The sequence below is a fragment of the Caballeronia udeis genome, from assembly GCF_044909315.1.
Lineage (GTDB): Bacteria > Pseudomonadota > Gammaproteobacteria > Burkholderiales > Burkholderiaceae > Caballeronia > Caballeronia udeis_A.
In genome coordinates this window covers 114459-172129 of sequence record NZ_JBIYEB010000012.1, presented here as the reverse complement: position 1 = coordinate 172129, position 57671 = coordinate 114459, and the positions used below count along the sequence as shown (strand labels likewise).

The 57671-nt window shown below is 60.8% G+C and carries 42 protein-coding genes (2 of these 42 cut by a window edge); 11 read left to right on the top strand and 31 right to left on the bottom strand.

Features of this window, described 5'->3' with window-relative positions; translation table 11 throughout:
• The 8 genes from ABH944_RS20545 to ABH944_RS20510 form a co-directional block, all read right to left on the bottom strand.
• Positions 1-740: the 5' portion of a glycosyltransferase family 4 protein gene (locus ABH944_RS20545; protein ID WP_123677602.1), read on the bottom strand. It extends 403 nt beyond the left edge of the window; 740 of the gene's 1143 nt are visible here — the first part of the coding sequence; it begins with the start codon at positions 738-740; its stop codon lies off the left edge, out of view.
• 58 nt (positions 741-798) lie between these two features.
• Positions 799-1755: a GDP-L-fucose synthase family protein gene (locus ABH944_RS20540; protein ID WP_404609526.1), complete on the bottom strand. Its 957-nt coding sequence runs from the start codon at positions 1753-1755 to the stop codon at positions 799-801.
• Positions 1756-1760: 5 nt separating this feature from the next.
• Positions 1761-2879 (bottom strand): GDP-mannose 4,6-dehydratase, encoded by a 1119-nt coding sequence (gmd, locus tag ABH944_RS20535; RefSeq protein ID WP_404609527.1) that lies wholly within the window; start codon positions 2877-2879, stop codon positions 1761-1763.
• A 77-nt stretch (positions 2880-2956) separates the two neighbouring features.
• On the bottom strand, positions 2957-5191 hold the full coding sequence (locus tag ABH944_RS20530) for a polysaccharide biosynthesis tyrosine autokinase (RefSeq protein ID WP_404609528.1): 2235 nt from the start codon (positions 5189-5191) through the stop codon (positions 2957-2959).
• An 85-nt stretch (positions 5192-5276) separates the two neighbouring features.
• Positions 5277-6458 carry a polysaccharide biosynthesis/export family protein gene (locus ABH944_RS20525; protein WP_404609529.1) on the bottom strand — a complete coding sequence of 394 codons (1182 nt, stop codon included), beginning with the start codon at positions 6456-6458 and terminating at the stop codon, positions 5277-5279.
• Positions 6459-6474: 16 nt separating this feature from the next.
• A complete protein-coding gene (locus ABH944_RS20520; protein WP_404609530.1) occupies positions 6475-7851 on the bottom strand; it encodes an undecaprenyl-phosphate glucose phosphotransferase in 1377 nt (458 codons plus the stop codon).
• 43 nt (positions 7852-7894) lie between these two features.
• Entirely contained in the window at positions 7895-9415 is a 1521-nt protein-coding gene (locus tag ABH944_RS20515; protein ID WP_404609531.1) for a mannose-1-phosphate guanylyltransferase/mannose-6-phosphate isomerase, read from the bottom strand.
• 142 nt (positions 9416-9557) lie between these two features.
• Positions 9558-10559 carry a GlxA family transcriptional regulator gene (locus ABH944_RS20510; RefSeq protein WP_047844966.1) on the bottom strand — a complete coding sequence of 334 codons (1002 nt, stop codon included), beginning with the start codon at positions 10557-10559 and terminating at the stop codon, positions 9558-9560.
• 1372 nt (positions 10560-11931) lie between these two features.
• Here ABH944_RS20510 and ABH944_RS20505 point away from each other — a divergent pair.
• The 4 genes from ABH944_RS20505 to ABH944_RS20490 all read left to right on the top strand — a co-directional run bounded on the left by ABH944_RS20505 (position 11932) and on the right by ABH944_RS20490 (position 15652).
• A complete protein-coding gene (locus tag ABH944_RS20505; RefSeq protein ID WP_404609532.1) occupies positions 11932-14178 on the top strand; it encodes a hypothetical protein in 2247 nt (748 codons plus the stop codon).
• Positions 14179-14546: 368 nt separating this feature from the next.
• Entirely contained in the window at positions 14547-14720 is a 174-nt protein-coding gene (locus ABH944_RS20500) for a hypothetical protein (protein WP_404609533.1), read from the top strand.
• A 236-nt stretch (positions 14721-14956) separates the two neighbouring features.
• Positions 14957-15097, top strand: a complete 141-nt coding sequence (locus tag ABH944_RS20495; protein ID WP_156529100.1) for a hypothetical protein — start codon at positions 14957-14959, stop codon at positions 15095-15097.
• A gap of 102 nt (positions 15098-15199) precedes the next feature.
• Positions 15200-15652, top strand: coding sequence for a GDP-mannose mannosyl hydrolase (locus ABH944_RS20490; RefSeq protein ID WP_404609643.1), 453 nt, complete (start codon positions 15200-15202; stop codon positions 15650-15652).
• Between the two features lie 286 nt (positions 15653-15938).
• Here the strand turns inward: ABH944_RS20490 and galU (ABH944_RS20485) are convergent, their stop codons facing one another.
• Positions 15939-16871, bottom strand: a complete 933-nt coding sequence (gene galU / locus ABH944_RS20485; protein WP_404609534.1) for a UTP--glucose-1-phosphate uridylyltransferase GalU — start codon at positions 16869-16871, stop codon at positions 15939-15941.
• A 282-nt stretch (positions 16872-17153) separates the two neighbouring features.
• On the opposite strand from galU (ABH944_RS20485), the gene ABH944_RS20480 reads away from it, so the two are divergent.
• Together ABH944_RS20480 and ABH944_RS20475 are read left to right on the top strand one after the other, a co-directional pair.
• A complete protein-coding gene (locus ABH944_RS20480; RefSeq protein ID WP_404609535.1) occupies positions 17154-18326 on the top strand; it encodes a GlxA family transcriptional regulator in 1173 nt (390 codons plus the stop codon).
• A 157-nt stretch (positions 18327-18483) separates the two neighbouring features.
• A complete protein-coding gene (locus ABH944_RS20475) occupies positions 18484-19074 on the top strand; it encodes a phosphatase PAP2 family protein (RefSeq protein ID WP_404609536.1) in 591 nt (196 codons plus the stop codon).
• Between the two features lie 90 nt (positions 19075-19164).
• Here the strand turns inward: ABH944_RS20475 and galU (ABH944_RS20470) are convergent, their stop codons facing one another.
• Positions 19165-20085, bottom strand: a complete 921-nt coding sequence (gene galU / locus ABH944_RS20470) for a UTP--glucose-1-phosphate uridylyltransferase GalU (protein WP_062081931.1) — start codon at positions 20083-20085, stop codon at positions 19165-19167.
• Between the two features lie 263 nt (positions 20086-20348).
• Positions 20349-20492, bottom strand: coding sequence for a hypothetical protein (locus ABH944_RS20465; protein WP_165936459.1), 144 nt, complete (start codon positions 20490-20492; stop codon positions 20349-20351).
• Positions 20493-20784: 292 nt separating this feature from the next.
• Here ABH944_RS20465 and ABH944_RS20460 point away from each other — a divergent pair, with 292 nt between their 5' ends.
• Positions 20785-21963, top strand: coding sequence for an acyltransferase family protein (locus ABH944_RS20460; RefSeq protein ID WP_404609537.1), 1179 nt, complete (start codon positions 20785-20787; stop codon positions 21961-21963).
• Positions 21964-22047: 84 nt separating this feature from the next.
• On the opposite strand, the gene ABH944_RS20455 is transcribed toward ABH944_RS20460, so the two are convergent.
• From ABH944_RS20455 to ABH944_RS20445, 3 genes are all read right to left on the bottom strand, one after another.
• Positions 22048-24570, bottom strand: coding sequence for a glycosyltransferase family 4 protein (locus ABH944_RS20455; protein WP_404609538.1), 2523 nt, complete (start codon positions 24568-24570; stop codon positions 22048-22050).
• A gap of 15 nt (positions 24571-24585) precedes the next feature.
• Positions 24586-26079, bottom strand: a complete 1494-nt coding sequence (locus ABH944_RS20450) for a flippase (protein WP_404609539.1) — start codon at positions 26077-26079, stop codon at positions 24586-24588.
• Positions 26080-27125: 1046 nt separating this feature from the next.
• Positions 27126-29363 (bottom strand): NHL repeat-containing protein, encoded by a 2238-nt coding sequence (locus ABH944_RS20445; protein ID WP_404609540.1) that lies wholly within the window; start codon positions 29361-29363, stop codon positions 27126-27128.
• Between the two features lie 871 nt (positions 29364-30234).
• Here ABH944_RS20445 and ABH944_RS20440 point away from each other — a divergent pair.
• Complete coding sequence (locus tag ABH944_RS20440) at positions 30235-31218, top strand: NAD-dependent epimerase/dehydratase family protein (RefSeq protein WP_404609541.1); 984 nt, start codon at positions 30235-30237, stop codon at positions 31216-31218.
• On the opposite strand, the gene ABH944_RS20435 is transcribed toward ABH944_RS20440, so the two are convergent.
• The 11 genes from ABH944_RS20435 to ABH944_RS20385 form a co-directional block, all read right to left on the bottom strand.
• Complete coding sequence (locus ABH944_RS20435; RefSeq protein ID WP_404609542.1) at positions 31208-32185, bottom strand: LysR family transcriptional regulator; 978 nt, start codon at positions 32183-32185, stop codon at positions 31208-31210. The genes ABH944_RS20440 and ABH944_RS20435 overlap by 11 nt on opposite strands.
• A gap of 214 nt (positions 32186-32399) precedes the next feature.
• Positions 32400-33566, bottom strand: coding sequence for a glycosyltransferase family 4 protein (locus tag ABH944_RS20430; protein ID WP_404609543.1), 1167 nt, complete (start codon positions 33564-33566; stop codon positions 32400-32402).
• A 52-nt stretch (positions 33567-33618) separates the two neighbouring features.
• Positions 33619-34896, bottom strand: a complete 1278-nt coding sequence (locus tag ABH944_RS20425; RefSeq protein WP_404609544.1) for a glycosyltransferase family 4 protein — start codon at positions 34894-34896, stop codon at positions 33619-33621.
• Positions 34893-36374, bottom strand: coding sequence for a glucose-6-phosphate isomerase (locus ABH944_RS20420; RefSeq protein ID WP_404609644.1), 1482 nt, complete (start codon positions 36372-36374; stop codon positions 34893-34895). Before ABH944_RS20420 ends, ABH944_RS20425 begins: the two co-directional genes overlap by 4 nt.
• Positions 36375-36425: 51 nt before the next feature.
• A complete protein-coding gene (locus ABH944_RS20415; protein ID WP_404609545.1) occupies positions 36426-37583 on the bottom strand; it encodes a glycosyltransferase in 1158 nt (385 codons plus the stop codon).
• A gap of 56 nt (positions 37584-37639) precedes the next feature.
• Positions 37640-38626 (bottom strand): glycosyltransferase family 2 protein, encoded by a 987-nt coding sequence (locus ABH944_RS20410; RefSeq protein ID WP_404609645.1) that lies wholly within the window; start codon positions 38624-38626, stop codon positions 37640-37642.
• A 37-nt stretch (positions 38627-38663) separates the two neighbouring features.
• Complete coding sequence (locus ABH944_RS20405; RefSeq protein WP_404609546.1) at positions 38664-40886, bottom strand: polysaccharide biosynthesis tyrosine autokinase; 2223 nt, start codon at positions 40884-40886, stop codon at positions 38664-38666.
• 46 nt (positions 40887-40932) lie between these two features.
• Positions 40933-42108, bottom strand: a complete 1176-nt coding sequence (locus ABH944_RS20400; protein ID WP_404609547.1) for a polysaccharide biosynthesis/export family protein — start codon at positions 42106-42108, stop codon at positions 40933-40935.
• The gene (locus ABH944_RS20395; RefSeq protein WP_404609548.1) at positions 42102-42557 is read right to left on the bottom strand and encodes a low molecular weight protein-tyrosine-phosphatase; all 456 of its coding nucleotides are present in this window, start codon (positions 42555-42557) and stop codon (positions 42102-42104) included. Before ABH944_RS20395 ends, ABH944_RS20400 begins: the two co-directional genes overlap by 7 nt.
• 138 nt (positions 42558-42695) lie before the next feature.
• Positions 42696-44087, bottom strand: coding sequence for a UDP-glucose dehydrogenase family protein (locus tag ABH944_RS20390; protein WP_404609549.1), 1392 nt, complete (start codon positions 44085-44087; stop codon positions 42696-42698).
• A gap of 64 nt (positions 44088-44151) precedes the next feature.
• Positions 44152-45522, bottom strand: a complete 1371-nt coding sequence (locus tag ABH944_RS20385; RefSeq protein WP_404609550.1) for an undecaprenyl-phosphate glucose phosphotransferase — start codon at positions 45520-45522, stop codon at positions 44152-44154.
• Between the two features lie 514 nt (positions 45523-46036).
• Here ABH944_RS20385 and ABH944_RS20380 point away from each other — a divergent pair.
• Complete coding sequence (locus ABH944_RS20380) at positions 46037-47542, top strand: mannose-1-phosphate guanylyltransferase/mannose-6-phosphate isomerase (protein WP_404609551.1); 1506 nt, start codon at positions 46037-46039, stop codon at positions 47540-47542.
• Between the two features lie 85 nt (positions 47543-47627).
• Here the strand turns inward: ABH944_RS20380 and ABH944_RS20375 are convergent, their stop codons facing one another.
• Positions 47628-48596, bottom strand: a complete 969-nt coding sequence (locus ABH944_RS20375) for a transposase (RefSeq protein ID WP_404609552.1) — start codon at positions 48594-48596, stop codon at positions 47628-47630.
• 359 nt (positions 48597-48955) lie between these two features.
• Positions 48956-49987 carry a glycosyltransferase family 9 protein gene (locus ABH944_RS20370; RefSeq protein ID WP_404609553.1) on the bottom strand — a complete coding sequence of 344 codons (1032 nt, stop codon included), beginning with the start codon at positions 49985-49987 and terminating at the stop codon, positions 48956-48958.
• A gap of 136 nt (positions 49988-50123) precedes the next feature.
• On the opposite strand from ABH944_RS20370, the gene ABH944_RS20365 reads away from it, so the two are divergent.
• On the top strand, positions 50124-50297 hold the full coding sequence (locus ABH944_RS20365; protein WP_404609554.1) for a hypothetical protein: 174 nt from the start codon (positions 50124-50126) through the stop codon (positions 50295-50297).
• A 1164-nt stretch (positions 50298-51461) separates the two neighbouring features.
• On the opposite strand, the gene ABH944_RS20360 is transcribed toward ABH944_RS20365, so the two are convergent.
• The 4 genes from ABH944_RS20360 to ABH944_RS20345 are packed head-to-tail and all read right to left on the bottom strand — an operon-like array spanning position 51462 to position 56496.
• A complete protein-coding gene (locus ABH944_RS20360) occupies positions 51462-53333 on the bottom strand; it encodes a polysaccharide biosynthesis protein (protein ID WP_404609555.1) in 1872 nt (623 codons plus the stop codon).
• Positions 53323-54339 (bottom strand): MraY family glycosyltransferase, encoded by a 1017-nt coding sequence (locus ABH944_RS20355; protein ID WP_404609556.1) that lies wholly within the window; start codon positions 54337-54339, stop codon positions 53323-53325. Before ABH944_RS20355 ends, ABH944_RS20360 begins: the two co-directional genes overlap by 11 nt.
• Complete coding sequence (locus ABH944_RS20350; protein WP_404609557.1) at positions 54336-55292, bottom strand: UDP-glucose 4-epimerase family protein; 957 nt, start codon at positions 55290-55292, stop codon at positions 54336-54338. Before ABH944_RS20350 ends, ABH944_RS20355 begins: the two co-directional genes overlap by 4 nt.
• A gap of 19 nt (positions 55293-55311) precedes the next feature.
• On the bottom strand, positions 55312-56496 hold the full coding sequence (locus tag ABH944_RS20345) for a glycosyltransferase family 4 protein (protein WP_404609558.1): 1185 nt from the start codon (positions 56494-56496) through the stop codon (positions 55312-55314).
• Positions 56497-57066: 570 nt separating this feature from the next.
• Here ABH944_RS20345 and ABH944_RS20340 point away from each other — a divergent pair.
• Positions 57067-57671: the 5' portion of a mannose-1-phosphate guanylyltransferase/mannose-6-phosphate isomerase gene (locus tag ABH944_RS20340; RefSeq protein WP_404609559.1), read on the top strand. The gene runs 847 nt beyond the window's last position; the window shows 605 of its 1452 coding nt (coding positions 1-605); its start codon is at positions 57067-57069; its stop codon lies beyond the right edge, outside the window.

Here is a 57671-nt window from a genome sequence, read left to right as displayed (position 1 = left end):
TTGAGTTCGTCGCCCATGGGGCCGGTGCCGACAATGCGCAGCGCTGCATCGGGAATGCGCTCCTTCAAACCGCGGAATGCGTCGATCAGCGTACCAATGCCCTTCTCCGGCGACAGCCGGCCGACATACAGGAAAATGGGCTTGTTGCCGGCGCGGTAATGCAGCCGGTCCGGCAGCGCGCGCTCCGGCGAAAACGAGCGCGGCAATGCGGCAGCCTGGCACGGGATGAAGATCTTTTCCTGCTTCGCACCAAGCGACATCAAATACTCGCGGCTGCGTTCGCCGAACCCGAAATAACCGTCGCATAGCGAGAAAAACACGCGCTTCGGAATGGACGTCATCATCCTGCGCGGCCGGTCGCGTCCGGTCGAATCGACGAACACGGCACGACGCTTGCCCGTCAGGATGCACGCGGCCATCATCGCCCAGTACTCAGGGCGGTGATAACCCGGCAGCACCACCAGGTCCGTCTTCGCCTTCAGCACTTCCCACGTAAGCCGCGCCGTCATGCGCCAGGTCGGCACGTCTTCATAGCAGCCGTTGTAGAGCTTGCGCATGGGATAGCTGTGGAACGAATAGTCCACGTCGGAAAAGCCGATGCGGTCATGCTCGGTATCGGCAATCTGGACCATCGAATACTTGATCGAACCGGACCCGGAGATGTTGTGCAGCGCGGACAGCACCGCACCTTTGTGCCGCGACCAGACGACGTTATGAAAAATAGTGACCGTAGCGTTCATTTTGTAGTTATCCCTGGTTGGTAGCGCGCATGTGCGAGGCGTTTCATCAACTTCAGGCTCATGCGTGTGCCGGTTGCTGGCTCAGCGCCTCATAGCGCTGCAGGAAATCCTGGTAGGTCGCCCGGATGCCCTGCTCAAGCCCCGTCGATGCCACCCAGCCCATCTCGGCCAGCTTCGACACATCCAGCAGCTTTCTCATGGTGCCGTCCGGCTTGCTCGCGTCGAACACGAGCTGGCCCTGGAAACCGACCACGCGGCAGATCGTCTCCGCCAGATCGCGAATGGACAGGTCCTCGCCCACGCCCACGTTGAACAGGCCTTCGGTGCGTCCGCTTTCCATCAGGAACACGGCGGCCCCGGCCAGATCGTCCACGTGCATGAACTCGCGGCGCGGCGTGCCCGATCCCCATACGGTCAGCGCGCTTTCGCCGTTCAGCTTCGCTTCGTGCGCCTTGCGGATCAGCGCCGGCAGCACGTGGCTGCTCTTCAGGTCATAGTTGTCGTTCGGACCGTAGAGATTCGTCGGCATCAGCGAGATGAACTTGCAACCGTATTGACGGTTATAAGCTTCGCAGAGCTTCAGTCCGGCGATCTTCGCGATGGCGTACGCCTCGTTGGTCGGCTCGAGCGGCGAGCTCAGCAGGTACTCTTCCTTGATCGGCTGCGGACAGGCCTTCGGATAGATGCAGGACGAGCCGAAGAACACCAGCTTCGACACATTCCAGCGGCAGGCCGCATGAATCACGTTGGTTTCGATCGTGAGGTTCTCGTAAATGAACGACGCCGGCAGCGTCGAATTCGCGAGAATGCCGCCGACCTTCGCCGCCGCGAGCAACACCACGTCAATGCTTTCCTTCTCGAAGAACATGTTGACCCCGACCTGGTCAGTCAGGTCGAGTTGCGACTTGGTCCGCGTGATGATGTTGCGATAACCCTCGCTGGTCAGGCGCCGGACCAGCGCCGAGCCGACCATGCCGCGGTGACCCGCTACGAAAATGCGTGCGTTTTTATCCATGATGTTCACTCGTGGTGTTCAAGCGCTTTGAATCCGGCGAGCGTGACGAGGGCGTCGCGCCGTGCCATCTGAAAATCGGAACGAACCATTTCCTTCACGAGCGAGGAGAAGGTCGTCGTCGGGCGCCAGCCCAGTTTTGCGTGTGCCTTAGACGGATCGCCGAGCAGCGTTTCCACTTCCGTCGGACGGAAATAGCGCGGGTCCACGCGCACGATCACATCGCCCTTCGTCATCTTCGTTTCGCGCCCCTCGACCCGGTCCACAATGCCCACTTCGTCCACGCCTTCACCTTCGAAGCGCATGTGGACGCCGAGCTCCGCCGCCGCCTGGATCACGAATTCACGCACGCTGTGCTGCTCGCCCGTGGCAATCACGAAGTCTTCCGGCTGGTCCTGCTGCAACATCAGCCACTGCATCTCGACGTAGTCGCGCGCATGGCCCCAGTCGCGCATGGCGGACAGGTTGCCGAGGTACATCTCGTCCTGCATGCCGACCGCGATACGCGCAAGCGCCCGCGTGATCTTGCGCGTGACAAAGGTCTCGCCGCGCACGGGAGACTCGTGGTTGAACAGGATGCCGTTGCACGCGTACATGCCATACGCTTCGCGATAGTTCACCGTCATCCAGTACGCGTACAGCTTGGCGGCCGCATACGGGCTGCGCGGATAGAACGGCGTGGTTTCCTTCTGCGGCGACTCCTGCACGAGACCGTAGAGTTCGGACGTCGATGCCTGGTAGAAACGCGCCTTCTTCTCCATGCCGAGAATGCGGATCGCCTCGAGCATGCGCAGCGCGCCGAGACCGTCGGCGTTCGCCGTGTATTCCGGCTCCTCGAACGACACCTGCACGTGGCTCTGCGCCCCGAGGTTATAGATCTCGTCGGGCTCCGTGCGCTGAACGATGCGCATGATGCTCGACGTATCGGTCAGGTCGCCGTGATGCAGGACGAACTTGCGATCCGACTCATGCGGATCGCTATACAGGTGGTCGATGCGGTCCGTATTGAACAGTGAACTACGGCGCTTGATGCCGTGTACCTCGTAGCCTTTTGCAAGCAGCAGCTCGGCCAGGTAAGAGCCGTCTTGCCCGGTGATGCCGGTGATCAAAGCAACCTTGCGTTTCATCGTGTGCCTCTCGTGTCTCGGATTGGATGCGGCGCGCCATCAAGCGCGCCGCGCCGCAACGTTGTTTTCCCCAGGCATTACTCAGCGATGCTCTCGTAGCCGTAGTAATTCGTGTATGAGCTGCCCGACATCAGCTTCGACTGCGGTACGTCGGTCAGCAGCACGCCCTTCATGTTCACGCCGCCGTGATGCAGGCGCTTCATCGTTTCGCCGATCTCTTCCACCTGGTTGCGGCCATGGCGCACCACCAGCAGGCTCGTGCCGGCATGCTTGCCGATCACGGTTGCGTCGGTGACCGCGAGTACCGGCGGGGTATCGATGATCACGAGGTCGTACTGGTGCTTGAGCACTTCCAGCACCTCATGCATGCGGTCGCTCATCAGCAGTTCCGACGGATGCGACGGCAGCGAGCCCTTGGTCAGCAGGTCGACGCCCGGCAGCACGTCATGCAGCACCGCAGACTCGATATCCGAGCCCATCAGCACGTCCGACAAGCCCGGCATATGACGCACGCCGAAGTGCGAGTGGACGTCGCCGCGGCGCATGTCGCCGTCGATCAGCAGCACGCGCTTTCTCGTCGATGCAACCAGGGTCGCGAGGTTGACCGAGAGGAACGACTTGCCGGCGTCCGGACGCGAGCCCGTCAGCATCACCACGTTGTTGCGTGCATCGGCCATCTGCAGTTGCAGTGACGTGCGCAGGCCGCGAATCCCTTCCACTGCCGCGTCTTCCGGCGAGGTCGCGGCGAGGACGTGAAGACCCTGGCTACGCGAACCAACCTTCTGCTGCAAGCGCAATTGCTGGCTGCTGCGCGGCACGATGGCGAACACACGCACGCCCAGGCGGTTTTCGATTTCTTCCGGACGTTCCACGCCGCCATACAGCGCCTTGCGGATGAACGCCACGAGGATGCCGAGAACCAGGCCGCCGGCCAGGCTGATCAGGATCACGAGCAGGCGCTTCGGACGCACAGGGTCGTCAGCCGGTTCAGCGAAGTCGACCACCCGCACGTTGCCTACTTGCCCGGCCTTCGCCACGCGCAGCTGCTGCGCGCTGTTAAGCAGGTTCGTATAGAGCTCGGTATCCACCCGCACGTCGCGCAACAGGCGCAGCGCGGTCTGTTCGGTATCGGGCAGCACGGAAACGTTCTTGGTCAGCGAACCTTGAGCGGACTGCAGGGCCGCGATCTGTGCGTCGAGCGCTGCCACCGACGGGTGGTTTGCGGTGAAACGCTGCGAGAGTTCGGCGCGTTGCTGTTGCAGGTCCATCAGCTTCGACTTGTTGTCGACGACTTGCTGCAGCAACAGGCGGCTTTCTTCGCTCAGGTCGACCGTGCCTTGCTTGTTACGGAAGTTGTTGTACTTCTGCTCGGCCTGGTCGAGTTGCGCGCGTACTTCCGGCAACTGCTGCTCGAGGAACGCGAGCGTCTTGCCGGCTTCCGCCGAACGCGTGTCGAGATCCTGCTGGATGAAGCGGCGCGCGATGTTATTCACGATCTGCGACGTCAGCTTGCTGTCATGGCCTTCAAGGCTCAACGCGATGATGCCGGACTGCAGCGTGGTTTCAGCCACCGACAGGCGCTTTTGCAGCGCATCCACGGTACCGAGTGTGGAGAAGCGCGTCAGCTCGTACTTGGCGCCCGGCTCACCGACCATGTTTTCGACCAGCAGCGTGACCGGTCCGAGCGTGCTCGTGCCGCTTGCTTCCTGGCCGACCTTGCCGTTCAGGATCGCAATGCCGTCCGGATCGCTCAGCACGTAGCTGCCGTTTTCACCAGCGGTCAGGATGTAGGTCTTTTCGTAGGCTTCCTTCGGTGTGTCGAACTTCGGCACCGAAATGCTTTCATTGCCCCAGGCGAAGCCCGAGAGCCAGCTCACCGGCGCCTGGCCGTTGCGCGTGCCCAGGATGTCGCTGATGACGCCGCCCACGATCGGGAAGTAGCGCGGGCGAGCCGCGATATCCAGATGCAGCTTGTTGACCGTGTCCTCGACCACCAGCCTTGAACGCAGCAACTCGATTTCAGCCGCGGTCGTCGACTTCGCGTCGAACATCTGCGACACGGTCTGCACCGCGTTGGCATTGTTGTTATTGGCGTTGTTCGCCGGATTGCTCTCGGTCACCTGGATCATGGCGTCGGCGCGATACACCGGCGACGCAATGAATGCGTACGCCGTGCCGAGCGCGACTACGGCCAGGGTCACTATGGCGATGATTCGCCAGCTTCCCAAGATGGCCGCCAGGTAGTCGGACAAGCGTAACTCGTCCCCCGTCGACACCACATCCGCATAGCGGTTTTCAAAATTGATGGCCATTTTTTGTCGCTCACTCAAACGAACAATCGAAACGGGCCGGTGCCTGATGTCCTCATGACGTCAGGAACCGGACGCAGCTCCAGGACTACTTGGTTACGATCGCGGCGGTCAGGCCCGCATTGATCGCCGGCAACAACAGGTTCAACACGCGGTTGGCGCGGACAAGACCACTGTTGTCGACATAGACAACATCCTTCGATTCCAGTGGAAACTGGTTCGCAAGCAACATGGACACCGGCGAGCGTGCATCGAGGCGATAGATGATCGGCGAGTCGCCGGTTGCCTGGCGCACCACGAACAGCTGCGACGCATTGGAGGTGTCCTGGTTGATCTGGCCCGCCTGCACGAGCGCTTCGCCCAGCGTGAGCGTGCCGTCGCGCAGCGGCGACACGGCTGTGGGCTTGGTCACTTCGCCCATCACGTAGACCGTGTTGTCGTCGCGGGAGTCGACATGCAGCATGTCGCCCGGCTGCAGCATGATCTCGGCGGGGTTCTTGCCCTGCTTCATCATCTGCGCGACGTTCACGGGATACGCCACGCCGTTGCGCGTGATCGTCACGCGGCTTTGATCGGCGGTCGGCGCAAAGCCGCCCGAACGGCTGATAGCTTCAGTCAACGTCATCGGGATGTCGTTGATCGTCTGCGCACCCGGCGCACGCACGTCACCGTCCACATAGACTTGCGACGCACGGAACGAGGCCACGCGAACCGTCACTTGCGGCTTCACGAACACCTTGCTCAGGTCCGAATAGATCTCGCGCTGGATCTGCTCCGCGGTCTTGCCCGCGGCGTGGATCGGGTGCGTGACATACGGAAACTGGATATTGCCGTCGCTGTCGACCACGAAACCCGGTGCGGCGTCGCTGGGCTTGGTGTTCTGCGCCGGCTGGCCAAGTGCTGCGGCGAGTTCCGGGTGATCCCAGACAACGATCTGCAGCACGTCGCCCGAGCCGAGCTTGTAGCCCGATGGCTTGGCAAACAGGTTGAGCTGCGCCTGCGCCGTGGCGTTGCTCTTCTGATCCGCGCGGATCTGGCGGATCAGCGTCAGGTCGATCTGCTTGATCGGAATCTGCATGTCGCTCGTCACGTCGCCGTTATCGGAGGTCGTGACCGGCAACGCAGCCGGCGTGATCATGTGTTGGCCCGGTACGAGCGTACACGCAGAAAGCACGGCGGCAATCGCCAGGGAAAGGGCCACACGCGTTCCAGGCACGGCATGGCTGTTTTTGTTCGGCACCGCGGCACCGGATAGTTGTTGGCTGTTCATGTTGTCGTCCCCTGCTTCAATAAGCGTTGGTGTGGCGCAAACCCTTGAAGATCGTCGCGAAGATAATTTTCATATCCAGTCCGAACGACCAGTTTCCGAGGTAGTACAAATCGTGTGCTACGCGTCCCTCCATTTTTTCGATGCGATCGGTCTCGCCGCGAAAACCGTTCACCTGCGCCCATCCGGTGATACCGGGTTTGATCCGGTAGCGGTGGATGTAACCCGATACGACCTTCTGGTACAGATCGTCGTGTTCGAGCGCATGTGGACGCGGTCCGACTACCGACATGTCGCCGCGCAGTACGTTGAAGAACTGCGGCAGTTCATCCAGGCTCGTGCGGCGCAGGAAACCCCCTACACGCGTGATCCGCGGGTCGCCGCGTTTTGCCTGTTCGAGTACGCCCGCTTTCTGCGCATGCAGGCGCATGGTGCGGAACTTGTAGATGGTGAAGACGCGGCCATCCGCGCCTTTGCGGCGTTGTTTGAAGAACACCGGGCCACGTGAACTCAACTTCACCGCGATTGCGCAGGCGAGCAGCACCGGCGAGACCGCGAGCAAGGCGCCCAGCGCGAAGAAGCGATCGAAGATCTCCTTCTGCATCATCGCGTTCGGCGGCAACGGCGACGCCGCCAGGTTGATCGTCGGCACGCCGAGCAGGTTCGTCACGCTGCCTTCGAAGAGCGCAAGGGTGCGCACGTCGGGCATGAAACGGATGTTGATCAGGTCGTTGCGAAACTCGTCCACGAGCTTGAGGATCGTGCGTTCTTCAGTCAGCGGCAGCGCGAGCCAGACTTCGCCCACGTGCTGCGTGCGTACATAGTTAGCGAATGCTTCGTGCTCTTCGAACACCGGCACACGCGTGTTCATCTTGGTGCCGGCCTGTACGTTGTAGGCAGCCGTTGCACGGAAACCTGCTGCAGGCGCCGTGTCGATCTTGCGAACAATCTCGTCGCAATGTTCACCGCATCCCGCGACAGCGACCTGCTGCAAATTCAGGCCCGCGTGACGCACGCGTCCCAGCACGCTGTGCGTGACCAGGCGGCCGGCGATCATCGCGGCGCCCGCCAGGCCGGTCCAGTAGACGAACCAGAGACGCGACACGAAGTCGATACGATGCAGGGAGAACATCAACACCATCGCGCAGACCTGCACGACGAGCCAGCTCAGCGCGACCTGGCCCGCGAGCGCGCCCTTCGAGCGGCCACGCCATGACGCATACACACCGAACGCGGGAAACACAGCCAGCGAAAACGCCGCTGCGAATGCCACGAACGCCAGATAGAAGCTACGCTGCGAGACGTCGTCGAAACGAATCTGCGACGCCACGAACGCACTCAGCACGATCATGGTGACGTCGAATACTCGCGCCAGCAGGTCTGTTATTCCGCGCATTTTTATTCTCCCCGAACCGCTCACTTTTTTGCTTGACGGTTGTTTAATTGCACCGGCCATACTTGTCGTCGAATCTGACGATGTCGTCTTCGCCGAGGTAGGTCCCAGACTGCACTTCAATGATTTCGAGCGGCACGCGACCGGGATTCTCAAGGCGGTGACGCACGCCAAGCGGGATATAGGTCGATTCGTTTTCACTCAGCAGAAACTCTTCTTCACCGCGAGTGACGAGCGCTGTGCCGCTTACGACAACCCAATGCTCCGCACGGTGGTGATGCATTTGCAGCGACAGGCGCGCGCCCGGATTCACCACGATGCGCTTCACCTGGAACCGCTCGCCGTGATCGATGGAGTCGTAGAAACCCCACGGGCGGCGAACTTTTCTATGCGCATCGGCTTCCGGTGACTTCGCAAGCTTGATGCGCGACACGAGCCCCTTGATGTCCTGTACGCGTGAGCGGTCGGCCACCAGCACTGCGTCGTCGGTCTCGACCACGATCAGGTTCGTCGTGCCCACACACGCCACGAGCCTGCCGCCTTCGGAGCGCGCGTAGCTTGCGGTCGATCCTTCGAACAGGACCCGTCCGCTTGCCGCGTTGCCGGATTCATCCTTCTCCATCGCGTCCCACACTGCGTCCCATGAACCGAGATCGGACCAGCCGGCTTCGAGCGGTACGACTACACCCTTGAACGGCGAATCGGGCTTGCCGAGATGCTCCATCACCGCGTAGTCGATCGAATCGGAAGGTGACTTCGAGAACTCCGCAGCGCATGGACGCAAGTATCCGTCTGCTTTATTCAGTTGTTCGTACGACAAGACACATGCCGCGTGCATCTCCGGCTGGAGTTGTTCGAGTACGGCAAGCCATACCGATGCACGCACGACGAAGATGCCGCTGTTCCACCAATAATTACCCGCTGCCACGTATTGCGTGGCCAGTTCCGCAGCCGGCTTTTCGACAAAGCGGTCAATGCGGTGCGCGCCGTCCTGGAGTGCGTCGCCCAGGCGGATATAGCCGAAGCCGGTGTCGGGACGCGTAGGAGGAATGCCAAGCGTGGCGATGTCGCCGGCCTGTGCAAAACGCGCAGCTGTTTCGATGGACACATGCAACGCATCGAGATCCGCAATGGCATGGTCGGCCGGCATGGCGACGAGGATGGCGTCCTGGCCATCGGCACAGGCGGTCAGCGCAGCGAGCGTCAGGGCGGGAGCGGTATCGCGGCGTGCGGGCTCAACCACGATGCGTGCCGTCACGCCGCTGTCACGCACCTGCTCGCTGGTTGCGAAGCGATGCTCTTCACCGCACACGATCACGGGCTCAGCCGCCACGTCCCACGCTGCGGGGAAGTCTTTCATGCGCAGCACGGTCGCCTGCAACAACGACTCGGTGCCGATCACGCCAATCAACTGCTTCGGAAATTGTTCCCGCGACACCGGCCACAGCCGCGTGCCCGACCCGCCCGCGAGAATCACCTGCACGAGACGCCGGCAATCCGCGGTCAGTCCCGAAGCGGTGATCGTCTCAGCGGATTCCTCGATGTCCTGCCTGATCTTGCTGTCCATTTTAGTATTCCTATGTTCTTGAACCCGTTCCCCGGGCGGAGCTGCACGCGCCATTTGCACCGATCGTCGACCCCGGTTCAGCCGAACCGCTTACGTTTCAACGCTCCGTGACCACGGTCAAAAAAAACTGGACTCACCTCAATCAGACGCCGGCATCGCGGCGGCTTTGCATCCGGTATTCGGTCGGTGAAATAAGAAGCCGCTTGCGGAAGATCTTGGCAAGGCGGTCGCCGTTACCCATGCCGCTGCGGCGCGCGATCTTGTCGACCGGCAGTTCCGAGTCGGTGAGCAATGTGCACGTCACGGCAAGGCGCGCTTGCAGCAGATAGTCCGAAGGCGTGATGCCCATCTCGATCTTGAAGCGGCGCAGGAAGTTGCGTTCGCTCATGGCCGCCACTTGCGCTGCGTCCACGACCGAGATCGGCCGCTCGCAGTTGTCCTGCAGCCAGCGCGCCGCAGTGCGGATCTTGTCGCCCGCGGACGCCGTGCCGCTGTCGCCGAGCAACGGGACCAGCTTCGACGCCGAGCCGGGCATCAGGCGTTCCGCGACCCCGCGCGCCACGTCTACACCGAGGTCGCGCTTGATCATCAGCAACGCGCCCTTCATGGACTCGTAGCGATCGCCCGCTTCGCTCGCCTGCTCTTCGCGCACGGCGTGCATCATCGAATGGCCGATGCGGATCTGCGACTCGGCCGCGTGGCCAATGCCGGCGGCATCGAGCACCTTGCGTCCTTCCGCAATCGACTTGACCACCGTGGTCTTGGAGTGCACGCGGCGCAGCCATTCCACAATGCGTTCGTCACCTGCAGCACCGTCTGCGCCCTTGCCGCCGGCTACGAACAATGCGTCAAAGCCGCCGTAGTGGCGTGCATCGAGGCCATCGGTCCAGACGCGTACCGACGACGAACACGCGACATTACCGCCTTCGACGGAGAGGAAACGCACGTCGTAGGTCCAGTCGTTGCGTGCCTTCAGGACCGCCAGTTCGTTCGCGACATGGAAGACCTCCGCGACAATGCCGGCGCCCAGCAGCGAGAAGCCGTCGAACAGCAGGATCGCGATGCGGCGGACTTCCGCCTGGGTGCTGCGAGGGGCCGGCTGTAGCCATCCCATTACGGCGGGTTCAAGACTGGCGTACGGCATGGCGTTCCCCTGCGAACTTGTTGAATCCAACATGACTGGATAGTGGGTTCTCATTGCGGTGCATCATAGACACCCTCAAGTTTGATTAGGTTGTCGTGACTGAAAGTAGCGAGATGTTGGCGGAAAACTTCCGACGTCGCCATTCAAATCCTTTCATTGCGTGCGCTGCCTATCATTCGGTAAATTTCGATACGTCCGTTCGGTAATTTCGTAAAGAAATTGAATGTCCGGAATTTTTATTTCGAATGCCTCATTGCAAGACGAATGCCAGTCCAATTCAACCGCACATATCGGACAGGGGTGTCTGAACCCCGGAACGTCATACAAATCAACCTTCCGCGCGGTTTATAAAGCCCCACGCGGCAAGGCTCGCCGGACCGTTCCGAGCGCTGGCGGAGATGGGCCAAGAGCGTCAGGAGCCGTAAACGTTGCGTGCGTGAAACATGAGAAAACTCGATTAAAAACACGCTTCACGAAGACCACGCTATTTAACGTTCGGTTTAGCTCCTTGAAAAACCAGTTCTAATTGAAATACAAGGGTTAAATCACGCGTTTAAAGCATCGGCGCGATTAACAACATAATCCGGCAACGTGCGGTGTCGCACATACTTCGATTCTTTTCTCATATGGATCAAAATGATGTTTCATGAGAGAAACAAAATTAATTCATCTGATAAAAGCGCTTTCAACGGCTGATTAAATGCCTTGATCCGGATATCGCGACCGGTGAAATCCCGTTCAGGCGAGTGCTGACGGGTCATCGGCGAAAGATCGAACAGACCCGGCGGACCTCAAGAGCAGGCGAAAAAATCCGCAGAAGTGGCGGATGATGACGACTCGCTGCAACCACTCGCATACCAGTTGTCGGCAGAGCTGCGCGCCCGCCCTTGTGTGAGATCGCCCACAGTCGGCCGCGGGCAGGATCCCCATGAAGCCGTCGCGCGTTTTGATACAGATTAGTTACGCATGCGTCGGTTGGCGCAAGGCGCGCCAAACAACGCCGGATCGGCCAGATTGTCGCGCTATCCCGCCACCCGTATGAGCCCGGATGGCCCAATGCCGTCAGCATCCGACAACGTCCATCGCAACGGCTGGCGTGTTCGATGCGCCTCGCCTATCCTCAGCGCATTTGGAGGCCCCATGAAATGGGGCTTGCAGGACCATACGCCTGCTCGCGGCACCTTCAAACAGTGCCTGATGTTGCAGCGCGGGATAGAAACTTGCAGGCGTTTACCGTGCGATCGGGCACTGCGGCGCAGCGCATCCGAAAACGTTTCATTCAGGTAGCACGAAGGTGGAAAGTGCCGCTTTCCCCGGTGGAGAACACCGGCGGCGCGGATTCGAACCACCCGGCTCTCGACCTCGGGGTGTAATGAAAAATTCATCGGCCGAAAGACTCACCGCAATGACGGCGCCGCGCACGGGCCGCGTGCTGGCTCAATACAGCAGGGTTGCGCTGGCCTTCGCCATCACACTGTGCATATGCGCTTGCCGGGGCGAAAGCGCGTCGGCGCAGGATGCGCCCGCCGTGGCCGCCGATACCGTGAAGATTGACGGCAGTTCGTGGACACCTTGTGCGGCGGAATACGAGCGCTGCTCCTTCGACGGCACGAAGAGGGTGCTGTACGGCACGCCTGATAAACATGTAGTCAAGACATTCACCGGCGGCACGGGCTGCGATAACGGCGTGTTCGACGACCCCGCGCCGGGTTCATTGAAGCGGTGCTGGGTCGAAGCTGCGGCGAACAGCGCTGTCGCTCGCCTGGCCGCCGAGGCACCGCCCCCTTCATCCCCGCTGCCGATGCAATGCAGCGCAGCTGCGGAAATGAAGGCAGCAGTCGATGCCCCGGCTTCCGGCGATGTTGTCGAAGCCGATACGCCCGGCAGCGACGGCACGCGCATGTTCCCACTTCACAAACCGTTCGAACTCGCCCTGACCACGCGCGCTAAATCGGCCGGCACGCTGACATGGCGGATACAGGACGCCTGGAATACGGTCAAGGCGAGCGGTCATTTCGCCGTGACGCCCGGAGCGCATACATCGACTATCAAGTGCACGTCCCAGGCCGCCGGCTATTTTTCGATCGCGGCACAACTGGACGCCGCCAACGCAACCCCTGTCGTATTGCCGTCGCGCGGCACGCGGCCGGCGGGTATTGCAACCTTTGGCGTGCTGCCCGATCTCGCCGCGATCCTGCCGGCCGTCACGTACAAGTACCCCGATCTGCATCGCTTCGGCGGTCAGGGGGCAGCGTATCTGCTGCCCGGCCAGTCGTGCTGTTCCGGCGATGGATACAGACCGCTCTACCCGGACCTGGGCCTGACGTGGGTCAACGACAACCGCAACTGGTACATGACCGAGCCGAAGGCGCCGAACACCTTCAATCCGGCCGCCGACAACCTCGCGCCCTTCTTTAAAGCCGGCGACCTGCTGCGGCTGATCCAGCTCGATGGCATTCCGGGCTGGGCGAATCGCACAGGCCAGGACACGCATAGTTACGGACCTTCCTCGCTGGCCGACTACAGCGCCTATATGAAGCGCGTTGGCGAGGAATCGAACCGCGTGCGCTCGAGCGTCTTTCCGCAGCAGTCGAATAATTACTATCAGGTGAGCTGGGAACCCGACTACGAGGGCGGCCTGCCCTGGCGCGACACGGACGCCAATCTCGTCGCCATGTACAAAGCGACTTACGAAGCGATCCACGCCACCGATCCTCATGCGGTCGTGATGGGGTTGACGCTGTCGTCGCTGGGGAAAAACACCGAGTGGCTGAACCGGCTCGCGCCGCTGGGGATTGCGAAGTATCTCGACGGCGTGAGCGCGCATGGTTACTACGACGTGGGGACGTCGCCATCACATCCGCCAGAACGCATGGCGGGTAACAGCGATCCCGAGAAAGCCGCGCAAAGCCTGCCGGTGATGATGCGCGGGCTGCGCCACGCCATGACGCAGATGCTTAAACCCGGCGCGAAACTGTTCATCACCGAGTCGGGTATCAGCTATGACATCGGCACGAAGTACGGCCCCTCTACACCATCGGCCAACGTGCTGTATGCGCAGGGCGCGCTCGTCTCACGGCTGCATCTGATCCTGCTTGGCGAGGGTGCGGACATGAGCTACATCTTCTACACAGCCGATCCGACCGAAGTGGGTTACGGCATCTTCTTCGATCTCGTCAACGCCGAAGGCGGCTACGGCCAGACGCAGATCAGCCCGAAGCCCGCAGCCATGGGCGTGGCGGCAATGACCCGCATCATCGATGGCACCAACACGCTTGGACCCGTCAAGAACACACCGCCCGGCGTCTATGCGTACGCGTTCCAGCGGCTGAACGGAGGCAAGGTCGTGACCGCGCTGTGGACGCACGAGAATGCGGTATGGCCGGGGGCATCGGGATTCAGCGAGACGCATGCCGTGAAATACACGCTGCAGGTGGATGCAGCGGGAACCTCCGGAACGCTCACCGTGCTCGACATGATGGGCAATCCGTCCACGCTGCCCTATGCAAACGGCCGCGTGGCGCTGACGCTGACCGAGGCGCCGGTGTATGTGGTGTCGCAGAATGCCGGCGTGATGAAGGCGAACGTCAACACGCCCGAGGGGTACGTGGCGCAGTAACCATCCGGTCTTCATTTGCCGCGATCGGCTTGCCCCGGACACGATGTGGCCGGGCGCCTCCATGCAACGCTCGCGCGTATCGCCGGCTACCGTTGCAGCACGAAAACGACGCTCAGGCGACACGTTTTCCCTCTCCACGGCGTTTCAGGACTCCATCGAATTTTTGCGAAAGTTCCGACAGAACCGGATGCTCGCGTGCCTTACATTCGATTTCCATGATGACGGTGGAACAACGAGGCATCGCCTGTCCGGGACCCGTTCCAGTCATCTGATCCGCACACGCCGCCAGGACCTGGCGGGTCCGCTCGTGCCATTCGCAACATTACGCGCATCGTTTTTAGGGCAGTGGCAACGCCGCTGCAATCGCCATGAATCAACCTGATCAAGGGCACGCCACTGCATCCGCGGGCGGCCTCCTTTTCGCCGCCCTTCTCGGCTGCCTGACCGTCCTGAGCGCTCGCCCGGATGAACCCGCGCATGACAACATCGCGCAGATGACGCCTGACGTTGAAGCCTCGGCCCAAGCGCCCGCTGACTTCTGAAGCGACCGTTTCTTCCTGCCTATGACGCATCGCCAAGGCCTCTCAACGGCGATCCCACCGATTGGCTTCCAAACGCGATCTTTCGGCGTATTAAGCCAGTTCAAAGCCGATACGGCAGCGATGACCGCGCGCTAAACTGACTCATCTGCATAAAATGCCGACGCAGTGAGCGAAGCCAGGCAAACATTGCGCGTCTGGCCGCCAACACAGCGATCGAAAGCACACTCGGAACCATCATGGACGGCCTGCGCTGGACGGCGATCATCGTCGTTGCAATGCTCGGCGGTGGGTTGGCAGTCTGCGTGCTGATCGCCCTAGTGGTCCTTTTCCTGGGCCACGTCGCCGCGCGCTTATTTAATAACGATGAACATGACTGAGGTACCACGAGCGTGACCGATCTCTCTTCGTTCTCATCAGTCGCCGCCGCTGCGCAACAAGCTGATCTGCTCAAGAAAGCGCCGCAGTCCGACTCCCCCGTGATCCTCGACGACACGGATTTCCTCAATGCCATTCGCCTGACGCCGCTGGTGTCTATCGACCTGATCGTGACCGACGGCAACCGCCGTGTGCTGCTGGGACAGCGTCGCAACCGTCCCGCGCAAGACACCTGGTTCGTGCCGGGCGGCCGGGTCCGTAAAGGCGAAACGCTCGACGCCGCGTTCACACGCGTGGTTCGTGACGAGCTGGGCATAGCCAGCGTCCAACGTTCGTCGTCGCGTTTGTTCGGCGTTTTCGAACACTACTACGACGACAACTTCGCAGGCGTCCCGGACATTGCCACGCATTACGTCGCACTTGCTTATTCGATCATGCTGGGCGGCTCGGTGCCGATCGGCCGTTTCGATCAGCACAGCGACTATGCATGGCTGATGCCTGCGGAAGTGCTGGCCCGCGAAGACGTGCACCCGAACGCGAAGGCTTATTTCCGCTAAGCAAAGCGAGTAGTCAGTAGTCCAGCGGTAACTTGAAAAGCGGCTCTGACGAGCCGCTTTTTTCACGTGCCGCGCACGAAAAAAAGCCCGCACGTGGCGGGCCAAAGACCATAGCGCGCGCCGGGGGGCTAGCGCTACTTACAACGCGGTTCATGCTGCAATTCGAATCCTGTTCACCTTGTTCGCCGGACGTGTCTGCAGCTGACACCGGTCCGGCGTATCCATCGATTCCTGGTTCATCACCGGCGGCTCGTGAACCGTGCCGGCTGCCGGGCTGCCCGCGAACCTAGCCGATCAACTCCGGCGCCTCGTCGAGCGGTTCGTCGTTCATCACCGGCGCACGATTGCGGCTCGCAAGAAACGCGCGCAAGTAGGCTTCGAACGGCTCGGCCACTTCGGGGTGACGTAACGCAAACTCCACGGTCGCTTTCAGATAACCCAGCTTGCTGCCGCAGTCGAAGCGCTTGCCCTTGTACCGGTAAGCGAGCACCTGTTCATGCGCGAGCAATGCCTGGATCGCGTCGGTCAACTGGATCTCGCCGCCCGCGCCCGGCTTCTGCGTACGCAGATGTTCAAAGATGCGTGGCATCAGCACATAGCGTCCAACCACACCCAGGTTGGATGGCGCCCGCGCAGGCTCGGGCTTCTCCACCACACCCGCTATCTTGAAGAGCCCGTCATCCCACTGGCGGCCTTCAATCACGCCATATGACCCTGACTCGCGCCTGTCGATCTCCTCCACGCCCAGCACCGACGAGTGATAGCGGTTGAAGACCTCGACCATCTGCGCCATGACGGGCGGCTCGCCGTCGAGCAGGTCGTCGGCGAGCATGACGGCGAACGGTTCGTTGTCGATCAGCTTTTCCGCGCACAGCACCGCGTGGCCCAGTCCGAGCGGTTCGGCCTGACGCACGTAGACACAGTTGACGTGGGAGGGTTTGATGCCGCGTACAAGTTCAAGCAACGTGCGTTTGCCGCGTGCTTCCAGTTCGGCTTCAATTTCGTATGACTTATCGAAGTGGTCTTCTATCGCCCGTTTGCCGCGGCCCGTGACGAAGATCATTTCCGTGATGCCCGCCGCAACCGCCTCTTCCACCGCATGCTGGATCAGCGGTTTATCGACGATGGGCAGCATTTCTTTCGGACTCGCCTTGGTTGCAGGAAGAAAGCGCGTACCAAGTCCTGCGACGGGAAACACCGCCTTGCGTACCTTGAGCATGTCCGACCCCCTTTTGTTTTGTCCGGCGCTCGTTAACGGGCCAGGATTCTGGTCAACGCGGTCTCTCGCCACGCCTCGTGCAATGCCTCGTGCCACGCGAAAGAGAAACCTCGTGACGGGTTTTTTCATCACTGATGGTCAGCTTATTACTTGAATATCGAAACCATCTGCCAACATCTCGTTCTTTTCAGACGACTGCCCTGACGCTTCTGCCACGCCGCGTATAGTGCGACGCATACGAGATCAATCCCCACCGCCCGGACTGGCAACGGAGACAAGTTGATGGGACACGCCAATGGTATGAGCCGGCTGCAAATCGTGCGATTGCCGAGTGCTGACTCTGCGACGGTGTCCGATGCGTCCCGCTCGAACCGGCACAAACCCGGGTACGAAACCGCATCCGGAGCCGCGCACGAGCCGGGGCCGGGAACAGCCAACGAAGCGATGCAAGAAGCCATGCACGAAGCGATACAGGAAGACAAGGCCGCACCGAAGCGGATCGGCATACTGATCTTCGAAGACTTCTCGCTAGTCGAGGTCAGTTCGATATCGGAGGTGTTTTCGCTCGCCAACGAGATTCACACGTTATCCGATTCCGCCGCGCTCAAGTCGGGTGCCGCGCCGGATTATGCGTTACTGTTCTTGTCGAGCGATGGCGGCAGCGTTGCGAGCAGTTGCTCCATGCGCATCTGGACCGAGAGTCTCGACACGCGCTGGATGAGCGAGTGCGACGCCCTCTTCATTGCGGGCGGCGAAGGCGCGCAGCACGCGAAACTGGATACGCAGCTGCTCAGGCGGCTGAGCCGGGTCGCACCGAAGATATCGTTTGTAAAGGCCATTGGCGAAGGGTCGCAGATCCTCGCGGCAGCGAACCTTTCACTGCAGAACCGTGCGCCCGACTTCGAAGACCCGGCAGCGGCTTCTGCGTTGACGAGTTCGCTGTTCATCGCCGAGCAGACGTTGACACTCGATGACCCCAAGGGTCCGATCGCGGCCGCGCTGTCCATCATCAAGCGCGATTACGGTCCAACGGTGGCGCGGGAAGTATCGGAGCGCTCCATTCCCGGTGCGTGGCCGAAGCTGTCTGCAGTCCTCGACGACACCGACGTGGGCGGCGTGCGGCAAAAAATAGACGCAGCGGCACGATGGATGCGTGAAAACTACATCCGGCCGATTTCGATTGCCGACGCCGCACGCGTGGCGGCCATGAGCGAGCGCAATTTCCTGCGCCGCTTCAAGGCCCAGATCGGGTTGACGCCGTCGGAATATTTGTTGCGGGCGCGACTCGATGCGAGCTGCATGCTGCTTGCCGCGACCGATCTTCCTGTCGATAAGATCGCGCGTCGATGCGGAGCCGGCAGCGGCGATGGACTGGCCAAGATATTCCGCAAGCGCCTGTCCATTTCGCCGACCGAGTATCGGCTCGCCGGGCGCAGGAAAGCCGCGGAGGAGTGAAGCGTTACGTGTTGCAGCAACGTTGGAAACACGAGTTGAACGCGGGCATCAAGAACGAGCATCAAGAGCAAGGTTTAAGCAGGCGGCAGGCACAGCGCAACAAGCGCAGCGGTGACGATCCTGGTCACCGCCCAAGCGCGCGCTTTTCGGGGGGCGTATGACGGGTACGACGGTTTTGAGTTGGATCACCAATTTCGGCGATGCGGGTTTGACCATTCCCGTGGCGGCCGGATGTGCGCTGTGGCTCAGCACGACTGACAAACGCGAAGCGTTGATTTGGCTGGGTACGCTGCTGGGCGCGCTGGTGCTGGTCGGCGTGAACAAGATCCTGTACGCGGGCTGCGGTTTCGAGATTCGTTCGATCGACTTCCGCGTGATCAGCGGCCACACCATGCTGACATCGGCGGTATGGGGCGTGACGTTCGGTTTGCTTGCCGGCAGCAGGGGCGTGAGGTGGTACAGGCTGGGCGCAGCGGCCGGGTTGGCACTCGGCGCACTGATCGGCTTGTGCCGGGTCGTGCAGGACGCCCATACCCCGATTGAAGTCGTGGCGGGCTGGTTCCTGGGTGGCGGTATTGCGTTGTTTTTCCTGCGGCGCTTTTTCAAACAGCCGCGCAAGATGCCGGGGTCGATCTTCGCTGGGGTGGGCCTGCTCGCGGTATCGACCATTGCCTATGGGCATCACGCACCGATTCAGCAAATGCTCGTGGCGTACTCACCGTGGTTGTGCCGCTGGTTCGATTTCTGATTTCCAGCTTCTTTTGCCGATTCTTTTGCCGATTCTTGTCGAAACGCTCGCGTCAGGTTCGACTTGCTGGCGCGAGCGAACAACATCCTTTTAGACAGGCTCGATCAGCTCAGCTTGTTCGACCACTTCCGCAGGGAACAACGCGGGCAGGTACTCACGCAAATAAGCCTCGAAGTCTTCGCGCACTTCGGGGTGTTGCAACGCGAGCTGCACCGTCGCCTTCAAATAACCGAGCTTGCTGCCGCAATCGAAGCGGGTGCCGTAATACCGGTACGCCAGCACCTGCTCGACCGCCAGCAACGACGCAATCGCGTCGGTCAACTGAATCTCGCCGCCACTGCCGGCCCGCGTATTGCGCAGATGCGTGAAGATGCCCGGCATGAACACATAACGCCCCACCACCCCCAGATTCGACGGCGCCAGGGCCGGCTGCGGCTTCTCCACAATGCCGGACAGCTTGATGATGTCCTCTTCCCACTCGCGCCCTTCAATCACCCCGTAGGACGCGCTGTCGATACGGCTGATCCGCTCAACGCCAATGACCGAGCTATGGTAGTGATTGAATACATCGACCAGTTGCTTCATGACCGGCTCCTTGCTGTGAAGGAGGTCGTCGGCCAGGATCACGGCGAACGGGTTTTCGCCAATCAGCTTCTCGGCGCATAGCACGGCATGGCCCAGTCCAAGTGCGGTCGGCTGGCGAACGTAAAAGCAGTCCACGTTCGCGGGCTTGATGTTGCGCACGACCTCGAGCAACGCCTCCTTGCCGCGTGCTTCGAGTTCCGCCTCGATCTCGTAGGATTTGTCGAAGTGGTCTTCAATCGCCCGCTTGCTGCGGCCCGTCACGAATATCATTTCCGTGATTCCTGCCGCTATCGCCTCTTCGACCGCGTACTGGATCAGCGGTTTGTCGACGACCGGCAGCATTTCCTTCGGGCTCGCTTTTGTCGCGGGCAGGAAACGGGTGCCGAGTCCCGCGACAGGAAATACGGCTTTGGTGACTTTCAGCATCGCGCGCTTCCCTAAAATACTTTTAAATTAATGCACGAACGCTCGTTCGTGCGGTATCCAACGCATCGAATTCACGTTCACTCAAAGCTTTCAATTGCGGCGCCAATATTCATCGAAACCCGCTTTTGAAAACGTAAAATAATCTGCTGCATCGCAAGACGGAGTGCCGGATGGCGCTGGCCCCGGTGGCAGCCGAAGCCGGCCGGTGCGGAAAAAAAATATTCGACTATCCGCCGCACCGCAGCACGACCGTTCTCAAACGTTTATTCCTGATCGTCCGAATGCGGAAAACGAATGCCCGACGCGTTCAGTTTCGACATGGGATCGTTACGTAGCGCGTCCCGATAAGCCGAGACCGCTGCGAGGATCAACAAAACAGCAATACCGGCAAGTGCGTGCATGTCCATGGCGTACCCCTGTTTTTGAATGGTTTGAAATGAAGTTAGCAGAAAAAAAACGACAAATAATTGCCGAATAAATTCGTTACCTTTCGAACAGACCGTAAGGAGGTTTTTGCTCATCATGTGCAGGATGAGGTGTTTGCCACGCATATTTTTCCATTATTTGCCAGACTAATATGGCGTCTAGCACCGTGCGCCGCTTGGAGAGCGCTTAGTGTGCGATGAGTGCACGAGACAAGGCGCCGCCAAGGCCGGGAACCGTCTCCGGCCTTTATTCAACCTGGACACGAGGTTTTCAATGAGCGATTCGTCCCTGCTCGATCCGTCCGGTTCCTCCCTGCAGTTACCGCTCGAACGCGCAGCCGCTGTCAGCATCGACGACCGCGACGTCGCCATCAACGCGTGGCGTGGTTTTGCGGCATTACTGGTCGCTTATTTTCATTGCCGCCAGATCACCTGGATCGGCATACAGCAATTCCACAGAAGCGGGGCCAGGTTCGACCTCAACACGGTCTTCAGCTATCTCACCTTCCCGATTGCCTGGGGTTCGGCCGGCGTGCCGATCTTCTTCGTGATCAGCGGGTACTGCATTCATCGTGGAACGGCACGCAAGCTGCTCGCCAATCCAGGCGCACCCTTCGATACCGGCAACTTCCTGATGCGCCGTTTCGCGCGTATCTATCCGGTGCTGCTAGCGGCGCTGGTGCTGACCTATGTGCTGGATACGTTCAGCCTCGGCTTCACGCCGGTCAGCCCGAAGATTGGCACAGCGGACCTGCATTTGTTCATCGTCAACCTGCTCTCGCTGCAGGGCGTGGCCGGCGGTACGTTCGGGTCGAACGGTGCGTTGTGGACGCTGTCGCTCGAAGTGCAGTTCTATCTTGTGTATCCGTTGCTGATTGCATCGCGCCGGCGGATCGGAATGAAGGCGGTGCTGGTTAGCGTTGGCGTCATCAACGTGATTTCCGCACTGGTCTTCGAGCGTCACGAGATTGTGTTGTTCGCGTCGTACTGGTTCTCATGGACACTCGGCGCGTGGATTGCCGAGGCGAAGGCCGCGCCCGACGCACAAAAGATGCCGAACGGGTCCATGAAGCTGAAGATCGCGGCCTTGGTGGTGGCGGTGATTGGCTGCGGTGCGTTCAAGTTCGGGCAATACCTGGCATTCCAGTTCTGGGCGCTCGCGTTCGCGCTGTACCTGTTCCAGGCGCTGGATAAACCCATGCGCAACTCGTTGCCGGTACGGGGCTTTTCGTGGCTCGGCGAGTTCAGCTTCTCGCTTTATATCGTGCATATTCCGATCCTTATCCTGCTCGGGTCGGTGCTGTTTCACTCGGCGCTGCAAACGACCATCTGGGCGTCGTTCGCCTTCATGCTCGTGCCCATCGCGGTGGCCTTCGTGTTCTACATGCTGGTCGAGCGCCCCGCGATGAACTGGTCCGCCAGCCTCAAGCGGCGGCAATCGGCTGCTGCCTGAATACCGTCGGATCTCTAACGAAACGAAAACGAAGAAGCCCCGCTGACGCGGGGCTTCTTCGTTTCCAGACCTGTGGAGCGGACCCTAGCTTCGTTTCGACCGCGACTTGCCGGCGACATCGGAGAGAATCTTTTGAACGCTCTCCACGTACCGTTCGGTCCCGAAGCGGTTGATCGCATTCGCATAACCCTGTTCGACCAGACGGTTGCGCAGACCCGCATCGGCCGATAACTCACCCAGCGCGCCTGCGAGCGCGTGGACATCGCCGGGCGTGCACAGAATGCCGTTCTCGCGATCTTCCACGATGTCCGTCACACCGCCCGCCCGCGCCGCCACGATCGGCCGCTTCGCCAGCATGCCTTCAATAATCACGCGGCCGAACGGCTCCGGGCTGATGGACGTATGCGCAACGACATCGACGGCTTTCATGCATGCTGCAATGTCGTGCTGGAAGCCGAGGAAATGCACGCGGTCAGCGAGGCCGTGTTCGAGCACGTAGGCACGCAATTCCGCCTCGTAGGCGTCCTCGCCGAAGAGCGCCGACCCAACCAGTACGGCGTGCATCTCGGGCGCCTCCAGCAGCGCCTCGAGCAGGATGTGCTGCCCTTTCCAGCGTGCGAGCCGGCTGAACGAGCCCACCAGGAACGCGTCCTGCGGCAAGCCGAAGCGCGCCCGCAGCTCGTGCTGCGCGACAGATTCCAGCTCGGTGAACGGCTCGGCGGAAATGCCGTTGAACACCACATCCAGCCGTTCCTCTTTCAGCCGCGTCAGCGCGGTGAGCGCTACGGCCGATGCCGTCGAATTCGCGATCACACGCTCCAGCATGAGCTTCGTGCACCACTTGATGATGGTGAGTTGCGTCTTGCCGAAATGCTCCGGGCTGACGATATCGCGCAGATGCCAGACCACCGGGCGCCGCGAGATCAGTCCGGCGATCGCACCGACCACCATCGCGCGCTGCGTGTTCACGTAGATCACATCCGACTTGCGCGACTTTTCCAGCGTGCCGCGCACGAGGCTCATCACGCCGCCGATCATGCCCGCACCCGGCCGCTTCATCCCGCCGTCCTTGCTCAAGCCGCCGAGCCCGGCGCCGTCGAGCACGTCGACCTTGATACCGACTGCTTCGAGTGCGATACGAAACGGGCCGTCGTCGAACAACACGGTCTCGTTGGTGCCGCGCATGTTCTTCATCACCTCGAGCAACGACAGTTCCGCACCGCCCAGCACGCCGCTTTGATCGACGGCCAGTACACGCATGGCGTCGGCCTCTTCGTGATCCTGGTCCAGCTGCGCAGCCGCTGCTGTGGATAGCGGATCGATGACCGTTTCAATGACTGGCACCGGCGGCATTGCCGGCGGTGCGAGCGTGAACTGAGGCGCGACGCTTTGCACGTAAGCGCGCAGGCCATCGCGGAAATGCCTGATCGAAAAACGCTCGGCATTCGCGCGGCAATCGGCCGGATCGATCTTCACCGCGCCGAGTTCGAACCCCTCCACCGCGTCGATGATGGAGGTGGTCGTCTGTTCATCGAAGAAAAGGCCCGTTGGGCGCGCGTGCGAACTATCGAGCACGGTCTCCAGCGCGCCGCCCTTGCCATATGCGATCACCGGCGTCCCGCACGCTTGCGCCTCGACCACCGAGATGCCGAAGTCCTCTTCGGCCGCGAACACGAACGCCTTCGCGCGGCGCATCTTGTCCTGCAGGACGGAGAACGGTTGATACCCCATGATCTCGACGTTCGGCGTGGCCTTGTCGCGGATCTTGCGCATGTCGGGGCCGTCGCCGATCACGACCAGCTTGCGCCCGGGCATCTTCGCAAATGCTTCCACGATCAGATCGATCTTCTTGTAAGGCACCATCCGCGACGCCGTCAGGTAGAAGTCCTCTTTCACCTCGCATAGCTGGAACGCTTCCACGTCGACGGGCGGAAAGATCACATGGGAATCGCGGTGATAGACCTTGTTGATCCGTCGCGCGATGAACGCCGAATTCGCGATGAAATGGTCCACCGAGTTCGACGTGCGGATGTCCCAGTTGCGCATGTAGTGCAGCACCATGCGCGCGAGCAGCGACTTCACGCCGGCCGTGAGATTCGATTGCTGCAGGTACTGGTGTTGCAGGTCCCATGCGTAGCGGATGGGTGAATGCACGTAGCTCACGTGAACCTGGTCCGGGCCGGTCAGCACGCCCTTCGCCACCGCATGGCTGCTGGAAATGACGAGGTCATAGCCGGACACGTCGAGTTGTTCGATCGCCAGCGGCATGAGCGGCAGATACGAGCGGTAGCGCTTTTTCGCCTGCGGCAGTTTCTGGATGAACGAGGTGGTGACCTTCTTGCCGCGCATCCATGACCGCTCTTCCATGAAGTCGACGACGCTGAACAGATCCGCATCGGGAAAGCATAGGACGATCTGTTCGAGCACCTTCTCCGCGCCCGCAAAAGCGACGAGCCAGTCATGCACGATCGCCACGCGTGGGACTCGTTTTGCGATTCTTGCGCGGTGGCGGGCCGGTGTGTCCTGCACAGCAGGCGGGGGCAGGCCGACCGCGTCGAGCGTCGCTCGCACCGGGTCGATGACCGCTTCATCGAGATCATGTCTCACGTGTCTCTCCTCACCTTAAACCGTGGATTTCACGCGCCGTTTCAGGCGCACATTCAACTCGTGGACGAAGCTGCGCGCCATGGAGCGCAACGCGGGCCGCGTGAGAAGGGAGCAGCAGCAATTCAGGGCCGAGATGACTAACGCTGCTGCGATTGATTGCAACGGGTACTCGATCGGATCGATGACAAACGCCACGCCCAGGCCCGCGACGAGGAACGCGAGATGCATCAGCATGTCGGCGGCAATGGGGCGGGCGTGGATACGCGAGATCCAGAGCAGGAGGCCGTAGTCGGCAAGCGAGCGCAGCACGACCACGCTCGCCGCACCGATAGGTCCGAAGTGCGCGATCCCGAACCACAGCGCGGTCACGAAGAACGGCAGTTGGACGACGCCGATACGCGCCGCGGTGGCGGGATTGATCTGTGACTGGATCATGATGCGCGTGACGCTGGCCTGTCCGACGAGCCACACGCCGATGATCAGGATCCGGCCCACCGGTGCACTGGCAATGGCGATTTCCTGCCCGACCCAGAGGTGCAGGAAGGGCGCGAGCACGAGCATGACGAAGAGTGCGATGGGCGTGAATACACCGTTGAGGAATTCGAGGGACTGCTGGACCATGGCATCGGCGTGTTCGCGTTGGACGGCGGACAAGCGTGGGAACAAGGTGCGAACGAGTGAGTTCGGCAGCATGTTCAGGCGGGTGACGAGGTTCTGCGGCACGGTGTAGTACGTGACGAAGCGCGCACCCAGATTGGCTCCCAGGAGGATACGGTCGAGGGAGTCCGTGATCATGCTGGAGATGGTTGCAACCAGCATCCAGCCGCCGAACTTGAACAAGCCGCCGGCGACGCCTAGCTGCGGCCATTCGATGCGTTTGATGTCGAGCACCTTGAAGCTCGCTCGTGCGAGGAGTATGACGGCGAGGACTCGTGCGACGACGGCGGCGGCGAGTACGGTTTGCAGGTTCGGGGCGATTTTCCAGGCGGCGGCGAGCGGTAGCAGCTGGAACAGGAAGGTGCCGATGGTTTGATTGGTGTTGTAGATACCGAAGCGTTCGACGCCGTTGATGGCACCGGCGCAGACCCATGACACGTTGGCGATGGGGATGGCGAGGGCGAGCCATGGGAGTGCGTGGTAGACCTCGCGTTGCATGGCGGGGGATGAATGGGCGACGTAGGCGGTGTAGGCGAAGGCGCCGAAGTAGATCAGGACACCGCCGATGATGCCGGTGCCGAGGTTGAGCCAGATGGCGCTCCAGAACACGCGCGAGCGGGCTTCGGGGTCGTTGGCGGCGTGGGCCTTTGAGATCTGGTGTTGAGCGGCCATGCCCATGCCGAGGTCGAGAATGCCGAAGTAGCCGATAAGCGTCCAGACAAGGCTGATCACGCCGTAGCGTTCGACGCCGACGAGATGGATGTATGCGGGCACGGTGATCAACGAGACAAAGGTAGGCAGCACCAGTCCCGAGAAGTTGATCGCCATGTTCTTCACCATCGATTTTTCCATCGTTCGCACTCGTTCTTTGGGGTTTTGGGTGACTGGGGGTTTGGGGTTTTGGGGTTGGTGGTCGCGGTCGGTGCTGGGTTGCCTGTTCCTGCGTTAGCGGTCAGGGTCTATGCCGGGTTGCTGCTTTCCAGGTCTTCGCACGTTATATGTGAGCTATTTTCTTTATCGCTATTAGCCACTGTGCGTGGCGGCACGTCATTTCTTTGTCCAAAGCGACAAAGAAACGAAGCAAAAAAAACGCTTTAACCGCACTACCCTAAGTGTCCACAGCGTGCAGTTCCCATTCATTGGTGCCCCAAAAGTACGGTGCTCGCCAGAGCGACGGATGTGTGAAACCCTCCTTCTCCGAACACAGATACCCACACGCTTCGCCACCAGTGACTGAACCTGCCCAAGGTTCACCCCGCGCTATCCGCGAACAACCAACCACCCAAAACCTCCACCGCCCTATCCACACCCACCATCAAATCCAACAGAACCAACCGGCTCAGTAGACTTAGCAGGCTCACCAGACTCTACAAATTTAGAAAACGTTAAATATTTCGCATGCCTTACAAATCATTTTTATGGTGCGGATCGGGAAGCGGCCAACGCCGCGGGAAATTCGGCAAAAAAATACGTGTTGGGCCGTGCTGACCGTGGGGTGCTGGTGCTTGCCCGAGAGCACTGGTGGCGAAGCGTGTTCATGTCAGGATTCGCGAGAAGGAGGGGTTCAAACATCCTTTGCTCTGGCGAGCACCGTGCTTTTGGGGCACCCATGAATTAAAACTGCACGCTGTGGACACTTAGGGTAGAGCGGTTAAAGCGTTTTCTTTGCTTCGTTTCTTTGTCGCTTTGGACAAAGAAATGACGTGCCGCCACGCACAGTGGCTAATAGTGATAAAGAGAAAATCCGACTCTCGCAGACCACTAACGCCGAAAGCAGCAACCCGGCATTGACTCCGACCGCTAACCCTGGAACCTACCGCCCCGACATCACCCCCGACCACCGCCCCAAAAACCCCAGTCACCCAAAACCCAAAAAAGTGCGAACGAACAGCCAACGGCTATGGCCGCCACCTGTACATCATCACCTTCCCCCGCGCATCCTCTTCAACAAACACCAGGTACTCGCCATCCGCCTGCCGGCTCGCACTAATGCCATTCGGCACATCCACCCACCCCGACGCACCGCCCACCTCCGGACCCGGCTTGATCACACCAACCTCACGGCCCGTATCCTTCTCATACACATGCACCATCCCAACCGGTTCCACCGTGAATAAATACTTACCCTCAACCGTCAAACCAATCGTCGTTGCCAACGGCTTACTCTGCGTATCCCACGGCAACTCAATCGAATACCGCTGCTCCGGCACCTTCGACCAATGGTCATATCGCACCAACCGTCGCCCCACTTCCTTCCAGTAACCACGGTCAAACGGCTCGTCCGCCGTGTACCCAGTCAAATACATCGTGTCCGTATCCGCCTCATACACCGCCCGCTTCACCACGCTAAACGGCGCAGGCATCGCATAGTTCTGCGCATTGGCATACGCATAAACCGGATTGCCCACACGGTCCACACCACCGTATCGAAAGCGATTGATCCCCCGCGTATCACTCGTATGCCAAATATCACACTTCGTATCAACCCACCATCCCCACCCACCAGGATTAGGTAGCACTCCGTTGTTCACGTCGAACTCATTCGCATCAAACCGGCCATTGCCGTTGGTGTCGCGCCAGATCCAGTCACCATGCGGCGGATGATTCGGAATGTTCTCCGCACCACGCTCACGCCCCGCAAAATACCCCGAAGGAATCGCCAGCTCTCCATCACGCTTCGCATCGAAACGATAAATCTTCAGGTGATCGGAATACATGTCCGTCAAGTACAGGAACGTTCGACCATCAACCCTCCGGGCCATCGGCTGCCCCGGCCAGTCATCAACGCTAAAGCTGGGATCCTCGGGATACTTGAACCGCCCCGACAAGAACCCCACATATTTCCAGTCCTGTCCCGCCGGCTTCGACAGATCCAGTTCAAAGCGCTTGTTGCCGGTGTAAACGCTGTTCGGACGCGCCGGATCCATCCACGCACCATCCACGAACAACAGTCCCTGCACTTGCCACAACTGCCGCCCGTCAGGCGCATAACTCTCAAGCGTCGCACCCAACCCCGCACCGGTCGAGCCCTGCCGCACACCTATCCCATTCGTCGATACATAAACATTCCCCGCCGCATCCACACCCACGCCGGTCAACCCGTTGAAACGCTGCGGACCAGGCCGCCCCGCAACACCCGAAAAAATGCCGCCACGCTCACCCAGTGCTGACGACTCGCGGTACTTGTCCGCACCGCCATCGCGCGTAAAAATCAACACCTGCTGACGCGGTCCGTTGTCAGCAACCAGCAAACGCCCCTGCGCATCAAGCGTCAAATCGACGGCGTCGGTACCCGCAGCTAGTGCGGGGGCATCGTCTATCGTCGCGCCCGCCGGCGTGTAATGCGCGAGCCGCGCCCGCCCGCCCTGAATATTGACCAGCGCCCATAACGTGCCGTCCCTTGCAAGCGCCAGACGCCCCGGCTGCGTGGCGTTCCACTTGCCCTTTTGCTGCATCGACTCGGCGTCATACACCTCGATGCGGTTCATCGCGGTATTCGCCACGTACAACAACGCATCCGACGCAGCCAGTCCACCCACGTCCTGCTTCACGTCGTCCGTCTTCGGAGCGCCGCGCTTGTCTTCCGGCGCCTCGTTGATCATCAGGAACGCGGCAGCGAGCTGCGCGTGCCCGTCCTTGTCGGCAGCCAGGTTCGCCTGGAATGCCACACTGCGCTTCATGTCCCGGATGTCCCGGCGCGACACGCCAAACCACTGCTTGCCCTTGGGCGGCCACACACCCGCCTTCTGCAAATTGCCGCGCTCGTTACCCACCCCGACTGCCACAAACGCATAGCGCCGGTTAAGCGCGATCGCGTTGCCACCGTAGTTGCCCCAGCCATGCGTGCCGCCCGCCGTGCCAAGCACCTTGCCGTCCTTGTAGACGCTCACTTCCGCACCGCTCTCGTCCCAAGGCGCATTGGTGTACACCCGGCCGTCAGGCGCGACCGCGATCGCAGTAATGTTGATCTGCGTCCAGGCGCCATCGCCGAAACCGAAAGTGTTTCCAATCCACGATGTACGAGCCTGCAGCACAGTGGGCGACGCGGGATACGCTGAGCTCACCGCCGCCAGACCGAACCCGCCCACAACCAGAAAACGTAATGCCAGAAGCGAAAAGCGCGAAAAACGGTGCAAGAGGTTTTCTCCGTCTGAGAGCGGCCCACCCCGCTCCCATCGGCCGATGGTGCAGTAGAGGCGTCACGGCCGTTACTCGGGTTAGCCAAGACTACCGTTCAAATATTGCAAAAAAATCTTAAATAAATAGAGCGCGAAGCAGGATCGCCAGTGGTAAATGAACCACAAAATTAAATCAATTACCGTTAGAAGCCGCTTTTAAGTACGCACCGCGCAGATCCGGAAGAGTCCATAAAGGGCCGAAGCCTTTGCCAGCGAGGCTGCCGGAGCCGTAATGGACTTTCAAATTGACTTATTTCATTCAAAAAATTGTTTCGAGAAGTAATAAATTCGGCGCCTTTGAGCCAGGCTGAGCGCCCTCACGGGAAATACTTTCTAACATGTGACCCTTCGCCGTCGAATATTTTCGGGTTTGTTCTTTCGTAGAATAAGCAAAGCGTAATGTTCGACGGCAGGGCTAAAACCATGGCGCAGCGTGCAGCCAGCGGATTTCTTCGCCGCGGCCGGATTTCGAGGCGGGAATAACCGCGGTCCGAACCGCACGCGTGGCGGCTCGGCAATTAGTTGGAGCTACTTCACGACTCGCGCCTGTTACACCGGGTGTTCCGCCCCCTTGGAACAAGGGCTACGTGATAAAATTTGCCATTAAATCAATGCGGAAAATGGCTGGAAAGCCCCGTGGCGCCGGGCCAGAGCGGAAATTCACATTCCCGTGCGAAACGCAGTTGCATGATGGAATTCATCGCTCGACGGCCGCATTGTCGGAGAACGGAAAGTATCTGGCGTCACCGGACAGGCATGCACAACCATTCCGATACGCCGCAACACTTTGCCAAAACGCCGAAAGAGGCCGCCGCATATATCACGCTCAATGAACGACATAAAACATCCTGACGGCGGCAAACGCCGTCGCGCTCTCATCACGGGTCTTTCGGGCTTTACCGGACGCCATATGGCCGCGCGTCTGCTGGACGAAGGTTACGACGTGTGGGGCACGACCTCACCCGCGTCCGAGCCCGACGTACCCGGCACGACCGGCGTTCCGCTCGACCTGCTTGATCTCGACGCAGTGCGCGCGTGCGTCAGCGACGCCCAGCCGGATGTGGTCGTCCATCTCGCCGGGCTTGCGCACGTCACGGGCAACCCGCCCACGCAAAGTTATCTCGTGAACATCATGGGCTCGCGCAATCTGCTCGACGCGCTGTCGCAGATCGACAAGAAACCGCGCGCCGTGCTGATGGCAAGTACATCGAATGTGTATGGCAATGCGAACGTGGAAGTCATCGACGAAAACGTGCCGCTGAATCCCGGCAACGACTATGCCGTCAGCAAGCTCGCCATGGAGAACATGGCGCGCCTGTGGCTCGACCGCCTGCCCGTCTTCTTCACGCGCCCGTTCAACTACACAGGCGTTGGCCAGAGCGACGCCTTCTTGTTGCCGAAGATCGTCAATCATTACGCGCGCCATGAACCGCGCATGTCGCTCGGCAACCTGGCCGTGAGCCGCGATTTCTCCGACGTCCGCGATGTCGTCGAAGTCTACGCACGCCTGCTGGAAGTCGCGCCCGCTGGCGAGGCATTCAACACGTGCTCCGGCACCGGCCATTCGCTTGGCGAAATCCTGACCATGATGCAGCGTATAGCGGGATACAAGATCGATATCTACGTCGACCCCCGCTTCATGCGGCGCAATGAGATTGCAAAGCTGGTCGGGTCGAACGTCAAGCTGCGGCGCGCGATTGGCCGCGTGCCCGTCACCCCTATCTACGACACGCTCGAGTGGATGTTCAAGCATGCACGTGCCGCACACGTCGAGGGTGAAGCCGTATCGAGCGCCGCTGTCGTCAGGACGTGACGTGGTTCGCGTGATCGGCGTGCGCGGTATGGCCGTGACCGGAAACCAGATCATCCGCGGCTATCTGCAATGACGACTGCCGCCTGTAGATCTCCGCGATCCACTCTATGAACACCTTCACCCGCCGTGGCTGATGCCGGTTCGCGGCATACAGGATCGACACCACGCGCGGATACGACGGATACGCCTGCAGGACTTCCTTCAGCGCACCGCTTTCCAGATACGAAGACAGCGTATAGCTCGACGCCTGGATCAACCCGAGGCCGGCGAGTCCACACTCCACATACGAATCCGCATCATTGACGGCCAGTATCGCCTTGAGCGGAATGGCCTTGGTCTCGCCATCCACCACGAACTCCCAGCTTCTGACGCGGCCGGTCTTGCTCACCAGATAGTCCACGCACATGTGATGCTCGAGATCCTCGAGCGTCCTGGGCTCGCCATATTTCGCGATATACGACGGTGCCGCCGCCGTGACCTGGGAATAGCGGCCGATCTGCTTTGCCACGAGACCGATGTCGCCGACTGCGCCCACGCGGATCACACAATCCACGCCCGCCTCGATGATGTCGACCTGCTTGTCGGTCAGGCTCATTTCCACGCGGATATCCGGGTAGGCCTCGAAGAATTCCGGCAGCGCGGAGATGATGGTGCTTTTCGCCATGAGTGCGGGCAGGCTGACGCGTACGGTGCCTTTCGGGCTCAGCTTGGAGCGCGACAGGACGGACTCCATGTCGTCCACTTCGCCGAGTACACGCACGCATCGCTCGTAGTAGATCTCACCGTCTTCCGTGATGCTGATGCTGCGGGTAGTACGGTTCAGGAGGCGTGCGCCGAGGTGTGCTTCGAGTGCCTGGACGGTGCGGGAAACGCTCGCGGCAGGCAAGCGCAGCGCGTCGGCGGCCTTGGAAAAACTGCCGCTCTCGACCACGCGCACAAAGACTTTCATTGCTAGAAAACGGTCCATGCCAGTCGGTCCCATTCCGGCCCGCAGATGCCAGGTATCCGGCTTTTTTACGGGCCCAAAACGGGATATTACGACGGTTTCGAGGAGTTCCGCTTGAGAGGACCGTTTGCGGACAGCGCTGGAAGAGGTTCCTGGTGATCCGGACCTGGCGGTCAAAGCAGATGCCCCGGAGTGCTGTCAGGGCCGGACAGCGCCCCGGGGTACACGCAAAAAATTAATGCATGACGCCGGCATCAATTGCTTCACTATAAACCGCGGCCACGCGTTTGGCGATCACCGGCGTATCGAAGTTTTCGCGCGCGTAGATCCGGCACTCCTGCTCCGTCGGCAATTTCAGCGAACCATTCAGGGCAGCGATCAAGCCATCGGCAATGGCATCCACGCCCGTCGACGGCAGGACAAGATTTGCTGATAAAGGCGCAACCGCCTCCGGCAAACCGCCCACCGGCGTGACCAGCACCGGCGTCCCCGAAGCAAGCGACTCCACCGTGATCAACCCAAAACCCTCCAGCGCAACGGTCGGCACAATACTCACATCCGCGGCACGATACAGCGCCGCCAAATGCCGGTCAGGCACAAATCCAAGCAATCGAACGTTGTCATCAAGACCGGCTTCGGTAATGCGCGCCTGCAATTCCTCGGCAAGACGCCCCTTCCCGGCGATCAACAGCAACACGTCCGGTTGCCGGGCCTTCACACGCTTCATCGCTTCGATCAGATCTTCAAGCCCCATCCGTCTGACCAGCCGCCGCACCGCAAGCACGACCGGCCGGTCCTGCGGCAACTGAAGCCGGCGGCGGGCATCGGAACGGCTCAGCGGCAGATTGAACTGCGAAACATCGACACAGCCCGGCACCACGCGAATCCGGTCCGCAGGAATGGCATAACGCGACTGCAGGATCTCCCCGAACGCCTCCGACAATACGATCAGCCGCGACGAACGCGCATAGACCCGCTGTTCAAGCAAACGCTTCGTCCGCTGACCAATGGAGTCGGCGCCTTCAACATGGCTCTCATCCGCCCACGGCCCCTGGAAGTGCGAGACCTGCGGAATGCCGCGGGTGACATCGAGACCCGGGAAGGTGTAAAGCGCGAAATGCGACGAGACCACGTCGGGCCGCTCACGGCTCAACGACGCCCGCAACGCGCGGCGTGCGGCCATCAGGCGGCGCGGCAAGGACTGCGCCGCCGGACCGAAGCCGCGAATGGCCCCTTCCGTGTCGGCCGCCACGCGCGCGGATCCCGCGACCACGCCGCGCACGGTAACGCCCGCTCCCGGCAACGCACCGACCAACGTGTGATACATCCGGTCCAGACCGCCCGCGCGCTCGGGGAACCAGTGCATTCCTATTTGCAGCGACTTGATGGCTTGCGTGCTCATGTCCACGACCCTGATCGAAATTGTTGATGGATAACGACAACCGTCGAATTGCTCATACCGGCGATGAGGGTGATTCATTCGCCATGCCAGGCAGCACGGCATGGCGGGCACCGATCGCCGCGCTCTTCGTCAGCGCCGCCACCTTGGTCACTCCGCCCTCCGCCTGCGCTTCACCCGACGCGGCTGCGCCAGCCTGATTCGCAAAACCGCGATACAGATCCAGATACCGCCGCGCCATCCGCGCCCAGCCAAACTGGTCCGCCAGCAGGCGCGCCGCTTCACCCATCTCGCGACGCAGTTCGGGGGCCTCATCAAGCTTCGTGATCGCGCCCGCGAGCGCGGTGGCGTCGTCGGGATCGTCGAGCACAATGCCGCAGTCCGTGCCGATAATCTCCGCCCCGCCGGCAGTCTTTGCCGTAATGACCGGCAGACCCGCCGCGAGCGCTTCCAGCAGCGAGAGGCTCATTGCTTCGTAACGCGACGGGAAAACGAAGGCATCGACGGAATGCATCAGCGTGGGCATGTTCTTCACCAGCCCCAGGAAATGCACGCGATCCGCAATGCCCAGCGCCTTGGCTTCATCGGGATAAGGACTGCCCGGGATATAACCGGCCACCGCCAGATGAACATGGGCAGGAAGTTGCACCAACGCCTTCAGTACCGTGTCCAGGTTCTTGCGCGGCGTGCGCAGGTCGCCGACAAACAGCAGCAGGCAGGTATCGTCTCGCAGTCCGAATGATTTCCTGTCGCCCCCCAGCACCCTGGCCGCTTTGAACGCGCTGGTATCCACGCCGTTATAAACCACCTCGATACGTTCGCCCGCCACACCGTTCGCGCGAATCTCGACAGCCACTTTCTCGGACACCGCGGCGATGATCTTCGAGCGCTGATACGCCCAGTGTTCAAGCCGCGCATTCACGCGGCTATACACCACCTGGTAAGCGGACCACAAGCCGCCCGTGAGCTTGAACGGATAGTACGGACTGCGCAGCCAGCCGCCATGCACGAAGTGGGCGGTATTCACGTCGGCTTTGGCCCACGATATAAATCCGTTCACATGCAGGACGTCGTATTCCTTCTTGTGCGTCCTGAGCCACAACGCCGTCTTCAGCGCGAAGACCTGCTGCTTGAAAAGCTTGGTCGGCCAGAAGCGCCCGACCTTGATCGCGACCCATTGCAAACGTGCTTCGGAAGCAAGTTCCGGCGCAACGTGCGACGCCAGCAGCGTGACCTGATGGCCTTCCGCCAATGCAGCGCGCGCGATCTCGTAGTTCACGCGGCCTTGTCCGTCGTTATGACGCACGACATGAGTGACGATGGCGATTCTCATCGGATTGCCTTTTCAGGGAGGGAGTGTTCGAAGAGCGCCTGCGCGCGGCGGCGCCCGAGTTGCTGGTGGTGGCGCGCCGCGAGGACCGAGCAAAGGCCCATGTAAAGGATCATTCCGCCGATCGACGTGAAGGTATTGGTGAACACGAGCATGCCGACAATCGCGAACGCAACGCTCAAGGACGCCTGCGCATATTTGTCGTCGCGCAGTGAAAACGAAGCACGGAATGCACGGGTGAGCAGCAACCCCAGCCCGGCCAGGTACATGAGCGAACCGGGCCAGCCGAGGACGAACGGCACGTTCATCACGCCACTGTCGAAGCTGCCGTATTTACCCAGGTCGCCGTTGGAGGTCGAGAGTTTCGTCGATGAACCGGTCGCGCCGAATCCCTCGCCGGAGACGTCCGTGAAGGCGGTTTTCGCGAACGACGCATAGAACTCGTTGCGCGCGGCGTAGCTGTTGTCATCGCTGAGATTGGTGATGGACTGCAGGCGTGTCGCCATCTTGTCGGCAATCGGTCCGAAGGTCAGCAGCGGCACGGAAAGTCCCGCCAGCACCACGGCGCCAACCAGGATCCGTACCCGCACCTTGTTGCTCGCCTTGATGAGCTGCAGCACCATCGCGATGACCCAGCCGCCCCAGGTCGAGCGCACCATGCACAGGCCGAACGAGATGAACCCGACACCCCCGGCGACCCAGCGCACGCTTTGCGTGCCGGCCATGGTGAAGGTGAGCGCCGCCATCATGGCGAGCGCGAACGGACCCGATGAATTCATGGTGCTGAACACGCGCACGCCGAGCCGGACCGGGTCGCCTTGCGAAGCCATCTGCGAACCAATCATCCACATGGCGTCCCAGGCCGGCATCAGGAAGAACTGCACGAGACCATAGCCGCCCATGAACAGCATGCCCCAGATGAACGTGTCGAGAATCGCCTGGCGGTACTTCGGATAGTCGCGGGCATGGACCATGATGTGAAAGCCGATCAGCACCGGATACAGCCACGCCGCGAGGTCATAGGTGGCCGCCATCGGGCCGTTGGACATCACGCCGATCAGGTACGCATAGGCGAGGCCCAAGAAGATCAGGAGGAACGGCAGGCCGCGCCGCTCAGCCAGCACACGATAGTGCCGAACCACGGTCAACGCGCAGATCATGGTCACGACCACGGGCGCGACCTGGATCAGGCTGGTGGCGGTGAAACCGCCCTTGGCAAAATCCGCCAGCCTGCGCACTTCTGGACCGAGAAACCACTGCCACCAGACGAAGCCGATGTAACGCGCGGGACTCTTGAAGTACAGCCATAGGCCGACAGCCGTGGCCATGGCCGGGAACCCGTATGTCAGCGCCGTGCCCTGATGCGCGAGGATGAGCAGCAGCGTGAATATCCAGAACCCGGTTTGCGGCACCCAGTGTTTCGGGTCGTCGCGGAACAGGCCGAGAAAACCCGCGCGCAAGGGCTTGCCGCCGTTCTCCATCAGATCAGCCAGATACTTCGGCGTACGCGCTGCGGCCGGTGTGCTCATGGCTCAGTTCACCCGGCGTTGAGGCGCGACATTGCCAAGCTCGGCATGCCGCGCGGTTTCTGACGAGCGTGCCGGTAGGTCCATGTGCCACGTCCTCATGAACTCCTGCGTGAGGCGCACATGCTGAAGCGCGAACTGGCGTGTCGTGTAGTCACGCGCGGCGAAGTGACGGCTCGCCGCCTGCGCGCGTTGCAGTGCAAGTGCGGGATTGGAGACTATCGTGTCGAGCGCGTGCTGCAACGCGGGCACGTCGTGCGGCGGCACATAGAACACATGCTCGGGTCCGAAGTAATCGCGCAGGGACCCGACATCGGAAACAATCACCGGTTTGCCCAGCGCCACCGCTTCGAGCACGACCGTTATGCCCGAGACGTGCGAGTTCGGGCGCAGCGGCACCACGATCACGTCGGCCCAGTCGTACAGCTCACGCGCCGCTTTCAGACCGACTGCCGGCGCGATCTTCACGTTGCTCGCATGCAGCGCTTTCGATACCCGTCGACGCGTCGCGATCCGCACTTCATGCGCCGGGTTCTGCCGGAACGCCCGCACGAGCGACTCCCAGTCACGATCACGATCGTTGCCGATCGCGGCAATTCGCACCGGCGTATGCGGTTGCCAGGAGGTGGGCTCCTGCAGCGGAAAATCGAGCGGGTTGATACCGTAGAACACCTGCGTCACATCGCGCTTGAAATATTCCCGCGCCATTTGCGCGTTCTCGCTCGCGTGCGTGGTCAGCACATCGGCACGGGCGAGCAGCTTCCTGTACACCCATTTCCTGAGCGCACCGTAACCCGCCCACTTGTCGACGAGCCATACGCTTTGCGCGAGCAACATGGGATTGCCGCGAGCCCGGCCCTTTAAAAGCAGCAACAACGCCGCCGATAAATGCTCGGCCTCGGTATGCGTCCAGACGACATCGGCGTCGAGAATTTCCTCGCGGTTGCGCCACGTATGGATGAAGTCGAAGCCAAGCGCCGCCTTCAGTCCACGCCGCGCGAGCCGCACCAATTTATTCTCGGGCTCGTCGCGCGAATACGTCAGCGTCAACTCCGGGGACTCTGCATGGTGATAACCGTACAGGCAGCCGATGTTCTCCCCCTTGCGGTAAAACCGCGGGTCTGTGCCGTAGAACAAATGCACGTGAACCTTGGTCGCTTGCATACGGGAAACCTCCACGTCGCCATGATCTTGTGAGTTCCGGACCCGCGCTACGCGGCTCATGCGGCTTTCGCGCCGTCGTTGCGGCCGCGCATGGCGAGTGCATAGGCAGCAGGCATTTGCTGTGCGTCGCGGCGAGCGTCCTGTGCACCTTTGCGCATGGCGCGGTAACGCGTCCAGCAGGCCGTGTCGCGAGTACGTGCAAGGGCAAGCAGCGCATGCGCAAAGCCGGGCATTGCGCGGGTGCCAATGGCGGCGTACCAGTACCACGCCACATGCCGCGCGATCGGCCCAAGATGCTCGCGCAAAACCAGATGCAGGTTGTAAGCGGTGTCGGCAAGCGCGCCTAGCGTTTGCGCGTCGCGGCCGTTGTCATCGAAACGTTCGGCGGGGAAATGATCGACCGCCACGCGCGGGTCGTAGACCATCTTCCAGCCCGTGCGACGAACGCTCAAGCTAAATGAGAGGTCATTGCAAGGCTGCGCGCCCTTGCCGCGCAGACGCGTATCAAAGCGCAATCCGCCCACCGCCGAGCGCCGGTAAATCATGTTCGCGCCTTTCAACAGCGAGACCGTTCGCGGTGCACCCACACCCAGATGATGGTTGCCGCAGATCTTGCCGGTCCGACGGATCACGCCGACTTCCGAACGCTCGCCGTCAAGCAGCGCGCCGCGCTCGAATACCCAGTCACGGCCGCCGAGCGCACCCAGCGTCTGGTCGTTGCTGAAGGCTTCGTCAATCCGCGCCAGCCAGTCGACACGCGGCGCGGCGTCGTCGTCGGTGATCGCGATGATGTCGCTGCGCGCCGCATCAAGCCCGCGATTAAGCGCGGCGACCTGCCCGCCCAGACCCGTCTCGATCACGCGCAACTCAAACGGATTGTTCGCGGCCAGCTCGTCTGCAAGCGCGCGATGCGTCGCGTCGTCTTCGGGGCGCGCGACGACCAGCACTTCATCCGCCGGACGCGCCTGTGCGCGCAACGCGTCCAGGCAACGCTTCAGGTCGGCGGGACGGCGATACGTCGGCACCATCACGGAGATTGTCAGGGTCGAGGTCGAGGTCATGCGGCGCTCCGCTTGGCGTTCAAACATTCAGGTAGTCTTCGACCGCTGCATAGTGTCCGCGGTTATAACCACGCGAACGTGCCGGCATGCCGTTCATGATTGCCCCGTGCAGCGGAATGCCCGCCGAGCGCAAGCGCCGGATTGCATCGGAGATCTCCATTTCGTTGTGCGCACCCGAGCGCATCACGAGGAAGTTCGTTCCTGCAAGCTTGCCGATAATCGACGCGTCCGTGACGGCGAGCACCGGCGGGGTATCGATGAAGACGACGTCATACACGCGCCCCAGGCCATCGAGATATTGCTGCAGACGCGGCGACATCAACAGCTCCGAAGGATTCTCCGGGCGCTTGCCCGCAGGCATGAAACTGAGGAACGGCGTGCGCGTGGTGCGGATGGCCTGCTCGAGTCCGATCGTGCCGGCAAGCAATTCCGCCAGGCCATTCGCGCGCTCCAGACCAAACGAACGTTCCAGCTTGCCGCGGCGCATGTCGGCGTCGATCAGCAGGACTTTCTTGCCTGACGCCGCCAGCAGCACGGCAAGGTTCACCGCAAGAAAGCTCTTGCCGACACCCGATGCCGGGCCCGTCAGCATCACCGTGTGATTGCGTGCTTCCATCAGCGTGAACTGCAGCGATGTGCGCAGGCTACGCATGATTTCCACGCAGACATCGTTCGGACGCATGGTCGCGAGGATTGGCGCAACCCGGTCGCGATCACGCTCCGTGCGCTTCGCTTCCGCATCCAGCTTCACCTGTTCCGTGCTCATGGGCACGAGGCCGATCAACGGCAAGCCCGCCAGGCGTTCGACCTTGTCCGGGTCCACGATGCCCTTGAACATGGCGCGGCGCAGGAACACGAGGCCGGTCCCAAGGATCAGGCCGAGAATCACGGCCGCCGACATGATGAGGAATTTCTTCGGCTTGATCGGCGCACCCGGGCGCAGCGCGGCGTCGACAATATGCACGTTGCCGCCCGTCCCGGCCTTCTGCACGGACAGTTCCTGCACGCGATTGAGCAGCAGCACATAGATGTCTTCGGCCACCTTCGCATCACGTTGCAGCGATACCGCCTTGACTTCGGATGCCGGAAGATTCTTGAAACGCTCGCTGAAACGCGCGCGTTCGCCTTCAAGTTGGCTAAGCTGCTGCTGCGCGGTGATGAGCGCCGGATGGTTGGCTTCAAAGCGCTGGTTCAACGTGGCGATCTGCAGCTTCAATGACGAGATCTGCGCTTCGTAGGTGATGCTGCCTTCAAGATAAACCTTCGCTTCGTCGCTTGCGTTGATCGAACCGGACTTGCTTTGGTATTCCGTCAGCGCAGCTTCGGCATGCTCGAGATCACCCTTCAGCCGCGGTTGTTCGCTCTTCAGGAACGCGAGCATTTTTTCCGCGTCGGCCTGCTTGCTTTCAATGTGCTGGTGCAGATACGAATCGGCCAGCGCATTCGCAATTTCAGCCGCACGCGCCGGGTCACCGTTCTCGAGCGAGATCTGGATCACACCCGTCGACTTGCCTTGCTCCACGACCGTAATGCCCGACTGAAACGCGGCGATGGCATCGAGGTCATTCGCGCGGATCACCACGAACCGCGTACCGGGACGCGCCACCAGTCTTGTGACATCGATACTGACGCCATTGCCCTTCGCCATCTCACCCACACGGCCTTCGAGCAACGGCACGCCTTCAGGCGTCGCCAGCGAATAGCGGTCGTTGCCGAGCGCCGTCATGGTCAGCTTCAAGCCTTCCAGCGACTGGACCACGTCGATTGAGTCGACCGTGGCCTGCTCGCCACCCCACGCATACGACGTCATGCCAAGCCACGGCTTCGCAGGCTTGCCCGACGTCGCGAGCCGCTCAGCGATGCTGCCGAGCACCGGGACGGTCATCGGGCTCACCGAGAAGTTGAGCTTGCACTGCGCGACGACCGGCGCGACCACGCCACGGCTCTTGATGATCTCGATCTCGGCGTCGGTCGGCAGCGCGCCCGACGAATTGCCGATCGTGGCGCCTGTCTGCGTCTGCGTGAGCGCTTGCGACGTGTTGTCGGACTGCTCGACGCGCACGTGCGCATCGGCGGAATAGACCGGCTTCGCAACGTAGCAGTACCCGGCCGCGGCGAGCACGATGAACGCCGCGGTGCCGATCAGCCACCAGATGTCGTCGAGGACCACCTGCAGCAGTTGCCCAAGGACGACGTCCTCTTCTTCGGTCTTGCCCTGATAGGAATGTGCTGGCGTGCTCACGATTCAATCCCGGTTGGTTTGAAGCATTTGACGATCTGGAAAGCGTTCATCGCGTCAGTTCCTTCAGGTAGAAGAGTGTCTGCAAGGTCGGCAGGACCTGGTTGACCATCCGGTTGAACTGGACCGCGCCGGCCGTGCCCACATACACCACGTCGAGCGGGTGAAGCTGGAATTGCGTGGACAGCAGCAGCGAATCCGGCTGCGTCAGGTCCAGCCTGTAGATGTCCGGTGACCCCGGCTTCTCGCGCGTGCCGCGCACCACATAGATCTGCCGCGCATTCGCGTCCGTATCCAGGATGCCGCCGGCTTGCGTCAGTGCATCGGCGATCGTCAGGCGGCCCTTCAGCATCGAGACAGGCAGCGGCGTCTTGACTTCGCCCATCACGAACACCCGGCTGTCGGTCCGATCCGGCACGTTGACGATATCGCCCGATTGCAGCATCACGTTCTGCGATATCTCGCCCCGGTCGAGCACGCCGTCCGCGTCGAGTTCGTAGAGCTTGCCGTTGCGCGTGAGACGCACGCGCTGCAGGTCGGCGTCGGCGTTCGTACCACCCGAACGCGTGATTGCATCGACCAGCGTGAGCGGCACGTCGCTCATGGCGAGCGGTCCGGGGGTCTTCACTTCGCCCGTCACTGACACTTTCTGGCTGCGGTAAGCAAGCACACGAACGTCGACTTGCGGTTTCTTCAGGTAAGGCGACAAGCCCGCTGCGAGCTGATCGCGAATCTCGCCCGCGGTCTTGCCCGCCACGCGGATCTTGCCGACGAACGGGAAGTAGATCGTGCCGTCGGGAGAGACGGTCTGTCCGAACGGATCGGCCTGCCCGGGCAACGCGGTGGTGTACGGCTGCGCGAGCGCGCCGGCGACCGTTTGCGTGGTGTTGCCACCCGCCGACAAGGTCTGCCCCTGCTGCGTGGTCAGTTCCGGGTGATCCCAGATCGTGATGCCGAGCACGTCCTGCGGCGCCACGCGATACACGTATTGCGCCGGGTCCGCGAAACGCGCGGGCGGCAGCTGCGCTGCCGGACCCGGGCGGTTTTGCTGCATGATCACGTCCGCCGTGATCAGGTGCACGGGATAGGTCGCGGTCGGCGTGGCGTCGTTATCGTTCAGGCGCGACGTGTTCAGGTTGTAACCTGGCAAGGCGCCACAAGCCGACAAAAAAGTCGCCAGCGAAAAGACCACGGAAACAGATAAAGCTAGAGACCGGTTCACCATATTTTATTCAGCCATCCCTGGACCAGACGTTCAATAAGCCCGAAGCTCTCGCGATAGGCAACTTCGTGGCCGCCGTACGGATCGGCCACTTCAGAGTCTTCCCACTTGCCAAGCAGATGCACCTTGCCGCGTGTGTGCGGCGCCATCTGTTCAATCGCGGCAATCTGCTTTCTTTCAGGCACGAGAATCAACTCGGCTGCGCGCGCCATGGACTCGTCGAGCCGGCGCGCAGAGTGTCCCGATGGATCGACATGACGCTCTGCCAGCAAGCGGTACATCGTTGGATCGATGTTGCGGCCTTCTTTGGCAAAAAGACCAGCGGAGCGAAATTCGATCGGGCGTCTTGCGTCTTGCTCCGCTAACTTGCCGGCGTATGCGCGGAACAGCATTTCCGCGGCAGGGCTTCGGCAGACGTTCGCATGACAGACAATCAGGACGCTTCGAAACATGGGTTGTATCCGTTAAAGCGGCGCGCTCGCGGCATCGGGTCCTTCAACCGAAGCCGCGCTCGCAGCGCCTGGGTGTGTCGATATTTTTCAATGGCCCGCCATGTCGCGGGCCTTGCCTTGCTTTACTTTGAAACTCGCTCAGACCGCGACCGGTGACTTCACCGCTTGCCGTACACCGCGTCCTATTGCGTGATACTCCACGCCGATCTCGTTCATGGTTTCCGGCTCGTAGAGATTGCGGCCGTCGAAGATCAGCGGGGTCTTCAGGCGGCGTTTCATGCCGTCGAAGTCCGGGCTCTTGAACACCTTCCACTCCGTCACAATGATCAGCGCGTCGGCGTTGTCGAGTGCTTCGGTGTGGTCGTTCGCGTATGTGAGACGAGCGAGCAGCGCAGGCGTTTCACGCAGATCGAGCGCGATCACGCGGCGTGCTTCGTCGGTTGCGACCGGGTCGTAGGCGCTGATCGACGCGCCGCGTTCAAGCAGCGCCGCGATCAGCACACGGCTGGGAGCGTCGCGCATATCGTCGGTGTTCGGCTTGAAGGCGAGGCCCCATAGCGCAAACTTCTTGCCGCGCAGATCGTCGCCCAGGCGCGCCACGATCTTGTTGGCGAGAGTCTGTTTCTGCGCCTCGTTCACCGAGGTCACCGCCTTCAGGATTTCCATCCGCTCGTCGTACTCACCTGCCGTCTGGATCAGCGAACGTACATCCTTCGGAAAGCACGAGCCGCCGTAGCCGCAACCTGCGTACAGGAAGTCGTAGCCAATGCGCGGATCGGAGCCAATACCGCGACGCACCGCCTCAATGTCCGCGCCCACGCGATCCGCGAAATTCGCGAGTTCGTTCATGAACGAGATCCGCGTGGCGAGCATGGCGTTGGCCGCGTATTTGGTGAATTCCGCCGAACGTACGTCCATGTAAAGCGTGCGTTCGTGATTGCGGTTGAACGGCGAATACAGGCGCTTCATGCGTTCACGGGCGCGTTCGCCGGGAACGTCGTCGTCGCAGCCCAGCACGATCCGGTCGGGCCGCGTGAAGTCGTCGATAGCCGCGCCTTCCTTCAGGAACTCGGGGTTCGAGACCACCGAGAACATGTGCTGGACTCCGCGGGTCGCGAGTTCCTGATCGATCACCGCCTTCACGCGGCGCGCCGTGCCGACCGGCACCGTGGATTTATCGACGATCACCTTGAAGTTGTTCATGTAACGGCCGATGTCGCGCGCCGCCGCAAGCACGTATTGCAGGTCGGCGGAACCGTCCTCGTCGGAGGGTGTGCCCACCGCAATGAACAGCACTTCGCCGTGTTCGACCGCAGCCTGGACATCGGTGGAAAAGTTGAGGCGTCCTGCCGCGCGATTGCGCGCAATGACCTCCTGCAGGCCCGGCTCGTGGATCGGCACGCCGCCGCCGTTAAGGATCGCGATCTTGCGTTCGTCGAGATCGAGGCACAGCACGTCGTTACCGATATCGGCCAGACACGCGCCCGTCACGAGGCCTACATAGCCGCTTCCGATGATGGTGAGTTTCATAGCACGCGCTCCAGGGTTGGCAAATTATTCAAAGCATTCTTGGCTGGGGTGTTACTCAGCATTCTTAATAAGCATTCGCACCGGCGAAGCCCTTCCACAAAGTCATGGCGACAATCTTCATGTCGAGTCCGAAGGTCCAGTGCTGCATGTAGTACAGGTCGAGTTTCACGCGCCCCATCATCTTTTCGATGCGATCGGTCTCGCCGCGAAAACCATTCACTTGCGCCCAGCCGGTGATGCCCGGTTTGATGCGATACCGGTACATGTAGCCCTTCACGAGATCCTTGTAGATGTCGTCGTGTTCGAGCGCGTGTGGGCGTGGACCGACCACCGACATCTCGCCCCTGAGCACATTGATGAACTGCGGCAACTCGTCCAGGCTCGTGCGGCGCAGGAACGCTCCTACGCGCGTCACCCGCTTGTCGCCCTTCTTCGCCTGCGTGACGTGACCGGCTGTTTCCTTGTGAACCCTCATGGAGCGAAACTTGTAGATCTCGAACTCGTAACCGTCTATGCCCTTGCGCTTCTGCTTGAAGAACACCGGCCCCGGCGAGGACATCTTCACGGCCACCGCGAGCACGATCAGCAACGGCGCGAGGGCGAGCAGCACGCCTGCGGCGAACAAGCGGTCGAACACGCGCTTGGGCAACACCTTGAGGTCCGTGATCGGCGACGCGGCCAGGTTGATCGCCGGCACACCCAGCAGATCGACTACCGCGTGGTTGAAGAACGACAGGCTGCGCACATCCGGAATGAAGCGGATATTCACAAAGTCGTCGCGGAACTCCGTGACGAGCTTGTTGATGGTCCGCTCCTGCGAGATCGGCAGGGCCAGCCATAACTCGCGAATCGCACGGGCACGCACGAGCAGCGTGAGATCACCCAGGTCGCGGCTCACCGGTACGCCCGCAAGCGTGCCTTCCGGGAAGGTTTCATCGAACACATAGACCGGGCTGAAACCTGCCTCGGGACGGCTGCGCATCTGCTCGATCAGGAACTGCCCGTAAGGCGCCGCACCCACAATGGCGACCGCCTTCTGGTTGAAACCTTCACGACGGATCGACTTGAGCGTGGCGTGCACAACGGCCTTCGAGAGCATCAGCAAGGCCGCCGCCGCCGCGCCCCAGTACAGCAGCCACATACGTGACAACAAATCCGCGCGATGCACGCTGAAGGTCAGCAGCACGCCCGCGCCTTCCACCATCAGCCACGCCAGCGTCACGCGCCACAGCAGGTCGTACACGGGCTTGCCGCGCCACGACTGGTATATGCCGAACGACGGGAACGTCATGATCACCAGCACGCAATTGAACGCGAGCAACGTGCTTTGCATGTCGTCGAGCCAGACGGCATTTCCCGCGTGCAGCCATGCGGCCAGCAGCGCGCCCAGCGCCACCATTGCAATGTCGATCATTCTCGAAAGCACGCTCAACATGTAAGACACCTCGGGTGGAAGACACGGTCTGCTCGGGCCTCGCTTCAGCTTCACGCATTCGCCTGGGACAAACGCGCAAGCAAAGGCGGAGAAACAAGAGCACTGATCGCCTTGGTACATACCCGTATGAGGCGGGAATTAAATTCATGCTGCAACCGCAAAATAATGCGCAGGTTAATTCGCGTTTTTTCGCCGATTTATTTTTGTCACGAAGTGGTTCTGGAGGCCTACGGGCGCTGCGGATACCGCGCACTGATGAATTTTTTTCAGGATGTAACACATCCGTCTCAGCCTTATGGATCAAGGCGGGAGACCGAATTTTAAGCAATTAATTTTCGAGAAAAAATTCCGGAAAAGTAAGAAAAAAATTCAGTCGCTCATTTTCCTTACGTTTAATTACCAAGATACCGCGCCGAGTATATCGAGTGATTATTTTTTGGTTTTTTGATTTAACAGCTATTTACTACGTGTTCAAAATTGTAATACCCGATCAAGCTCAAGGAGCTCCCTCGTCATGACCGCTCTCGATACAACAATTATCAGCACTCCACTCACACCTGCGGCAACTGAAACCAGGCTCAGGATCCAGCCGGTCATCCTGGCCGGCGGCGCAGGCACACGGCTGTGGCCCATGTCGCGCGAGCACTTCCCCAAGCAACTGATTGGTTTGATCGGTGACCAGTCGCTGCTGCAATCCACCGCACAACGACTCGACGGCCTGACCTACGGCACCGCGCGTATCGACGACGCCATCATTGTGTGCGGCGAAGATCATCGCTTTACAACCGCCGACCAGTTGCGAGCCGGCGGCCGGCGTGCGCATCTCGTGCTTGAACCGGTTGCGCGCAATACAGCACCCGCGCTGACCGTGGCTGCCATGCACGCGATGGCGGCGGGCGAGGATGCCATCCTCGTGGTGATGCCCGCGGATCATGTTGTTACGGATAGCGAAGCATTTCACAAGACAATCGGTGCAGGCGCGAAGTGCGCACAGGACGGCGCTATCGTGACCCTGTGTATCGTGCCAACGCACGCCGAAACGGGCTACGGCTACATCAAGGTGGGTCAGCAGATGCTCGGCTCGGGCGCATGGCCACTCGAGAAGTTCGTCGAGAAACCGCATCTGGAACTCGCGCGCCAGTATGTGAGCTCCGGCGAGTACTGGTGGAACGCGGGCATTTTCATCGTGCGCGCTTCGGTGTGGCTCAAGGCCATCGAGCACTTCCAGCCTGCTATCTACGCTGCCTGCCGCGCCGCCTGCGACGCCGGCACGCACGACGGCGAGTTCTTCCGCCTCGACAAGCAAGCGTTCGCCGCCTCGCCGTCGGACTCTATCGACTATGCCGTCATGGAGCAGCTTGCCAACGACCAGAGCGTCTGCACCGGTGCTGTCGTGCCGCTGAACGCGGGCTGGTCGGACGTGGGTTCGTGGGATGCAATCTGGAAGATCCTGCCAAAGGACGGCGAAGAAAACGTCGCGCGTGGCCGCGTGATGTTCCAGGGGTCGTCATCCACGTATGCGCATTCCGAAGGCCGGTTGATCGCGTGCGTGGGCACGCATAACCTGGTGATCGTGGAAACCGCGGATGCCATTCTGGTCGCGAACAAGGAGTGCGTGCAGGACGTGAAGGCGATCGTCGGGCGGATCAAGGCGGAGCAAGGCAAGGAAGCAGCGGATCACCGGAAGGTGCATCGGCCGTGGGGTCATTACGATTCCATCGATAATGGCGAGCGCTTCCAGGTCAAGCGGATCGTGGTGAAACCGGGTGCGCGCTTGTCATTGCAGATGCATCATCACCGCGCGGAACACTGGGTCGTGGTCCGAGGTACGGCGCTCGTCACGCGCGGCACCGAGACGTTCATTCTTGCGGAAAACGAGTCCACCTACATTCCGATCGGCGTGCAACATCGGCTCGAGAACCCGGGCAAGATGCCGCTTGAAATGATCGAGGTGCAGTCGGGCACGTATCTGGGCGAAGACGATATTGTCCGTTTCGACGACAAGTACGGCCGACAATAGAAAAATGCCGTGCGGCGCGTGATTCGGATGCGCCGCACAGCATGTCGAGTCAAACCAGGGAGACCTGATCGGTCCTGCGGAGTATTCAGCCTTGCACGTCCGCGTAGCGCCGGACTTCCACACGTTCCGGCACCACCGCGGCGCGTTCACGTTGCGGATTGTTCGGGGCTTGGCTGGACGCGTTGGCAACAGGGGCCACACGATGAGGTGCTTCCGGGGTGGTTTGCACGGGATGGGTCATGCGCGTGGATTGCGCCGCGATCCATCTGCGGGACCACTCGAGCGCGTAATCCGCTGCTTCCCGCGGGTTCTCGTAGCGCGGACCGATCAGGCCTGAGCGCTCCACCCGGCGGCCGTCCTTCACGATCTCGGCCCAGCCGCGAAACATGCTGCCGGCAACCGGCCGCGCGATGGCGTAGATGGCGTAACCGTGCCCGTCATGCACGGGGGCGCAGTCGGGCTCGAACGCCATTGGCAAGGGATCGGACGAATGGGGCCGTGCGCCTGACGGCTCGCGGTGCAGCGAACGCGAAGCCGTGGTCAAGGCCGCCCTGCCCGGCGACAACGGCGTTGGCGCATTCGCGCGCGCAACGTCATGGGCTTCCGCGATGCGGCGCGGGACAGCAGCGAACAGCGCGTCCACCGCGTTTGCGCTGTTTCCGTCAGGACCGCCCCATGACTCCGGGTTCTGCCAGAACACGCCGCGCAGGCGATCGCACTCGTAGGTGGCCTGCGCGGGCCGCGGCGGTGCTTCGGTTGGCGCGGACGGCACGATCGCGAAGGAACGCCCGCGCGCCGCAAGCCGCGTGACCATTTCGATCAGCGTGCCGTTCATTTGCCAGTCGTTGAAACGCCGGCGGCAGGTGGGCACGGTCGGATAGTGACTGGGCAGCTTCGACCAGGTTTCGCCGGTGGTGAGAATCCACAGCACGGCATTCACGATCGTGCGCGGGTGCGCACGCGGACGGCCGCGCCGGTGTTCGCGGACTTCACCTTCGGTCACGAGGACGGCAACCAGTGCCCACTCTTCATTACTGAGTTCGTCAAAAAACATTGCGTTGCTCCATGCAGCCGCACTGAGCTGCGAATGTTGAACCAAGCGTAGCGAGCGTGCCTTCTGCCCGCAAAACGGATGAATCAAGAAATTCGGGGTGTTCGCAAACGTTTGCTAAAAACTGCAAGATGGTGCATGTAATCTGCATCAAATCCGCTAGCTGGTGCAAATTGGGTTCCAAAGCGGCGCACAACCCGGCTTGGCACTTGCGTATGAAGATTATTGCAGGAAGCATACCACCCTAATGGTTTGCCCGAATATGACAAAGCAGTAGATTTTCAGCAACTCTTAGAAGAAATAATTCTTACATTTTCAAGTAATTTATTCCGATCGATCGGTTGAAGTATTAAGCGCCGCAGTTAAGCAAATCCATAAAAATCGGCGTCAATCTTTAACGCACGATAAGCGCGCTCTATCAACTCCACGTCCGGCGCGCGGTTACTGGCTTGTATGCCGTCCAATTCAGGAACCGATAAGGAAACGGGCTTGCAGAGCGGATAGTCGCGCGCACGTAAACCTGGCGCGATGGTTGTAAAGAATGCTGTTGTCGGGATATCGAACCCCGCAGCAATATGAATGGCGGCTGTGTCCGGAGCCACCAGGTAAGCGGCGTGCTTGATCCACGCAAGGAAATCGGCCGTGTCAGGCGCGTGCGGGGAGAGGTCAGTGTAAAGCGGGTGATCTATGGCGCCAAAGCCCGCTACAGGGAGCCTGTAGCGCTGCCACAGGGCTTCCACGAAGTCTTTGCACACCAACGCAGGAATACTGCGCACAGGCGTACTTGCGGTCGGGCACAACAATACATAGTCGCCCTTGAGCGCCTGGGGCCGTGGCAGCGCCAATTGCTGCAGCCAATGATTGCGTTTGTCTGTCTCCGGGACTTCGTCGGCCTTTATCCCCATTGCGTCGAGAAAAAAATCGATCATCGGCAGGGAGGCAAACTTCGGCCAAAACAAATGATTGCCTAAGTCGATGCGTAACTCAGCGTAAGGAATGGCGTCGAGCTTCACCGGCAAATCGACGATGGAACCCAATAGCGGTGCGGCCAGTTCGTAAAGACGCTTTACATAGCCGGGCGTATGCGCCGGTCGATAAATCGTGAAGGAAATGCGGGGGAACCGTGCCTTGATGGCAATAAGTGCGGTCAGGCCGATAACGGAATCACCCAGTGTCACACCCATGCCATTAATTACGTGTACGCGGGTTTGAGTCGCGTAATCCGGGTTGAATTCAGCCATGGCGGCATTGCAAACGCCGTTTGAAAGACCGAGCGCGCGATAACCCTCGGCAGCGCTATTGGATACTTCCAGATCGTAGGGCGCCACGATCTCGCCATGCGGCGAGAGCAGCGAGCCGGGGTTTGTCAATGCGAAGACATCAGTCAGCAGCATATTCGGTAGTCACCTTATGAAGAGCATGGCAACTGCGGGGCAAATGCAGCCTCGGCGGGACTATCGTCTGATAGTTCTTATCGAGCTTGGGTTGTTCCGTCCAGTGCGGCAGCGTGCTGATCAATCCAAGCACCTTGTGGCCCAGTATCTCGCAATCACATTTGACGGAGTCGTCATCGAGCAGACCTACCAGACGTCATTCGCTCGAACGCGGCTGCTCACGCCCGAGATTATCGCCTGCCGCACCGGTGGAGAGCACGATCATCGGCGTGCCGGCGTGCCCTTGCCGATCAAGCAGCCGTACAAATAAACCCCTTGATCGCAAGGTAAAGCGCGGGCGATCCACGTCTCTGAACAGTACGAACAGCGACACGAGGAACACAAGGCGGGGAATGACAGGAGAAGACTAGCGGGATCACCGATGCCGATTATTACGATCAGCGCACCGATGGCGGTCGCCTTGGAAACCGCTTCAGTAGATTCCGTTGAGGATAGCAGGCCTCGGTCGGCGCCGAAGTCCACCTGCAATCTGTTAAACATTGCAATCCGAAATCTTGGCAACCCGGCCATCTATGCACGATAGCGGACTTTTCTACGCTTGGATGCGCTCACTTCCTTGGGAAGGGATTCGTTCTTCCAGAGTCCAACGCAGGAACGTTCCGAGAATTCGCGGTCGTTCTGTTTTACATTCGATGAGATAGCGAAGGTAAATCACGCGAAACACAATTTCGGAAGACGGAGACCCAACAAAGCACCCTCAAGCCGAGGTCGAATTCGCAATTTATCTGTCGCGAACTGTTGGGCTTATGATCCGGTGGATGCGTGTTGATGCCCATGGCACTAATCCAGATCAACCGGCAATAGCGCCCCGTTCTGTATGCGCAAATCAAAAATGAGCTTTTTTTAGGGCCTCCGCGGCCTCGGGTGTCAATTCATAGACTGGATGCATGACAGCGCCGTTAGACCACTCGAGTTGATAGCGCCACTTCCCGTCGCCGAGCATGTAGCGCCATGCTACCGGCTTCCGTTCGCTGTGCTCAGCAAGCGATTTCTCAGCCTCAAAATCTTCGCGTTGACCCATTTTTCGCCACCCCCGGACGTTTGTTAAATCCTAGGGTGAGTTTAATTTTCCCTCTGCGCGTTGTCGCTCACTTTTATATTGATTTGTCTTATCTGATCTTACAGGCGGATTTCTAGCTCATTCCGTCCGCGACACTTCCATCGCCTTCACAACCTCAAGCGTCGGGAGACCTCGCTGCCGGACTATCTTTGCTGCTTCCAACCTGAAGCCGGCGTCAAATCGTCCGTAGATGAATGGTCTCTCTTGGGATGTGCATGCGAGAGAGGAGCGTGTCCTGCACCGGCAACCTGCTTGCGAAGCCGCATGCGCTACGAAGCGAGCTCCGATATGGCAGTCATCCTGCAGTCACTCCACCCAACAAACAGTCATAAGACATTGGCTGTCGAGCAACTCTCAGCCGATTCGAATCGACTGGACGCTTTGCAACACCGGCGGCATGGCCGTCTGATACTCCGGCACCCAGCGGCGCAAGTCACGCCGCACTTCCTCGTCAGCCAGCACGCGATGCTGCATCAGCCATGGCAGCAATTCATCGAGGAAGTGATTCGGCACCTCGCGCGCCTGGGCAATCCGCAGTTTCGGATGCGGCGTGCGGGTGGTCGTTTCGTCATCCGCAAGCAACTCTTCGTACAGCTTTTCACCCGGCCGCAAGCCCGTGAACACGATCCGGATCTGCTCCTCGGAGAATCCGTATAACCGGATCAGGTCGCGCGCCAGATCCACGATCCTTACCGGCTCACCCATATCCAGGATAAAGATCTCGCCGCCCCGGCCCATGCTCGACGCCTGCAACACCAGTTGCGCCGCTTCGGGAATCGTCATGAAGAAGCGCGTGATTTCCGGATGCGTCACCGTCACCGGGCCGCCCTTCGCAATCTGCTGCTGGAACTTCGGGATCACGCTGCCCGCGCTGCCCAGCACATTACCAAATCTCACCGTCTCGAACTGAGTGCGCGGCGCGGTCTGCTGCAACGCCTGGCAGGCCATCTCGGCCAGACGCTTGCTCGCGCCCATCACGTTGGTCGGATTGACGGCTTTATCGGTGGAGATCAGCACGAAATGGCTGACCTGATGACGGATCGCCGCGCGCGCCACGCGCAGCGTGCCCAGCACGTTGTTGCGCACTGCTGCCCATGCGTTCTGCTCTTCCATCAACGGCACGTGCTTGTACGCAGCCGCGTGAAACACAATATGCGGGGCGAAGCGCGACATGGTCTGATCGAGCAGCAGCGAATCCTTCGCATCGCCTATAACCGGGATCACCGACAGATCCGGAAACCGCTCATGCAACTCTTCGATGAGCAGATACATCGCGTATTCGCTCAGGTCGTAGGCCACCAGTTGCGCTGGCGAGAACCGCAGGATCTGCCTGCACAATTCCGAACCGATAGAACCGCCCGCGCCCGTGACCATCACCACGCGCCCATGCAACAACGCCTCGACGTGCGGCATGTCGATCTTCACCGGTTCGCGGCCAAGCAAGTCTTCCAGGTCGATCTGGCGAACCCGGGAGAGGAATGCCTGACCTTGCGTCAGCACGGTGAGTGCGGGCAAGACCATGGCCTTCACGCCGGCGCGCACGCACATGGTCGCCACACGCCGCTGTGAATCCACAGATGCCGACGGTATCGCGATGATCGCCGTATCGGCCTTCAGTTGTTCCGCCCACAGCGGCAGTTCACTGATCGATCCAAGCACCTTGTGGCCGAGAATTTCGCGACCGCGTTTGGCGGGGTCGTCATCGAGCAGACCCACGAGACGCCATTCGCTCGAACGTGCCAGCTCGCGCACGAGATTCGCGCCCGCGGTACCCGCGCCCAGCACGATCACCGGCTTGCCCTTGCCAATCAGCCCGCCATATAGATAGAACTCCTTGATCGCGCGGTAAAGGGCGCGCGAGCCACCCGTTATCATGAACAGCAGCAACGGGGACACGATCAGCACGGAACGAGGAATGATGGGCAACGGCTGAAGCATGGCCGCACCGATCATCACGATCAACGCGCCGCTGATCACCGCCTTGGAAATCCGCATCAGGTCGGGCAAGCTCGCAAACACCCACATGCCGCGATACAGCCCGAAGATTCGAAACATCAGCCCGTAGATCACGACGACCCACACCAGCGCGTTGATGCCGCCGTGCCAGAAATCGTCAGGAACCGCGCCATTGAAGCGCAGTGCGTACGCGGCGAGCCACGCCACGGCAACCGCTACGAGGTCGAAGCCGAATGCCGCAATTGAGAGCCACGAAGGCTTAATTCGCATCGTTACCGTTACCTTGAGTGAGGATGAATTGCCGCCAACGGCGGTCGATCTGCCAGCCAACCAAGGCCAGAACAACGTACCACGCCCCGAACAAGGTCCATTGGACCGTAAGCGGCACGCGAAGTGCTAGGAGCGCTGCGCAACCGCTGCCCAACATGAGCAAGTAATACGCCATCGCCACGCGGACGTGGCTTTCAGTCAGTCTCACCAGACGCTGATAATAATGCTCGCGATGCGCCAGCCACACTTTCTCGCCCCGCGCGAGACGGCGCGCCAGGGTCACGGTGGCGTCGGCGACGAAAGGTGCAAACACCATCGCGGGGAACCAGATCGGCCAAACGCCGTGCTGCCAGCCCCAGAAGCCCAGCGCCCCTGCCAGGAAACCAAGCGGGATGGAACCGGCATCGCCCAAGAATATCTTGGCCGGATGATGGTTAAAAATCAAGAAGCCCACTCCCGCGCCGGCCACCGCCGCCGCAGCGACCGCAAGTGTCGGCTGCAAAACCAACGCTGCAACGGCATAAAAACCGAAACCGAACACGGCCATACCACCCGCAAGACCGTCAGAACCGTCCATGAAATTGTAAAGATTCACCACCCAGACGAGCGCCACGACGGCAGGCAGCGCAAGCCACCAGGAAATATCCACCGCGCTCCACGCGACGGCCGCAGCCACCACAATCAGATGCGCGGCGAAGCGCACACGGGCCGGCAAGCCCCGTCGGTCATCGATCTGGGACACTATGGCCAGCAACAATGCGCCGAGCGCGATCCAGCCGAAGGACGGTGCGCACAAGGCTACGGCGAGCAGCATGGCCGGCATGACCCCCCAGCCACCCACACGCGGCACGGGACGCACGTGCAGCGACCGGTGGTTCGGGATATCGACTGCAATGTCCCAAGCCCAGCCGGTACGCAGCAGCAGCAGCAAAATACCCGCGCACACCACGCACGCGACGCCTGCCGCGAAGAACAAAGCCATCGGCATTTGCGCCAGCGATGTCATCGGCGCGCCTCCTGGAATGCACGCACCGTCCGGGCGATGCCTTCGGCCACCGTCGTGGGCGGTTTCCAGCCAAGGCCCGTGCGTAGCCGCGAGCTGTCCATGCGCAACGGGCTTGTCAGCCGGTCGACCTGGGCCGAGCGTCCGGTCAATACACCCGCCGCGCGCAACCACGAAGCGGGTACGGGCAGCAGGCGCGCGGGTTTGTCGAAGGCTTGGGCCAGTGCCCGAATCATCTGCGCGACGCTGAGATCGTCGCCATCGGTAACGTGGAATACACCGTCGGTCGGTTCGGCACGTGTTCCGACGAAACGGATGGCATCGGCGAGATTGCCCACGTAGACCATGCTTCGACGGGCATCGATTGAACCGAGCGGCAGCGGAACACCGCGCTCCACGGCTCGCATCAATTGTTCGAAATTGGCTCGCACTCCAGGCCCATAGACCAGCGGCGGACGCAGCACAACCACCTCCATGCCCTGCTCGCGGCCAAAGCCCGCCAGCGCCCGTTCGGCCTCGAGCTTCGTGATGCCGTAAGGATCGACCGGCGCAGGCGGATCATCCTCGCGCCATGGACGGCCTGGTTCGCCCTCACCCAATGCCTTGACGCTGCTTATAAAAACCAGCCGCTTCACGCCCGCGCTCAACGCCGCACGCGCCACGTTCAGCGAGCCCTCCACATTGACCGCACGATACTCGCCGAGCGGGTCGCCGGCGCTGTCCTTCATTACGTGGACGCGCGCGGCAAGATGCACTAATACGTCAGCGGGAGGCAGGGCGGCAAGGCTTGCGAAGTTATCATCGGCGATCACTTGTTCGTGCACGCGCTCACCGTCCAACGACTTGCAACCGCCCGGCCGGCGCACGAGCGCGGTCACATCGTGGCCCGCGTCGCAGAGCGCCGTGCAGGTCGCGCGACCCACAAAACCATTGGCCCCGGTGACGATTACTCGCATGACAGCGATCTCCGCAGCTTCATGCCGATAGCCCGCGATATACCGCGCATGTCTGGGCGACGGTTGCCTCCCACGTCAGGTCGGCGGCGCGGCGCAAACCCTTGGCGACGAGTTCGTCGCGCAGAGCCGGATCGCCGAGCAGGCGCTCCATGCCGGCCGCGATGTCGTCGATGGAATACGGATCCACCTCCCACGCCGCCCCGGCCGACACTTCCGGCAACGAAGTCAGGTTCGACGTCAGCACGGGCACGCCGCTCGCCATGGCTTCGGCGACGGGCAGGCCGAATCCCTCGAATAACGACGGATAGGCAAACAACGCCGCCGATGCATACAGTTTCAGTAAATTTGCCCGCGGCACGTAGCCGGGCACTACGACCTGACCATCGCGCGCGAGCGGTTCGATCACGCGCATCAGCGCGGAATTCTTCCAGCCATCCGCGCCGATCAGCACGAGTGGAAAGGCGCTGCGCATCTCCGCGGGCAGTTGCGCGAACGCTTCAACCAGCCGCTGCAGGTTCTTGCGCGGCTGCAGCGTGCAGACGGACAGCACAAATCCACGATGCTTCAGGCCGAGTTCGGTGAGCGCCTCGGCGCATGACTCCGCCGAATACGGCTGGAACGCCGCTTCCACGCCCAGATGAATGGTGACGACCTTGGATTCAGGCACACCATAGATCTCGACGATATCGTTCTTCGTGTAGTGACTGTCCGCGATCACGACCTGCGCTTGCCGCAGCGTCTTCGGCAGCTCGCGATCCAGGTATTCCACCGCCACGCGCGGATGAAACTCCGGATGCCGCCGATGTGACAGATCGTGAATGGTCACGACCGTCGGGCCTTTGTATCGGGACGCCACGAAATTGGTCTCGTGATACACGTACCCGCGGCGGGCGAAGTCGTCACGCACTTCACGCGACTTGATCGCCCGCACAACCGTCCTTCCGCGATATAAACCGGGCAGGCTACGGGCCTTCTGCAGCATCTGTGCCGCGATACCATCGCTGAACTGCACACCCTTGCGCAGCGCTACGCGTTGATTGATCAGCGAGAGCAAACGCTCGCCTTCGAAACACTCTGCGCCCACCCAGCCCGCCAGCCCCTGCACATCCGGCTCATCACGCAGTCCTTCCAGCAGATGCTGCGTGTAATAGCCGACGCCGCTCCTTGGTGGACGAAGTGAGTTGAGATCGAAGAGCAGTTTCATGCGTTAGCGTTTAGTTGGCGTAGTAAACAAACAAAAAGCAAAAGGGGGTCTGCGATGGCGGTTTAGCCGTCATCGACCGTTGCATGCAAATAAGTTTCAAGCCTCTTACAACCGGGATGAAGCCGCTTAAGCAGGGACCCGTTCGGATGAGCCTTTAAAACGGACTGCAAGCCCGTTTTGATACCTTGAACGTGCCGCGCTGCATCCGTCCTGTTTTCCTGATCGATTGGACAGATTTTCCGTGTGAGGACCCTGTCCCCGATGTTGCTCAGCGCGCTTCGCGTACCCCGGACGCAACCTCGAAATTTAACACACAGGCCCTTTGCGCCAGCTTGCTTTCGGTACTTGCCGACAGAACAATCCTGTCGCTTCCTTACCCGCGCAAGCTTATGCAGCAAGCGATGGAAGTCCCCCGCACACGATAGCAAAACACTTGTCTCGCGGCGAGCCGCGGGGAGTTCGATTGCTGCAACAACGGTAACCAGATGTTCTGAAACAGGGCACCAGCGTCTCGAAATCCGCTAAAATCGCCGTTTCCCTGCCCCAATTCAGTCATTCTCGAGCCGTTCAATGAACATCATTCCCGTCATTATTTGTGGGGGCGCAGGTACCCGCCTGTGGCCGGTGTCCCGCGAAGCCTTCCCTAAGCCGCTGCTGAAACTGGCCGATGGGCAGAGCCTGCTGCAAAAGACGTTTCTGCGTGCATCGCATGTGGCGAACGTCAGTGAAGTGGTCATCGTTACGAATCGCGAAACGTACTTCCTGACAAAAGACGAGTGCGTTGACGCCAAATCGGGCGTCAGCCAGTTGGGCTTCATCCTGGAACCGTCCGCTCGCAATACCGCGGCGGCTATCGGCGTGGCAGCAGAAGTCGTGCGCCAGCAGCATGGCGCGGACGCGATCATGCTCGTGATGCCCGCAGACCAGCTCGTGGAAGACGAAGCCGCATTCGGCGCCGCCGTGGAACACGCGGCGCGCGCGGCGCAGGAGGGCCGGATTGTCACGTTCGGTATCCGCCCGACGAAGCCCGAGACGGGCTACGGTTACATCGAATTCGAAAGCAAGCCGCTGCCCGGCGCGGACGCCGTGCACAAGGTCGTGCAGTTCGTCGAGAAGCCGCAATTGTCCGTGGCTCAGGAACTCGTCGCCGATGGCCGGCATCTCTGGAACGCCGG

What these genes read in the sequence shown, in the direction of transcription:
- ABH944_RS20415 (WP_404609545.1), bottom strand. Translation starts at nt 37,583, where the DNA reads ATGCAAGCGACCAAGGTTCACGTGCATTTGTTCTACGGCACAGACCCG.
- galU (WP_404609534.1), bottom strand. Translation starts at nt 16,871, where the DNA reads ATGCTCAAGGTACGCAAGGCGGTGTTTCCCGTCGCAGGACTTGGTACG.
- ABH944_RS20480 (WP_404609535.1), top strand. Translation starts at nt 17,154, where the DNA reads ATGGGACACGCCAATGGTATGAGCCGGCTGCAAATCGTGCGATTGCCG.
- ABH944_RS20510 (WP_047844966.1), bottom strand. Translation starts at nt 10,559, where the DNA reads ATGCCGTACGCCAGTCTTGAACCCGCCGTAATGGGATGGCTACAGCCG.
- ABH944_RS20390 (WP_404609549.1), bottom strand. Translation starts at nt 44,087, where the DNA reads ATGAAACTCACCATCATCGGAAGCGGCTATGTAGGCCTCGTGACGGGC.
- ABH944_RS20425 (WP_404609544.1), bottom strand. Translation starts at nt 34,896, where the DNA reads ATGAGAATCGCCATCGTCACTCATGTCGTGCGTCATAACGACGGACAA.
- ABH944_RS20500 (WP_404609533.1), top strand. Translation starts at nt 14,547, where the DNA reads ATGAATCAACCTGATCAAGGGCACGCCACTGCATCCGCGGGCGGCCTC.
- ABH944_RS20400 (WP_404609547.1), bottom strand. Translation starts at nt 42,108, where the DNA reads ATGGTGAACCGGTCTCTAGCTTTATCTGTTTCCGTGGTCTTTTCGCTG.
- ABH944_RS20430 (WP_404609543.1), bottom strand. Translation starts at nt 33,566, where the DNA reads ATGAGCACGCAAGCCATCAAGTCGCTGCAAATAGGAATGCACTGGTTC.
- ABH944_RS20375 (WP_404609552.1), bottom strand. Translation starts at nt 48,596, where the DNA reads ATGTTTTTTGACGAACTCAGTAATGAAGAGTGGGCACTGGTTGCCGTC.
- ABH944_RS20395 (WP_404609548.1), bottom strand. Translation starts at nt 42,557, where the DNA reads ATGTTTCGAAGCGTCCTGATTGTCTGTCATGCGAACGTCTGCCGAAGC.
- ABH944_RS20370 (WP_404609553.1), bottom strand. Translation starts at nt 49,987, where the DNA reads ATGCTGCTGACTGATGTCTTCGCATTGACAAACCCCGGCTCGCTGCTC.
- ABH944_RS20515 (WP_404609531.1), bottom strand. Translation starts at nt 9,415, where the DNA reads ATGGACAGCAAGATCAGGCAGGACATCGAGGAATCCGCTGAGACGATC.
- ABH944_RS20385 (WP_404609550.1), bottom strand. Translation starts at nt 45,522, where the DNA reads ATGTTGAGCGTGCTTTCGAGAATGATCGACATTGCAATGGTGGCGCTG.
- ABH944_RS20465 (WP_165936459.1), bottom strand. Translation starts at nt 20,492, where the DNA reads ATGGACATGCACGCACTTGCCGGTATTGCTGTTTTGTTGATCCTCGCA.
- ABH944_RS20520 (WP_404609530.1), bottom strand. Translation starts at nt 7,851, where the DNA reads ATGCGCGGAATAACAGACCTGCTGGCGCGAGTATTCGACGTCACCATG.
- ABH944_RS20450 (WP_404609539.1), bottom strand. Translation starts at nt 26,079, where the DNA reads ATGGAAAAATCGATGGTGAAGAACATGGCGATCAACTTCTCGGGACTG.
- ABH944_RS20460 (WP_404609537.1), top strand. Translation starts at nt 20,785, where the DNA reads ATGAGCGATTCGTCCCTGCTCGATCCGTCCGGTTCCTCCCTGCAGTTA.
- galU (WP_062081931.1), bottom strand. Translation starts at nt 20,085, where the DNA reads ATGCTGAAAGTCACCAAAGCCGTATTTCCTGTCGCGGGACTCGGCACC.
- ABH944_RS20540 (WP_404609526.1), bottom strand. Translation starts at nt 1,755, where the DNA reads ATGGATAAAAACGCACGCATTTTCGTAGCGGGTCACCGCGGCATGGTC.
- ABH944_RS20525 (WP_404609529.1), bottom strand. Translation starts at nt 6,458, where the DNA reads ATGAACAGCCAACAACTATCCGGTGCCGCGGTGCCGAACAAAAACAGC.
- ABH944_RS20360 (WP_404609555.1), bottom strand. Translation starts at nt 53,333, where the DNA reads ATGCGAATTAAGCCTTCGTGGCTCTCAATTGCGGCATTCGGCTTCGAC.
- ABH944_RS20345 (WP_404609558.1), bottom strand. Translation starts at nt 56,496, where the DNA reads ATGAAACTGCTCTTCGATCTCAACTCACTTCGTCCACCAAGGAGCGGC.
- ABH944_RS20420 (WP_404609644.1), bottom strand. Translation starts at nt 36,374, where the DNA reads ATGGAGAACGGCGGCAAGCCCTTGCGCGCGGGTTTTCTCGGCCTGTTC.
- ABH944_RS20355 (WP_404609556.1), bottom strand. Translation starts at nt 54,339, where the DNA reads ATGACATCGCTGGCGCAAATGCCGATGGCTTTGTTCTTCGCGGCAGGC.
- ABH944_RS20350 (WP_404609557.1), bottom strand. Translation starts at nt 55,292, where the DNA reads ATGCGAGTAATCGTCACCGGGGCCAATGGTTTTGTGGGTCGCGCGACC.
- ABH944_RS20495 (WP_156529100.1), top strand. Translation starts at nt 14,957, where the DNA reads ATGGACGGCCTGCGCTGGACGGCGATCATCGTCGTTGCAATGCTCGGC.
- ABH944_RS20475 (WP_404609536.1), top strand. Translation starts at nt 18,484, where the DNA reads ATGACGGGTACGACGGTTTTGAGTTGGATCACCAATTTCGGCGATGCG.
- ABH944_RS20380 (WP_404609551.1), top strand. Translation starts at nt 46,037, where the DNA reads ATGACCGCTCTCGATACAACAATTATCAGCACTCCACTCACACCTGCG.
- gmd (WP_404609527.1), bottom strand. Translation starts at nt 2,879, where the DNA reads ATGAAACGCAAGGTTGCTTTGATCACCGGCATCACCGGGCAAGACGGC.
- ABH944_RS20530 (WP_404609528.1), bottom strand. Translation starts at nt 5,191, where the DNA reads ATGGCCATCAATTTTGAAAACCGCTATGCGGATGTGGTGTCGACGGGG.
- ABH944_RS20505 (WP_404609532.1), top strand. Translation starts at nt 11,932, where the DNA reads ATGAAAAATTCATCGGCCGAAAGACTCACCGCAATGACGGCGCCGCGC.
- ABH944_RS20435 (WP_404609542.1), bottom strand. Translation starts at nt 32,185, where the DNA reads ATGGACCGTTTTCTAGCAATGAAAGTCTTTGTGCGCGTGGTCGAGAGC.
- ABH944_RS20440 (WP_404609541.1), top strand. Translation starts at nt 30,235, where the DNA reads ATGAACGACATAAAACATCCTGACGGCGGCAAACGCCGTCGCGCTCTC.